The 57,671-nt window shown below is 58.1% G+C and carries 53 protein-coding genes (2 of these 53 running past the window's edge); 14 read left to right on the forward strand and 39 right to left on the reverse strand.

What is annotated here, in order from left to right; all coding sequences use genetic code 11:
- The 3 genes from ABTV29_RS15815 to ABTV29_RS15825 form a co-directional block, all read right to left on the reverse strand.
- Positions 1-221, reverse strand: the 5' end (the start) of a protein-coding gene (locus tag ABTV29_RS15815) for an FAD-binding oxidoreductase (RefSeq protein WP_433765285.1). Its footprint begins 1,204 nt before the window's first position; 221 of the gene's 1,425 nt are visible here — the first part of the coding sequence; the start codon lies at positions 219-221; its stop codon lies off the left edge, out of view.
- Positions 218-1,069 carry a transporter substrate-binding domain-containing protein gene (locus ABTV29_RS15820; protein WP_433765287.1) on the reverse strand — a complete coding sequence of 284 codons (852 nt, stop codon included), beginning with the start codon at positions 1,067-1,069 and terminating at the stop codon, positions 218-220. The genes ABTV29_RS15815 and ABTV29_RS15820 overlap by 4 nt, the downstream gene beginning before the upstream one ends.
- A gap of 65 nt (positions 1,070-1,134) precedes the next feature.
- Positions 1,135-1,977 (reverse strand): transporter substrate-binding domain-containing protein, encoded by an 843-nt coding sequence (locus ABTV29_RS15825; RefSeq protein ID WP_433765288.1) that lies wholly within the window; start codon positions 1,975-1,977, stop codon positions 1,135-1,137.
- Positions 1,978-2,232: 255 nt separating this feature from the next.
- Between ABTV29_RS15825 and ABTV29_RS15830 the strand changes: the two genes are divergently transcribed.
- Complete coding sequence (locus ABTV29_RS15830; RefSeq protein ID WP_433765289.1) at positions 2,233-3,093, forward strand: LysR substrate-binding domain-containing protein; 861 nt, start codon at positions 2,233-2,235, stop codon at positions 3,091-3,093.
- A 21-nt stretch (positions 3,094-3,114) separates the two neighbouring features.
- Here the strand turns inward: ABTV29_RS15830 and ABTV29_RS15835 are convergent, their stop codons facing one another.
- Genes ABTV29_RS15835 through ABTV29_RS15850 form a run of 4 tightly spaced genes read right to left on the reverse strand, consistent with a single transcriptional unit; the run spans position 3,115 to position 6,649 of the window.
- A complete protein-coding gene (locus ABTV29_RS15835) occupies positions 3,115-3,786 on the reverse strand; it encodes a methionine ABC transporter permease (RefSeq protein WP_433765291.1) in 672 nt (223 codons plus the stop codon).
- Positions 3,783-4,760 carry a methionine ABC transporter ATP-binding protein gene (locus tag ABTV29_RS15840; RefSeq protein WP_433765293.1) on the reverse strand — a complete coding sequence of 326 codons (978 nt, stop codon included), beginning with the start codon at positions 4,758-4,760 and terminating at the stop codon, positions 3,783-3,785. Before ABTV29_RS15840 ends, ABTV29_RS15835 begins: the two co-directional genes overlap by 4 nt.
- Complete coding sequence (locus ABTV29_RS15845) at positions 4,757-5,581, reverse strand: MetQ/NlpA family ABC transporter substrate-binding protein (RefSeq protein ID WP_433765295.1); 825 nt, start codon at positions 5,579-5,581, stop codon at positions 4,757-4,759. Before ABTV29_RS15845 ends, ABTV29_RS15840 begins: the two co-directional genes overlap by 4 nt.
- Positions 5,582-5,611: 30 nt before the next feature.
- Positions 5,612-6,649, reverse strand: a complete 1,038-nt coding sequence (locus ABTV29_RS15850) for an isopenicillin N synthase family dioxygenase (protein WP_433765297.1) — start codon at positions 6,647-6,649, stop codon at positions 5,612-5,614.
- A gap of 384 nt (positions 6,650-7,033) precedes the next feature.
- On the opposite strand from ABTV29_RS15850, the gene ABTV29_RS15855 reads away from it, so the two are divergent.
- The 3 genes from ABTV29_RS15855 (at position 7,034) to ABTV29_RS15865 (ending at position 9,658) form a co-directional block, all read left to right on the forward strand.
- Positions 7,034-7,768, forward strand: coding sequence for an SDR family NAD(P)-dependent oxidoreductase (locus ABTV29_RS15855; protein WP_433765299.1), 735 nt, complete (start codon positions 7,034-7,036; stop codon positions 7,766-7,768).
- A 28-nt stretch (positions 7,769-7,796) separates the two neighbouring features.
- Complete coding sequence (locus ABTV29_RS15860; RefSeq protein ID WP_433765301.1) at positions 7,797-8,633, forward strand: CmcJ/NvfI family oxidoreductase; 837 nt, start codon at positions 7,797-7,799, stop codon at positions 8,631-8,633.
- 158 nt (positions 8,634-8,791) lie between these two features.
- Positions 8,792-9,658, forward strand: a complete 867-nt coding sequence (locus tag ABTV29_RS15865; RefSeq protein WP_433765303.1) for a patatin-like phospholipase family protein — start codon at positions 8,792-8,794, stop codon at positions 9,656-9,658.
- A gap of 118 nt (positions 9,659-9,776) precedes the next feature.
- On the opposite strand, the gene ABTV29_RS15870 is transcribed toward ABTV29_RS15865, so the two are convergent.
- A complete protein-coding gene (locus ABTV29_RS15870; RefSeq protein WP_433765305.1) occupies positions 9,777-11,297 on the reverse strand; it encodes a hypothetical protein in 1,521 nt (506 codons plus the stop codon).
- A gap of 272 nt (positions 11,298-11,569) precedes the next feature.
- Between ABTV29_RS15870 and ABTV29_RS15875 the strand changes: the two genes are divergently transcribed.
- The 4 genes from ABTV29_RS15875 to gfa all read left to right on the forward strand — a co-directional run bounded on the left by ABTV29_RS15875 (position 11,570) and on the right by gfa (position 16,607).
- Positions 11,570-13,969, forward strand: coding sequence for an AAA family ATPase (locus ABTV29_RS15875; protein WP_433765307.1), 2,400 nt, complete (start codon positions 11,570-11,572; stop codon positions 13,967-13,969).
- Positions 13,932-14,864, forward strand: a complete 933-nt coding sequence (locus ABTV29_RS15880; protein ID WP_433765309.1) for an endonuclease — start codon at positions 13,932-13,934, stop codon at positions 14,862-14,864. Before ABTV29_RS15875 ends, ABTV29_RS15880 begins: the two co-directional genes overlap by 38 nt.
- Before the next feature lie 297 nt (positions 14,865-15,161).
- Positions 15,162-15,896 carry a histidine utilization repressor gene (hutC, locus tag ABTV29_RS15885; protein WP_433765311.1) on the forward strand — a complete coding sequence of 245 codons (735 nt, stop codon included), beginning with the start codon at positions 15,162-15,164 and terminating at the stop codon, positions 15,894-15,896.
- A gap of 117 nt (positions 15,897-16,013) precedes the next feature.
- Positions 16,014-16,607 (forward strand): S-(hydroxymethyl)glutathione synthase, encoded by a 594-nt coding sequence (gene gfa / locus ABTV29_RS15890; protein ID WP_433765312.1) that lies wholly within the window; start codon positions 16,014-16,016, stop codon positions 16,605-16,607.
- Positions 16,608-16,656: 49 nt separating this feature from the next.
- Here the strand turns inward: gfa and ABTV29_RS15895 are convergent, their stop codons facing one another.
- The 8 genes from ABTV29_RS15895 to ABTV29_RS15930 form a co-directional block, all read right to left on the reverse strand.
- Positions 16,657-18,060, reverse strand: coding sequence for an amino acid permease (locus tag ABTV29_RS15895; RefSeq protein ID WP_433765313.1), 1,404 nt, complete (start codon positions 18,058-18,060; stop codon positions 16,657-16,659).
- 111 nt (positions 18,061-18,171) lie between these two features.
- A complete protein-coding gene (gene hutH / locus ABTV29_RS15900) occupies positions 18,172-19,704 on the reverse strand; it encodes a histidine ammonia-lyase (protein WP_433765315.1) in 1,533 nt (510 codons plus the stop codon).
- Between the two features lie 133 nt (positions 19,705-19,837).
- Entirely contained in the window at positions 19,838-21,523 is a 1,686-nt protein-coding gene (gene hutU / locus ABTV29_RS15905) for a urocanate hydratase (protein ID WP_433771901.1), read from the reverse strand.
- Positions 21,524-21,816: 293 nt separating this feature from the next.
- Positions 21,817-22,581, reverse strand: a complete 765-nt coding sequence (locus ABTV29_RS15910; protein WP_433765317.1) for an ABC transporter ATP-binding protein — start codon at positions 22,579-22,581, stop codon at positions 21,817-21,819.
- A gap of 16 nt (positions 22,582-22,597) precedes the next feature.
- Positions 22,598-23,308, reverse strand: coding sequence for an ABC transporter permease (locus tag ABTV29_RS15915; protein ID WP_433765319.1), 711 nt, complete (start codon positions 23,306-23,308; stop codon positions 22,598-22,600).
- A complete protein-coding gene (locus tag ABTV29_RS15920) occupies positions 23,305-24,033 on the reverse strand; it encodes an ABC transporter permease (RefSeq protein ID WP_433765321.1) in 729 nt (242 codons plus the stop codon). Before ABTV29_RS15920 ends, ABTV29_RS15915 begins: the two co-directional genes overlap by 4 nt.
- Before the next feature lie 350 nt (positions 24,034-24,383).
- The gene (locus ABTV29_RS15925) at positions 24,384-25,157 is read right to left on the reverse strand and encodes an ABC transporter substrate-binding protein (RefSeq protein ID WP_433765323.1); all 774 of its coding nucleotides are present in this window, start codon (positions 25,155-25,157) and stop codon (positions 24,384-24,386) included.
- 117 nt (positions 25,158-25,274) lie between these two features.
- Positions 25,275-26,468 (reverse strand): M20 aminoacylase family protein, encoded by a 1,194-nt coding sequence (locus ABTV29_RS15930; RefSeq protein ID WP_433765324.1) that lies wholly within the window; start codon positions 26,466-26,468, stop codon positions 25,275-25,277.
- Between the two features lie 141 nt (positions 26,469-26,609).
- On the opposite strand from ABTV29_RS15930, the gene ABTV29_RS15935 reads away from it, so the two are divergent.
- Positions 26,610-27,503 carry a LysR family transcriptional regulator gene (locus ABTV29_RS15935; protein WP_433765325.1) on the forward strand — a complete coding sequence of 298 codons (894 nt, stop codon included), beginning with the start codon at positions 26,610-26,612 and terminating at the stop codon, positions 27,501-27,503.
- 29 nt (positions 27,504-27,532) lie between these two features.
- Here the strand turns inward: ABTV29_RS15935 and ABTV29_RS15940 are convergent, their stop codons facing one another.
- Together ABTV29_RS15940 and ABTV29_RS15945 are read right to left on the reverse strand one after the other, a co-directional pair.
- Entirely contained in the window at positions 27,533-28,765 is a 1,233-nt protein-coding gene (locus ABTV29_RS15940) for a T6SS phospholipase effector Tle1-like catalytic domain-containing protein (RefSeq protein WP_433765327.1), read from the reverse strand.
- Between the two features lie 143 nt (positions 28,766-28,908).
- Entirely contained in the window at positions 28,909-29,715 is an 807-nt protein-coding gene (locus ABTV29_RS15945; RefSeq protein ID WP_433765328.1) for a DMT family transporter, read from the reverse strand.
- Positions 29,716-29,923: 208 nt separating this feature from the next.
- On the opposite strand from ABTV29_RS15945, the gene ABTV29_RS15950 reads away from it, so the two are divergent.
- From ABTV29_RS15950 to ABTV29_RS15960, 3 genes are all read left to right on the forward strand, one after another.
- Positions 29,924-31,201: a flavohemoglobin expression-modulating QEGLA motif protein gene (locus ABTV29_RS15950; protein ID WP_433765329.1), complete on the forward strand. Its 1,278-nt coding sequence runs from the start codon at positions 29,924-29,926 to the stop codon at positions 31,199-31,201.
- A gap of 103 nt (positions 31,202-31,304) precedes the next feature.
- Positions 31,305-32,087 (forward strand): substrate-binding periplasmic protein, encoded by a 783-nt coding sequence (locus tag ABTV29_RS15955; protein ID WP_433765331.1) that lies wholly within the window; start codon positions 31,305-31,307, stop codon positions 32,085-32,087.
- 215 nt (positions 32,088-32,302) lie between these two features.
- Positions 32,303-33,337, forward strand: coding sequence for a sensor domain-containing diguanylate cyclase (locus tag ABTV29_RS15960; RefSeq protein WP_433765332.1), 1,035 nt, complete (start codon positions 32,303-32,305; stop codon positions 33,335-33,337).
- A 63-nt stretch (positions 33,338-33,400) separates the two neighbouring features.
- On the opposite strand, the gene ABTV29_RS15965 is transcribed toward ABTV29_RS15960, so the two are convergent.
- Positions 33,401-34,273 carry a DNA/RNA non-specific endonuclease gene (locus tag ABTV29_RS15965; RefSeq protein ID WP_433765333.1) on the reverse strand — a complete coding sequence of 291 codons (873 nt, stop codon included), beginning with the start codon at positions 34,271-34,273 and terminating at the stop codon, positions 33,401-33,403.
- Positions 34,274-34,366: 93 nt separating this feature from the next.
- Between ABTV29_RS15965 and ABTV29_RS15970 the strand changes: the two genes are divergently transcribed.
- Positions 34,367-34,753: a hypothetical protein gene (locus tag ABTV29_RS15970; protein WP_433765335.1), complete on the forward strand. Its 387-nt coding sequence runs from the start codon at positions 34,367-34,369 to the stop codon at positions 34,751-34,753.
- Positions 34,754-35,020: 267 nt separating this feature from the next.
- On the opposite strand, the gene ABTV29_RS15975 is transcribed toward ABTV29_RS15970, so the two are convergent.
- The 5 genes from ABTV29_RS15975 to gabP all read right to left on the reverse strand — a co-directional run bounded on the left by ABTV29_RS15975 (position 35,021) and on the right by gabP (position 40,593).
- A complete protein-coding gene (locus tag ABTV29_RS15975) occupies positions 35,021-35,947 on the reverse strand; it encodes a 2-hydroxyacid dehydrogenase (RefSeq protein WP_433765337.1) in 927 nt (308 codons plus the stop codon).
- Between the two features lie 25 nt (positions 35,948-35,972).
- Positions 35,973-36,776, reverse strand: a complete 804-nt coding sequence (locus ABTV29_RS15980; RefSeq protein WP_433765339.1) for a helix-turn-helix domain-containing protein — start codon at positions 36,774-36,776, stop codon at positions 35,973-35,975.
- Between the two features lie 139 nt (positions 36,777-36,915).
- Entirely contained in the window at positions 36,916-38,148 is a 1,233-nt protein-coding gene (gene eutH, locus ABTV29_RS15985) for an ethanolamine utilization protein EutH (RefSeq protein WP_433765340.1), read from the reverse strand.
- 82 nt (positions 38,149-38,230) lie between these two features.
- The gene (locus tag ABTV29_RS15990; protein WP_433765341.1) at positions 38,231-38,995 is read right to left on the reverse strand and encodes an SDR family NAD(P)-dependent oxidoreductase; all 765 of its coding nucleotides are present in this window, start codon (positions 38,993-38,995) and stop codon (positions 38,231-38,233) included.
- Between the two features lie 188 nt (positions 38,996-39,183).
- Positions 39,184-40,593: a GABA permease gene (gene gabP, locus ABTV29_RS15995; RefSeq protein WP_433765343.1), complete on the reverse strand. Its 1,410-nt coding sequence runs from the start codon at positions 40,591-40,593 to the stop codon at positions 39,184-39,186.
- Positions 40,594-40,995: 402 nt separating this feature from the next.
- On the opposite strand from gabP, the gene ABTV29_RS16000 reads away from it, so the two are divergent.
- Positions 40,996-41,604, forward strand: a complete 609-nt coding sequence (locus ABTV29_RS16000) for a trimeric intracellular cation channel family protein (protein ID WP_433765344.1) — start codon at positions 40,996-40,998, stop codon at positions 41,602-41,604.
- Positions 41,605-41,652: 48 nt separating this feature from the next.
- Here ABTV29_RS16000 and ABTV29_RS16005 read toward each other — a convergent pair whose 3' ends face one another.
- The 15 genes from ABTV29_RS16005 to ABTV29_RS16075 form a co-directional block, all read right to left on the reverse strand.
- Entirely contained in the window at positions 41,653-42,531 is an 879-nt protein-coding gene (locus tag ABTV29_RS16005) for a DMT family transporter (RefSeq protein ID WP_433765346.1), read from the reverse strand.
- Between the two features lie 340 nt (positions 42,532-42,871).
- Entirely contained in the window at positions 42,872-44,368 is a 1,497-nt protein-coding gene (locus ABTV29_RS16010; RefSeq protein WP_433765347.1) for an aldehyde dehydrogenase, read from the reverse strand.
- Entirely contained in the window at positions 44,365-45,270 is a 906-nt protein-coding gene (locus ABTV29_RS16015; RefSeq protein WP_433765349.1) for a dihydrodipicolinate synthase family protein, read from the reverse strand. Before ABTV29_RS16015 ends, ABTV29_RS16010 begins: the two co-directional genes overlap by 4 nt.
- Positions 45,271-45,353: 83 nt before the next feature.
- The gene (locus tag ABTV29_RS16020) at positions 45,354-46,685 is read right to left on the reverse strand and encodes an MFS transporter (protein ID WP_433765351.1); all 1,332 of its coding nucleotides are present in this window, start codon (positions 46,683-46,685) and stop codon (positions 45,354-45,356) included.
- Between the two features lie 173 nt (positions 46,686-46,858).
- The gene (locus ABTV29_RS16025; protein ID WP_433765353.1) at positions 46,859-48,178 is read right to left on the reverse strand and encodes an NAD(P)/FAD-dependent oxidoreductase; all 1,320 of its coding nucleotides are present in this window, start codon (positions 48,176-48,178) and stop codon (positions 46,859-46,861) included.
- A 100-nt stretch (positions 48,179-48,278) separates the two neighbouring features.
- Entirely contained in the window at positions 48,279-49,001 is a 723-nt protein-coding gene (locus tag ABTV29_RS16030; RefSeq protein ID WP_433765355.1) for a GntR family transcriptional regulator, read from the reverse strand.
- A 206-nt stretch (positions 49,002-49,207) separates the two neighbouring features.
- A complete protein-coding gene (locus ABTV29_RS16035) occupies positions 49,208-50,191 on the reverse strand; it encodes a GlxA family transcriptional regulator (protein ID WP_433771902.1) in 984 nt (327 codons plus the stop codon).
- 57 nt (positions 50,192-50,248) lie between these two features.
- Positions 50,249-51,247 (reverse strand): 4-hydroxyproline epimerase, encoded by a 999-nt coding sequence (locus ABTV29_RS16040; protein WP_433765356.1) that lies wholly within the window; start codon positions 51,245-51,247, stop codon positions 50,249-50,251.
- A 12-nt stretch (positions 51,248-51,259) separates the two neighbouring features.
- Positions 51,260-52,108 carry an ABC transporter permease gene (locus tag ABTV29_RS16045; RefSeq protein WP_433765357.1) on the reverse strand — a complete coding sequence of 283 codons (849 nt, stop codon included), beginning with the start codon at positions 52,106-52,108 and terminating at the stop codon, positions 51,260-51,262.
- Complete coding sequence (locus ABTV29_RS16050; protein WP_433765359.1) at positions 52,105-52,953, reverse strand: ABC transporter permease; 849 nt, start codon at positions 52,951-52,953, stop codon at positions 52,105-52,107. The genes ABTV29_RS16045 and ABTV29_RS16050 overlap by 4 nt, the downstream gene beginning before the upstream one ends.
- The gene (locus ABTV29_RS16055; RefSeq protein WP_433765361.1) at positions 52,950-54,068 is read right to left on the reverse strand and encodes a quaternary amine ABC transporter ATP-binding protein; all 1,119 of its coding nucleotides are present in this window, start codon (positions 54,066-54,068) and stop codon (positions 52,950-52,952) included. The genes ABTV29_RS16050 and ABTV29_RS16055 overlap by 4 nt, the downstream gene beginning before the upstream one ends.
- Before the next feature lie 78 nt (positions 54,069-54,146).
- Entirely contained in the window at positions 54,147-54,995 is an 849-nt protein-coding gene (locus ABTV29_RS16060) for a glycine betaine ABC transporter substrate-binding protein (protein ID WP_433765363.1), read from the reverse strand.
- Between the two features lie 185 nt (positions 54,996-55,180).
- Positions 55,181-55,867, reverse strand: coding sequence for a GntR family transcriptional regulator (locus tag ABTV29_RS16065; RefSeq protein WP_433765364.1), 687 nt, complete (start codon positions 55,865-55,867; stop codon positions 55,181-55,183).
- A 328-nt stretch (positions 55,868-56,195) separates the two neighbouring features.
- A complete protein-coding gene (locus tag ABTV29_RS16070; RefSeq protein WP_433765365.1) occupies positions 56,196-56,807 on the reverse strand; it encodes an eCIS core domain-containing protein in 612 nt (203 codons plus the stop codon).
- Positions 56,807-57,671 carry the 3' portion of an AraC family transcriptional regulator ligand-binding domain-containing protein gene (locus ABTV29_RS16075; RefSeq protein WP_433765367.1) on the reverse strand. 128 nt of this gene lie beyond the right edge of the window, so the window shows 865 of its 993 coding nt (coding positions 129-993); its start codon lies beyond the right edge, outside the window; its stop codon occupies positions 56,807-56,809. The genes ABTV29_RS16070 and ABTV29_RS16075 overlap by 1 nt, the downstream gene beginning before the upstream one ends.

Genomic DNA, 57,671 nt, shown 5'->3' on the forward strand with positions numbered 1-57,671 from the left:
AATCCGGTATTGCCGCCCTGCACCACCACGGGCGTATCCGTGGCCACGCAGGCGCGGACCACGGCGGCGACTTCCTCGGTATTGGCCGGGTGCACCGCGGCAACGACGTGACCGAAGTAACGCCCCTGTTTATCGGTGAGGTATGGCGCGGCCTGTTCGCTGCTCTGCACATGGTTGGCGCCGAGCAGTTGCTGCAGGTCCGCGAACAACGTCTGAGTCATTGACGCACCGCCAGTGGCGCGGCGTTACGATATTGCTCGTGCAAGTCACGCAGGGCCTGAGACGGTGCCATGCCCGTGCGTTCACCAAGCTCAATCAGCCAGCCGCTGCGGTGCCAGTCGCGCACGATGGCATCCAGTTTCGCCTGGGTATCGTGCTCGCCCTTGCGCACCCAGATCACCGAGTTCGAGGGAATCAAATCTCCCGGCAGCGGGATTTCATACTCGGCCCACTCTGGATCGCTCAACAAGGTATGCATGGTCGGGCTGACATGCACCGCCGCTACGCAACCATTACCGCGCAGGGACAGCAGCGATTCGGACTGGCTGCGGAACGCCTTGATCTGTGCTCCGTAGGTTTCCTGCAATGGTTTGATGAAGTTGCTGCCCTGGGACACGCACACCGGTTTGTCCTTGAGGTCGGCCCACTGGGTAATGCCCGCACCTTTGCGAATCAATGCGGCACCGCCGACCTCTTCATAGGGCGTGGGCACGTAATCGAGAATATCGGCACGCTCTTCGGTGAACTGCATGTTGGCGATCAGGATGTCGACCTTGCCCTGCTGCAGGAACTGAACGCGGTTCGGCGCCAATACCGAAACGGTGTTGACCTCGACACCCAGTGCCTTGGCCACGCCCTTGGCCAACTCGACGTTGTAGCCCTGGTGTTCGCCGGTCTTGGGATCGATGGTCCCGAACGGCGGGCCGCTGAGAATCACTCCGACACTGATGACGTGGCGTTGCTCGATCTTGTCCAGCGTAGCGTCGGCTTGGGCGAGGCCTGCGCTGAGCGCGGAGCCCCCGGCCAGGCACAATGCGGCCAGGTTTCTGGCGGAAAAATATCGTTTCATGCAGCACTTCCTTGAACGACCGTCGAGTCCGTCGACGGTCAATTGAAAACGATGGGGAGAACTGCTCAGGCGCCGTTGGCCTGGAACTGTTTCTGCAATTCCACCAAGGCCGGTGACGCGGGGGTGATGTGGTTGCGGGTCTGGGCTTCAATCAGCCAGCCATTGCGGTGCAGCTCTTTAACGATGGGGTCCAGCCGGGCCTGAGTATCGCGTTCGCCTGGCCGGGTCCAGATCACCGAAGGGGCAGGGTTGAGTTCCGGACTGAGCGCACGATAGCCCTTCCATTCGGCGTTGTCGGCAATCAGCGGGTTGATCAGCGTCGCATCATGCACCGCCGCAACGCAGTTGTTACCGCGCAGCGCGAGCAAGGATTCGGACGAACTCTTGAAGGCCTTGATCTCAACGCCCAACTCTGTGAGCGGCTTGATGTAGCTGCTGCCCTGGGAGGTGCACACAGGCTGGTTTTTCAGGTCTTCCCAGCGGGTGATCTTGCTGTCCTTCAACACCGCTGCGGTCCCTCCTACACGGTAGAACGGTGTAGGCACAAACCCGAGGATCTCGCCGCGTTCGGCAGTCCATTCCATATTGGCGATCAACAAATCCACTTTGCCCTGCTGCAAAAACTGCACACGGTTGGCGGGCAATACCGGTACTAGCTGAACCTCTGCGCCCAATTGCCGGCCCAACTCCCGCGCGAGGTCGACGTTCAGGCCGCGCGGTTGTTGTGTGGTGGGATCAATCCCGCCAAAGGGACCGCCGGACAGCAAGACACCGACTGCCAGTGCATGGCGTTGCTCGATTTTGTCCAGAGTGGCATCGGCGTGAGCACCGGTGCTTGCCGCCAAGGAGGCCAAGGCGCCCAACATCACGGGCAACAATCGTTTAACGGTTGAGCGTTCAAGTAACATGGATTTCCCCCCCAATGAATGATCGGCGTTCCCCCGATCTACTGTGTGGGCATCCTAGGTAGTGTCCTGAGGTAACGGAAATTCAAATATCTAATATCGTTATAACTCGTCGTCACGCTCTTACACGTAGCCGTCTACAACCCCCGTAAATACGGGATTTATTGACAGTGAAATCCGAATCTCGACAAAAACACATAAACAAATGTAATGTTTATGTTTGCCGTATTGATATAAAAACAGCAACCAGGAACGGCCATGTCGACCTCACCTACCCTAGACCTCGAATTGCTGCGTACCTTTATTGCCGTGGTGGATCACCACAGCTTCGCCGAAGCTGGCGCGCAACTGGACCGCACGCAATCGTCGGTAACCCAGCACATGCAACGTCTGGAGCAACTTGTCGGCGTGAATCTGTTCGAGAAACGCGGACGGCAAAAGCAGCTCACCGAGGCGGGCCTGCAGCTTCTGCGTCATGCGCGGCAAATGCTCTCGCTCAACGACGACGCACTCAACTCCCTGCGTGAAAGCAGCCTGAGTGGTGTGCTGCGCATCGGGTCACCCCATGACATTGCCGACACCATCCTGCCCCCGATGCTGAGCCACATCGCCCGCTCGGCCCCGCGCTTGCGACTGGAGATCGATGTCGGCCGCAGTCCGTTCCTGATGGATGATCTGCACCGTGGCAAAGTCGACATGGTGATTTCCACACGCGCCGACCCAACACTTGAAGGTTTTGCCTTGCGCACCTCCCCGGTGTGGTGGATTTGCTCGGCCCAATACATCCACACCCCGGGCGAGCCGCTGCCACTGATTCTCGTGGATGAACCCAGCATCTATCGCCGCTATGCGCTGGAGGCACTTGAACGCGCCAACATCGCCTGGCGCCAGGCGTACCTGGCCTCGAACCTGATCGGCATCAAGGCCGCTACGCGGGCAGGTTTGGGCGTCACTCCCCGAAGCATGGAAATGCTCGGCCCGGACATGCGCGTGCTCGGCGAAAACGACGGCCTGCCACGACTGCCGGATGTGACCTATTACTTGTGGATTCGGCCCAACACCGTGAACCCGCTTGTACGCCGGGCCTATGAGTTGATCAGAAGCAGTCAGGGCTTGTGACTGTACTGCTGCCGGTGCCCATCAACGACGGTGAGCAAGAGAGCGTACCAACCGATCGCCGAGGCTTTGCACGCTTTGCACCAGAATCACCAGCACCACCACCGTGGCAACCATCACCTGGTTGTTGAAACGCTGATAGCCGTAGCGAATCGCCAGATCCCCCAGCCCGCCACCACCAATGACCCCGGCCATGGATGAGAATCCGATCAGCATCACCAAGGTCAACGTGATGCCTGCCAGCAACGCGGGGAGCGCTTCAGGCAGCAGCACTTTGAAAATCACGTGCCAGATATCACCCCCCATGGCGAGGATCGCTTCGATCCGGCCCTTGTCGACTTCGTCCAGGGCGTTTTCGACTATTCGGGCAAAGAACGGAAAGGCACCAATAGTGATGGGTACTACGGCAGCGGTGCTGCCCAGCGTTGTGCCTACTACCAGCCGTGTCAGCGGGATAAGGGCAATCAGCATCACCACAAATGGCAGTGAGCGACCAAGATTGACCAGCCCTCCCAATACTTTGTTGAGTCGCGACATCGGATACAGGCCGCCACTACGACTGATGAACAGCAATACGCCCAGGGGCAAGCCGATCAGCAAGGTAAAGAACCCCGCCAGCGCGACCATGTAAAGGGTTTCTCCAGTGGCATTGAGTACCAGTTGAAAGATCTCGCTCCAGTCGATAATCCGGTTCATGAGCGCTCCACCCTGACGCCATGCTGTTTGAGAAAAGCCACGACCTGCGCCAATTTCGGTTCATCTTGGGTATGACGAAATGCCACGCGCAGACGCCCTACCTTCTGCCCGCCGATGGACTCGATACCACTGGCCAGCAAGTTCAACTCCACGCCCTGCTGCGCCAGTTCCTTGAACACCGGAGTAGCCCGCTGATTGTCGAAAAAACTCAGTTCCAATGCCCGGTCATCGTGTCCCAAGGGCTTGCTGTACCCCGGCAGCAGTGAACGGCCCAAGTTCGAATCCGGGTCTGCCAGCAACCGGGTAATCGGCCCGGCTTCGACCAGCCGGCCATGGGCCAGCGAAGCTGCGTGATCACAAATGGACTTGACCACGTCCAGCTCGTGGGTAATCAACACGATCGTCAGCCCCAACTGACGATTGATATCGCGCAGTAATTCAAGTGTGGACGCGGTGGTCTCCGGGTCGAGGGCGCTGGTGGCTTCATCCGACAGAAGATAAGCCGGCCGCGCTGCCAGGGCTCGGGCAATGCCCACCCGTTGTTTCTGCCCACCGGACAATTGAGAGGGAAACGCCCGCGCCTTATCGCTCAAGCCCACCAGATCCAGAAGCTCCCTCACTCGTGAATGACGCTGCTCTTTACCGATGCGAGCGATTTCCAGCGGCACGGCGACGTTGTCGAAAACATTTCGCGAATGCAGCAGGTTGAACCCTTGAAAGATCATGCCGATGCGCTGGCGTTGTCGGCGCAGATCGAGGTCGGACAGCGCCGTCAGGTCCTCACCGTCCAGCAAAATGCGCCCGGCACTGGGCCGTTCGAGCAGATTGAGACAACGCAGCAGCGTCGACTTACCTGCACCGCTGCGCCCCAGAATTCCATAAATCGCGCCGTCGGGAATGCTCAGGGAGATTTGATCCAGCGCCGGCGACTGCGCCGACGCGTAGGTTTTGCTCAACCGCTCGATAACGATCATGGCTTGCTGGCTGCCACAGTTACCGGGACGACCGGGATGACCGAACCCGAGAAATTATCGTTGATGAACTTGGCGACTTCGGGCGACGTCAGGTCCTTGGCCAGCTGCTTGATCCGTGGATCACCCTGCAACTTCGGCGTGGTCACCAGGATATTGGCATACGGGTTGTGCTCGGCCTTTTCCAGCCCCAGTGCATCCTTGGCGGGCACCAGACCGGCTTCCAGCGCGTAGTTGCCGTTGATCACCGCAAGGTCTACGTCATCCAGCGCGCGGGGAATCTGCGGTGATTCGATTTCCAGGATCTTCAGTTGCTTCGGGTTTTCGGCGATGTCCTTGGGTGTTGCCTGGTCCTTGGCCGGGTCATTGAAACCGGCCTTGAGTTTGATCAGGCCGTTGTCCTGCAACAGATACAGCGCGCGACTCAGGTTGGTGACGTTGTTGGGGACCGCTACCGTGCCTTTTTCCGGCACCTGAGCGAAATTCTTGTGACGATGGGAATAAATGCCCAGCGGTTCGATGTGTACGGTGGCCGCCACCGCAAGTTTTTCGCCGAGCGCCTGCTCCTGAGATTTCAGGTACGGCAAGTGCTGGAAGTAGTTGGCATCGACGTCACCATGTACCAGCAGTTCATTGGAGTTCACGCCGCTGGTGATCTCGATGACCTTGAGATTCAATTGCGGGTCGATTTTCTGGATGTACGCCAGAATCTGTGCGTGGGGCACAGGGTCCGCCGCTACTCGCAGTGGCTCCAGGGCCAGCGCACTGAAAGACGTTACCAGAGAGCCCAGCACGGCCAGGGTCAATCCTGTTTTCTTGAACATGTTCGTAATCCTTGATCGAGAGTGATGGGGTCAGGCGCTGAGTGCCCGGGGTATCAATGCGTTGGCGTAGTAACGCTGTGCGACGTCGGGATGGGAGCGCAGCCGGCCCTTGAGGTAGTTCCATCCCACGTCACGGAATAACGGATTGTCCGGGTCACTGGCTGGTCCCCGCGCCTCGCGCAGTAATGCCGCGGGCAGCGGGTACAGTGGCACCGTCGTGTCCAGTTGGGCGCCGAGGAAAAAAGCAATCGACAAGCGCTCGCCGCCTTCGGGCGGCGACACCACCCGATGCACCGTGGCGCGTAGATAACCATTGGTAGCCAGTTCCAGCAGTTCGCCGATGTTCACCACAAGCGTGTTGTCCCGAGGCAACGCATCAATCCAGCGCCCCTCCTCGATTTCGACCTGCAGTCCGGCATGCTGGTCTTGCAACAGAAAACTGAGGAAGCCTGAATCCTTGTGTGCCCCGACTCCTTGTTGGCTTGCGTCTGGCGCCTGCCCCGGATAGCGCATCAACTTGATGTGTTCATTGGGCTTGTCGCCGTACAACTGATCGAAAGCCTCCTGCGGCAGAGACAGCGCCTCAGCGAAGGCGCGCAACAAGCGCAGGGACATGCGGGTCATGGCCTGCTGCCAATCCAGCAGCAATGGCTTGAGCGCCGGCAACGCAGCGGGCCACTGATTGGGACCTTGCAGCCGTGCCCAGTGCGGGCTGTGCTGATCCTGTGGCAAAACGTCCCGCTCTGCTCCCAGGTCGAACTGCTCGCGCAAGTCCGGTTTGCCACGTGTGATCTCTGAAGCGGCACGGTTGTAACCGCGAAAATGCGGCGAGTTGATCATCCCGACCGCTGCTTTCTCACTATCGGGCAATGCAAAGAATTGGCGGGCGCTGGCCTGAACCTGCTTCAACACGTCAGCGTCGATACCATGCCCGGTCAGGTAGAAAAAACCCACATCCCGGGCGGCATGACGCAACTCGTCAAGGAACCCTTGGCGTTGTGCCGGCGTTGCGTCAAGCAATGACAGATCCAGGGTCGGTAAGGTGGTGATGTCCTGTGTGTACGGCATGGTTCACTCCATGAAACTTGACGGAAACTGGTAACGCCTGCTTGAAGCTAAACGATCTTAAAAATTAATAGTAAATACCTTTTTGTCATTAGCTTAGGTTCGCCTTAAAGGAACTCATTTCCTTTAAGGCTGCTGTTTTTCGCTTTTTCGGCAGCCCATGAACAACCAACTAACCCGCAGATTTTTAGTTGTTTTCGGGTGCAACTTGAAAACTCCCCTCTGGCCCCACTAAAAAGTGAAATCTGTCAGGAGCACAGGAGGCAGAGCCTTTGCGGCCGTCACCGCAATAACTGATACGTTCTATCGTTAGTGTTCAAAATTCTAATCCTCAACGAATAGACAAAGTTAGAGTAAGTGCCCTTTCTGTCTTTCAAGGATTGCGTCATGTCATTAGCCTCGGAAGTTGTCTGGGTAAACGGAGTCGGTGCTGTCGAAGGATTGGGGGCGGCGCTGGCACGACGATTCGCCAAAGGTGGTTACAAGGTCGCGGTCAGCGGTCGCAGCCTCGACAAACTCGAGGCGGTTGTTGAAAGCATTCGGGCACAGGACGGCGATGCGGTAGCGTTGCCAGCAGACGCAGGCAAGGAAGCCGAGATCCTTGCGGCGATCAAGGCTGTCAGGGAACTTGGTCAGTTGCGCGTGGCGATCTTCAATGTCGGTAATTCGGTTGCCGCCCCAAGCCTTGAGCTCAGCGCCGAGCTGTTCGAGCAAACCTGGCGGGCATCGACCCTGGGCGGTTTTTTATTCGCCAGGGAATCCACCCGCGCCCTGCTTGAAAACGGCGGTGGCACGCTGCTGTTCACGGGCGCCACAGCCTCTTTGCGGGGCAAGCCGCCCTTCACGGCATTTGCCGCAGCCAAGGCCGGGTTGCGCTCGTTGAGTCAGTCCTTCGCTCGCGAGTTCGGCCCGCAAAATGTTCATGTCGCGCACGTAGTGATAGACGGCAGCATCAACGGCGAACGCGTACGCACCCACGCTCCACAACGTCTTGAGCAATTGGGTGCAGAGGGTTCATTGCAGCTCGAGGACATTGCCGAAGCTTATTGGTATCTGCATTCACAGCCGCGTAGCGCATGGACTCAGGAACTGGATTTGCGGCCATTCAAGGAAGCATTTTGAAGCGTTCATATCGACGCGAGGAATGTGTATGGGAACCCATCAGCAAAACATCGCACCTGCATCGGTGATCGGCGAACTCAATTACCTGCTGGACAACGGCATACGTCCAATCAACTATGCCTACCCCCAGCCTGAAGGCCAGCCACAGCGCACCGGCATCCTGCAACCGACCCGAGTCGATATTCACAACGCACGTTTGCTTGTCACGCCCGCCAGCCTCGATGTGCAAGGTTTTCAGCGGGTCGAGCAACCCAGCGCAGTACCGGATCTTGAAGACGAAGAGCAGGTTCGCCAGTTTTACTATGCCGAGGCCGACGTACTGATTCGCGAGCAAACGGGCGCCATCAAGACCGTTATCTTCGATCACACCATTCGTGTTGATCAGCCAGGCAGAGAGGCCACCGGACTGCGCGAGCCGGTGCGCTATGTCCATAACGACCAGACCGAGCGTTCTGCCATACGCCGTGTGCGCGATCACTTGCCTGCTGAAGAAGCCGAGCAGCGGTTGCTCAAACGTTTCGCGATCATCAATCTGTGGCGCCCCATCTCTGGGCCGGTCTTCACAACACCGCTGGCCTTGTGCGATGCCAGCACCATCGATCCTGCGGACTTTCTGCCCAGCGATCTGGTTTATCGCGACAAGGTCGGGGAAACCTTCTCGGTGCGCGCCAACCCGAATCATCGCTGGTATTACTACCCTCAACTGCGACCTGAAGAGGTGTTACTGCTCAAGATCTACGATTCGCGCACCGACGGTGTGGCGAGGGCCGGCGCACACACGGCTTTCGATGACCCTTCTACACCGCCAGGCGCCCCGTCACGGCGCAGTATCGAATTGCGCGCGTTGGTGTTCTTCGCGGATTAACGAATTCTGATCCCGGGGAGGGACATTTCGCATCGGTCTGGAGGCCGCCTGCCCGTTTTGGGCTGAAGGTACAACGCGCGCCGGGACCTGGCCCCGGCTTGTCCAGTTCCTCCCTCAACTACACTGATTCGAAGCAACGCCGCCCAGGGACTTCAAGCATGACAACCAAAACCGCAATCGTATTCGCTGGCGGTGGCAGCCTGGGTGCTGTCCAGGTGGGTATGTTGAAGGCTTTGGTCGAGGCCGGTGTCCGGTTCGACATGGTGGTGGGCGCCTCGGTGGGCGCCATCAACGGTGCTTACTTTGCCGCCAGACCCGATGCCGAGGGTGTCGAGGCGCTTGCCGGTTTCTGGCGCGGCTTGCGTAAAACGGACATTTTTCCCCTGTCCTGGCTCGATACCTGTAGAGGGCTGATCAAGCAGCGTGGCTTTCTGTTTCAGCCGGTAGCCTTGAACCGGCTGCTGGATCAGGCACTGCCCATTCGCCGCATTGAGGATGCGGTGTTGCCCCTGCACATCGTCACAACCGACTTGCTCAGCGGTGCCGAGACGGTTCTTTCCAGTGGTGAACTCGGCAAGGCGCTGCTGGCCAGCGCTGCGATTCCGCTGGTGTTCCCCAGTGTGAAAATTGCCGATCAGTTCCTGATTGACGGTGGTGTGGCCAGCAATACACCGATCTCGACGGCCGTGGCCCTGGGCGCCACTAATGTCGTGGTGGTTCCCACCGGAATGAGTTGCGCCCTGCCACAGCCGCCCCGAGGCTTGATCGCCCTGGCACTGCATACCGTCAACCTGATGAGCATGCGCCAGTTGGTGAGCGACATTGAACACTTCCGCAACCTCACCAGCCTGCACATCGTCCCGCCCTTGTGTCCCGTGGATGTATCGGTGTTCAACTTTGCCCAGACCGAGTCGTTGCTGCAGCGTGCCTACGAGCAGACCCTGCGCTGGCTGGCACGTGGCGGGCTCGAACGCACCAAGGTGCCGGGTGCCCTGACGATCCACTCCCATGCCCATGAGCATTAAGTGCCTCCTGGCCAAGGTGCTCAAACGTATTCGCAACGCCCTCCTTTCCTCATTGGTTTACTGAAGGTGAAGCAAGGGACCCGCCATCGCTCGCTCTAATACTGAACAACCATTGCATCTAGAGAGCATTCGGCAGGTTTACTGCCTCACGGAAAGCCTGGATGCGTTTAGGCGAACATCCGGCGTTCCAATAGAGCGTATGCGTAAATCGTGTTGAACGACCATCGAACGAAGACAGATCGATATCCTTGACCCCGAGACCGAAAACCGGCGCATGTTGACCACCGATGAGGTCGCCTTGATAGACCCGACTCGATGGGTCGTAAACGTTGGTCCAGCGCACCACGGAAAAAGGAGCGCCGTGATTGATGATCCAGCGTTCGGGATCGTCCTTGCTTGGATACGACATGAGTTTTGGCAGTACGACGCCATTGTCGTCCGTCATGCCGCTGGAGGCTGCGATATTTTTTGTTCTTGCCTCAAGAGGCTCACGAACAGGAGGTGATATCGGCATCTCGCGGGCATCAAAACGTGCCTTTAAATCTGCCTTTCCCGAAGCAAGCAACACTTCTGCATGCGCCAGCGGACTGCCAAACGTCACAAAATCACTGATCAGCCATCTATCTTCAGCCGGTGAACGACCACTTTGCGGATCGAGGGTCGCAAGACAGTTCCATAGTTGCGCCTGTGCCTCCCTGTACTTCAATTGAGCCCTGTTCAGTTCACTCACATTCGCCGTGCCCCTGGCTGCGAACGCATCCAGATCCAAGGCAGCCAGCTCAACTTCTCGAAGCGCCTTGAAGGCCGTAGTTCCTTGTAAAATGGAGATGGAGTTGGTTTTTTCCGCCCAAAAATAAGTGAGTAGATCGTAAGCAAGAATTGACCCCAAGCTATGGGCAACCAATATGACTCGATCATATTCATCCCCTTCATGGAGCGCTCTCAATAGATTCAAGCCCCTCGTACGGACCGCTGCTCGCGCCGCAATATTGTCCGGATCGGCCCGGGTATAACGGACCACCCGCCCGAATGTCTGAGCGACAAGTTTGTGCAGCAACGCCGTCAAAGCTGCGACGATGGCCAGGAATAACGCGCGGGGCAACCACTCGGGGGCATGACTTGACCAGATGTTATCGGGCACTAGCCCTAGTATCCCCATTGAAATGACAAACAAGGTGGCAACCCATAGCGCATACCAGGCTTGCCGAAGGGCTGGGGGTACCTTGTCCAGGGGGCGGATCAGCAGATATCGAACCCAGCCAACGAACTGGTCCCACGTCGAGCCCGCTGTAAGGTCAGCCCAATACAGTTCGAAAAAATCTGACCGTACTCCTTGCTGAAAATGACTGGACGGTTCGCTTTTACGGGTGGTGATACGCCGCAACTCCAACGAGCAGGTGCGGGTATCGGGTTTACTCCAGATTTCGTTCACCGAGCCAGGGGTGTTCTGCCAGAGCGTGCTGACGAAGCCTTTGACGGTGTCCATCGGGATTTGCTCACCCATGCCATGAACCAGGATGACCGCCTGGCGAGCCGTCCCCGTACTGGTCTTTCTTTTCTTTTTTGCGCTCCCAGGCGTGTCCGAAACAGCGCCCTCCCCCTGTGGATTAACGGAATCACTGACGCGGGTTGAGGCCATGATGTTTACCTCGGGCGGTGGAGTATCCGCTCGCAAATAGAACGGTTAAGGATGCCAGCGTTAAACAACTGTAAAATATTTAAGAAAAGTGTTTCGGTGCATTAACAAAGTATCAAAACCCTCCTCTATTTCCATCTAATCAGCATAGACAACTCTGTTTATTTAGTTATTTTTTCTCAGGATTACCGTCTAGCAACTACACTTCTGCAGGTCTCCTCCCGAACTTTGTCTAAAAACTGTTTGGCAGCTCAATGCTTAAAAGGAAAAGAAAAATGCTGACGTTCGATAGAAGCCGGGTGCCCCCACCGAGCCTATTCACCAGCCGCGAAGCGGGTCAGTATCGGCGTCAGCTCAGGGAATATTTCAGTAAGTCATCAGAGCAGATATCGCAAACCAGTGTATCGAGAAAATTACTGCCCCTTGACGAACCGGGGACACACCGCGCACTGAACCAATTGTTCCACGGCAAGTGTGCGTTTTGTGAAGCATCCACGAAGGTCCAACCTTTTCGATTTCGTCCAGCGGCGGAGGCAAACCCACCGGCATCGGGCGCAAATCCGCACCTCTATTACACATGGCTCGCCGATGCCTGGGACAACATTTACCCCATTTGCGCGAGCTGTATGCCAGAGGCACCTTTATTTTTTCCAGTCAAGGGTAAACGGGCCAGAATTCCAACTGAGCAAGAGATTGACCAATTCGTGAAACAGGGCAATGGTCTTTGGCCAAAGTTTCCACTGAGCGAAAAACCGCTGTTACTCGATCCCTGCGAACAGAAAGACTTTGCCCTGCAACTTCATGTTTGCGTGGATGGACGAATGATCGGCATAACAGACCGCGGCGGCACTACCATCGACCACTTCAACCTCAATGCCGAGGCGCGCATCAAACAACGAGGAAAAACCTTTGAAAATCGTTTTAATGAGTTGACGCTTTACTGGGAAACAGATGAAAAGACAGCCAAAACATGGAAGCAGGTGGTTCCTCTGTTTGATTTTGAGCACTTGGAGTTTGGAGGCACCTGGTATTTATTATTGCGACGACTTGCACGGGAAATAGGCTCTTCCAGTGGGGCCTATCTTGTCTTGTCCAAGGCACGTATACAGCGTTTCTATCACCGTTTTTGGGAAACTGAAGGTGCCGCAGGGAGGCTTAAGAAGGCAAGAGACGCGCTTGTACGAGATGATAAGCAGGGGCTGGCAGTCGAAATTATCACGCCCAAACCCAAGCAAGGTCGAGCGCGTCTGATCAAAGTGGATATTAAAAATTTCAAGGCACTTGAAGATCTCAGTTTTGATTTGCCAGTAGCCAATCAAACGCCCTCGTCCGTAGATAGCCCTTCGCAAATGTTCACCCCCTCTTTGTTGATACTGGGTGAAAATGCAGCAGGCAAAAGTTCAATTCTTGAAGCCATTGCGCTCGCCATGTCAGACGAGACAGCGCGAGATGAATTAGCGCTGGCCGCTGACAGCTTTATCTTGAAGCCCGATTTCATGGGCGGTAGCGACCAGGATAGGCGTGAGTCCGCGTCCGTATCCCTGACATTCGACGACGGCAGTTCCCATGTCCTGAGTATTGGCAGCGAAGGCTTTGTCGATAGTAAACACTCCAGTGCATTCGAAATGCCGGGTGTTTTTGCCTACGGCGCTTTCAGGCAATACCTGAGAAAACAGCGAAGTTATAGCCCGGCGAAGTATGTTAAAAATCTGTTGCGTTCCGATGTCCTGCTTTCCAACCCGGAAAAATGGCTGCTTGGTCTCAGTGACCCGACCTTTGCAATGGTCGTTCGGGCTCTGAGAGGGGTTTTGAGTATTGAAGGCGAATTCGATGTGATCTGGCGAAATCCCGAAAGAACCAGATGCCATATCGTGACCTCAATCGCCAGTAATTCAAATCAGGACAAGTGGGGGAAAACCCCTTTGGATATTGCGTCGTCAGGTTTCAGAACTGTATTGGCGACTGTTTGTGACATCTTCCAGGGCTTGATGGACCCTAGAGTGAACAAGGGTTTCGAAAACTTGAGCACTGTGCGGGCCGTGGTATTGATCGATGAAGTTGAGGCGCATCTGCATCCACGCTGGAAAATGAGCATTATGCGAGGTCTCAGGAACGCGCTGCCGAATGTTACGTTCATTGCAACAACCCATGACCCCCTTTGTCTGCGTTCCATGGCCGATGACGAGGTGTTGGTATTGCAACGCGTAGCATCAGAACAACCTCCCCCATCTAAAAGAAAATCAAAAAAACATCCCCCTCTGCCCATGAAAGTAGAGCGACTGACGCATCTTCCCTCTACCGCCAACCTCACGATCGAGCAGTTGCTGACGTCCGATTTTTTCCAGCTTTTTTCAGCGGACGCGCCGGAAATCGATCGAAAGTTCGCCGGTATCGCTGATCTTCTGGCGGCTCAACGCCTGGAGCCGAGCACCGATCCGCAAGACATCAAATTGCTGCGCACCCTTGAGAGTGACATTGCATCGGTGTTGCCAATTGGAACATCGGAAGGACAACGCCTGGTACAAGAAGTAGTGGCTGATTTCCTGAAAGAGCGCAGGTCCGCTTCTGCCGAGTCACTTCAACGGATGAGACAGGAATCGAAGGACAAAATCATGAACTTATTGCGAGGTATCAATCATGCGCAAAGTCGACCGGTCGACCGTGATACCCCCTGACATTCTTGAATCACTGACAGGTGGAAAAAAAGAGCTCGATGAAGTTCGTGCTCATTGGACCCAACAAAAACCGGGCAGCTTTGAATTTAAGCTATATAAACACGATGAAGTGAAACAGAGACTGCACCAACTGTTCCATGGCAAGTGCGCCTACTGCGAGACCTTTTACTCTGCCAGCGGTCCCGTAGATGTCGAGCACTTTCGCCCCAAGGGCGCGATTGCCGAAGCTCCCGATCATCCGGGCTACTGGTGGCTTGCCATGAAATGGGAGAACTTGTTACCGAGTTGCATCGATTGCAATCGCAAACGCCGGCAGAAACTGGTGGGCGGTCAAACTACCCTTGAGCAATTGTGGGACACCAGTTTCAGCGAAGCATTGCACGGAGTGGGGGCAGGTAAAAAAGACAGTTTCCCTGTGTCTGGCACCTATGTTGTTTCGGAAAACGGTGACTATACCGCGGAGCAACCCCTACTTCTAAACCCGTGCAATGACGAGCCTTCGCAATTTCTCAAGTTCAATGTCGAGTATCCTTCGCTCCCGGCACTCGTGGTACCGAACGACCTTCCGGGCGAACCGGCCCGAGGCGCGCATTCGATTAAAATCTATGGGCTCAACCGCTTGGGTCTTGTGCAAGACAGAACCCGGGTCCTGCGGCAGCTGGAGTTCATGGCGGCCACGATCATTGAATTGACTGTCATGGCTGACGATCTCGATGATCTGCTGAATTCGGCAGATTCCAATTGGCCCGACCGGTTGAAAGTGCTGCCATCAAGACTTTGCGATCTGAGGAACCGGACTGTCGATGAAATCGCAGTGATGGCGGAGCCAAGCGCGCCCTATTCCGCAATGGTGGGAGAGTGGTTGCGTGCCTTTGAAAAGCAGCTATCGGGTTAAGTTTGTTCTCGCTGCTTCAAGAACTTGCGGCGCAAACTACGCCTCGATTGGCACTATCAGGCCGGCCGCCTGCCCAACGTTGCCTCAAAACTCATTTCGGGAACCGAGCGCCTGACCTCAGTCAACAAGAGATGGCCAGGGCATAGGCGAGCGGCGCGATGAGTTGATAATCACCCCCCGACGCGAACTTGGATATCCTCGGCACTTGCAGGTATCCACCCTAAGCTGTGAGGATATCGACTTTTTTCTCCAGGCCTTGGCAAGTGCGCTTGCCGCACAGGAAATACGGATCGACTGATGATTAAAAATGCACCGCAAGCGCTCTATCGACGCGCGAAGGATTTCGTGCAAGACCAGCTTCGCGCGGGCGTTTGGAAACCCGGAGACCTGATCCCTTCAGAGCACCGGTTGGTCGAGGAACTGGGCATGTCGCGCATGACGATCAACCGTGCCTTGCGCGAACTGACCGAAGAAGGCCATCTGGTGCGAATCTCGGGCGTCGGTACCTTCGTGGCCGAAAGCAAGCCACAGTCAAACCTGCTGCGCATCACCAACATCGCCGACGAAATAGTCGCTCGGGGCCACACTTACACGTGCAAGGTCCTGCACCTGGGACGCGAAGTCGCGTCGATGCCGGTGGCTGCGGCGTTGTCGCTGCCGACCGGTGCTTCAGTTTTTCATGTGATCTGCGTGCACAGCGAAGAAGGCATTCCGGTGCAGCTTGAGGATCGCTACGTCAATCCCGAGATGATTCCCGATTTTCTCCAGCAGGAGTTTGGCGAGAACCTGCAACCGGCCATGTATCTGTTGCAAGTGCTGCGACCCGATGAAATGGAACATATCGTCGAGGCCAGCCACCCCAGCAGCGACGAAAGCAAATACCTGCAAATCGATATCAACGAACCTTGCCTGGTGCTCATGCGTCGCACCTGGAACCAGAGCAAGATCGTGACCTATGTACGCTTGATCCACCCCTCCTCCCGCTATCGCCTGGGCAGCCGCCTGCCGGTCGGCGCCCACAGGGACAACTAGTTTCACCAGGACTCACCGATGCTCGGGCGGTGGCAGGCAACAAGCGGATCCTATACTGATTGAACCCGCCCTGCCCTCAGACACCGTTGTCTGACAGCCCGAAAAGGAGACGCCAACGTGAGCACCGTGAAGCTGCACCCTGTGCTGGACAATGCTGGACCGGACAAAGGCTTCGAACCCGTCGCCGCGGACTTCAAGGGCGGCACCCTGCAATGCCTGTGTGCGAACGACAAGGTCGAGGTCAGGATCGACGCGCAAACCCTGCATAACCACGCGTGCGGTTGCAGCAAATGCTGGAAGCCGGAAAACGCGATATTCGCCGTGATTGCCGTGGTACCCCGGGATAAGGTCTCTGTCACCGCCCATGGCGAAAAACTGGAAATCGTCGACGCAAGCGCGACCATCCAGCGGCATGCCTGCAAGCAATGCCACGCCCACCTGTTCGGGCGGATCGAGAACAAGGACCATGCGTTTTACGGCCTGGACTTCGTTCACACCGAGCTTTCTCCCCAGCGTGGATGGGCTGCGCCAGGTTTCGCGGCGTTCGTGTCCTCGATTATCGAAACCGGCACGCCACCGGCGCAAATGAAGGCCATCCGTGAGCGCCTGCGTTCAATCGGCCTGGAGCCCTATGACTGCCTGTCCCCGGATTTGATGGACGCGCTGGCGACTCATGTCGCCAGGCAGAGAGGGTTGTTACCAAGCTCGTGAACAGTTGTGGCGAGGGGATAAATCCCCTCGCCACAGGTATCTGTCTGGCTTAGCTGACAGTAGTCTCGCCCATCACCCGCGCTGCCTGCCCTGCCGCCGGCTTGACCCACAGCAGGTAAGCGAGCACCAGCAAGGCAATCCACACCACCCCGACGATCAAGGCCGCCTGGGTATCCGGGAAGTAACCCAGTACACCGAAGATAAAGGCCATGAAGGCAATCGCGGCCATGGGCGCATAAGGCCAGAACGGCACCGGAAACTTCAGCTGGGCGACTTGCTCGGCATTCATGGAACGCCGCATGGCCACCTGGGTCAGCAGGATCATCAGCCACACCCAGACAGTGGCGAAGGTCGCAATCGAAGCGATCAGGACGAACACGTTTTCCGGGATCAGGTAGTTCAGCAGCACGCCACCGAGCAAGGCGGCGCTCATGACCACCACGGTCATCCATGGCACGCCATGGCGCGACAGCTGACCGAAGGCCTTCGGCGCTTGACCTTGCTGGGACAGGCCGAACAGCATGCGCCCGGCACCGAAGATGTCGCTATTGATCGCCGAGATCGCCGAGGAAATCACCACGATATTAAGGATGGTCGCCGCCGAGCTGATACCCAGGTTGTCGAAGATCTGCACGAACGGGCTGCCGTTGCTGCCGATTTGCTGCCACGGGAAGATCGCCATCAACACAAACAGGGTCAGCACGTAGAACAGCAGAATCCGCAGGGGAACGGCATTGATCGCCTTGGGCAAGACATGCTGCGGGTCCTTCGCTTCGCCGGCAGTCACGCCGATGATCTCGATGCCGCCGAAGGCAAACATCACCACCGCGAACGAGGCGATCAGGCCACCCACACCGTTGGGCATGAAGCCGCCTTGGGTCCATAGGTTGCTGATCCCCGTCACATGCTCGGTTGTGGAACTGCCGATACCGAACGCCATGATGCCGAACCCGCCGAGGATCATCGCGATAATCGCGCCGACCTTGAGCAGCGACATCCAGAACTCCATTTCACCGAAGACTTTCACGGTGCACAGGTTCAGGCCGCCGATCACGAAGACGATGCCGAGCACCCAGATCCAGCGCGCCACTTCCGGAAACCAGAAGCCCATGTAGATGCCGAAGGCCGTCACATCGGCAAGGCCGACGATCACCATCTCGAACGCATAGGTCCAACCGAGGATGAAGCCGGCCATCGGCCCCAGGTAGGTGCTGGCGTACTGACCGAAGGAGCCTGCGACCGGGTTGTGCACGGCCATCTCGCCGAGTGCACGCATGACCATGTAAACCGCCGCACCACCGATCAGATAGGCCAGCAGCACCGCCGGCCCGGCCATCTGGATGGCCGAGGCCGAACCGTAGAACAACCCGGTGCCGATCGCCGACCCCAGTGCCATGAAGCGAATATGTCGGGCCGATAGCCCGCGTTTCAAACCTGTTGTTTGCGGTTGCATTTCGCTTTCCTGATTATTTTTGTCGGGCGAAAAGCCACGCACAGCCTGCTGGACAGGCCGTGCACGGAAATGGGAGATGCCGGGAGCCAGTCTCCCGGCCAAGGCGCCTGCTTAGAGGCTTGGCAGCAACCGCGCCGGTACCAGCTCGTTGAGGCAGCGGGAGGCCAGCAATTCGCTCGCGGCGTTGATGTCCGGGGCGAAGAAACGGTCTTTCTCATAGTGCGCGACTTTGTTGCGCAGGGTGTTGCGCGCCAGTTCCAGCTTGGCCGAAGTCTTCAGACCTTCGCGCAGATCCAGGCCCTGGCAGGCCGCGAGCCATTCCACCGCGAGAATGCCACGGGTGTTTTCAGCCATTTCCCACAGGCGCTTGCCCGCCGCCGGGGCCATGGACACGTGGTCTTCCTGGTTGGCGGAAGTCGGCAGGCTGTCCACCGAATGCGGATGGGACAGGGCCTTGTTCTCGCTGGCCAGTGCCGCGGCGGTCACCTGGGCGATCATGAAGCCGGAGTTCACGCCACCGTTGGCCACCAGGAACGGCGGCAGTTGCGACATGTGCTTGTCCATCATCAGCGAGATGCGACGCTCGCTCAGGGAACCGATTTCCGCGATGGCCAGCGCCATGTTGTCGGCGGCCATGGCCACCGGCTCGGCGTGGAAGTTACCGCCGGAAATCACATCGCCTTCGGCGGCGAACACCAGTGGGTTATCCGATACGGCGTTGGCTTCGATCACCAGCACTTCAGCGGCGTTGCGGAACTGGGTCAGGCAAGCGCCCATGACTTGCGGCTGGCAACGCAGGGAGTACGGATCCTGGACCTTCTCGCAGTTCTGGTGGGAATCGGAGACTTCACTGCGCTCGTCCAGCAAATGACGATAAGCGGCAGCGGTGTCGATCTGGCCTTTCTGGCCACGGGCGGCGTGGATGCGTGCGTCGAACGGCGAACGCGAACCCAGTACCGCTTCAACGGTCAGGCCACCTACGGTCAGGGCGCCGGCAAACAGATCTTCGCCTTCGAACAGGCCGCGCAGGGCGAATGCGGTGGACACCTGGGTGCCGTTAAGCAGCGCCAGACCTTCCTTGGCCGCCAGGGTCAATGGCTCCAGGCCGGCCACGGCCAGGGCTTCGGTAGCCGGCAGCCATTGGCCCTTGTAACGCGCCTTGCCTTCGCCCAGCAGTACCAGCGACATGTGCGCCAGTGGAGCCAGGTCGCCGGAAGCGCCCACCGAACCTTTCAGCGGGATGTGCGGGTAAACCTCGGCGTTGATCAGGGCGATCAGCGCATCGATGACTTTGCGGCGGATGCCGGAGAAACCACGGCTCAGGCTGTTGACCTTGAGCACCATGATCAGGCGGCACAGCGCGTCACTGATTGGCTCGCCGACGCCAGCGGCGTGGGACAGTACCAGCGAACGCTGCAGGTTTTCCAGGTCGGCGCTGGCGATGCGGGTCGAGGCCAGCAGACCGAAACCAGTGTTGATGCCGTAGGCGGTGCGGTTTTCGGCGAGGATCTGTTCCACGCAGGCGACACTGGCTTCGATCTGGGCCGAGGCGCTGTTGTCGAGGGTCAGTTTCACTGGCTGCTGGTAGATAGCGCGCAGTTGGGCAAGGCTCAGCTGGCCTGGGATAAGGTTCAATGCAGTCATGTTCAAGCTCCTTAAGCCTGGGTAGTCTTTTTATCCGTGTAGGAGCTGTCGAGTGAAACGAGGCTGCGATCTTTTAAGGATCAAGATCAAAAGATCGCAGCCTGCGGCAGCTCGTACAGGTTTTTGCGTTGGGTTATTGGCCGGTGATCATCGGCAGGTTCAGCCCTTGTTCCTTGGCGCAGTCGATCGCGATCTGATAACCCGCATCGGCATGGCGCATAACCCCGGTCGCCGGGTCGTTGTGCAGCACGCGTGCGATGCGCTCGGCCGCTTCGTCAGTACCGTCGCAGACAATCACCATGCCCGAGTGCTGGGAGAAGCCCATGCCGACGCCGCCGCCGTGGTGCAGGGAGACCCAGGTCGCGCCACTTGCGGTGTTGAGCAGGGCGTTGAGCAGTGGCCAGTCGGACACGGCGTCGGAACCGTCCTGCATCGATTCGGTTTCGCGGTTCGGGCTGGAGACCGAGCCGGAATCCAGGTGGTCGCGGCCGATCACGATCGGTGCCGACAGCTCGCCGCTACGCACCATTTCGTTGAACGCCAGGCCCAGCTTGGCGCGCAGGCCCAGGCCAACCCAGCAGATACGCGCCGGCAGGCCCTGGAAGCTGATGCGCTCGCGCGCCATGTCCAGCCAGTTGTGCAGGTGGGCGTCGTCCGGGATCAGTTCTTTTACTTTGGCGTCGGTCTTGTAGATGTCTTCAGCGTTGCCCGACAGCGCCGCCCAGCGGAACGGGCCGATGCCACGGCAGAACAGTGGACGGATGTAGGCCGGTACGAAGCCCGGGAAGTCGAAAGCGTTTTCCACGCCTTCTTCCTGCGCCATCTGACGGATGTTGTTGCCGTAGTCGAAGGTCGGCACGCCCATTTTCTGGAAGTCCAGCATGGCCTTGACGTGCACGGCCATCGATTGCTTGGCGGCTTTCACCACGGCAGCCGGCTCGGTCTTGGCGCGAGCGCGGTATTCGTCCCAGGTCCAGCCGGCCGGCAGGTAGCCGTTCAGTGGGTCGTGGGCGCTGGTCTGGTCGGTGACCATGTCGGGACGCACGCCGCGACGCACCAGTTCCGGGAGGATTTCGGCGGCGTTACCGCACAGGGCGATGGAGATCGCCTTGCCTTCGGCGGTGTACTTGGCGATGCGGGCCAGGGCGTCGTCGAGGTCTTTGGCCTGCTCGTCGACGTAACGGGTTTTCAGGCGGAAATCGATGCTGATCTGCTGGCATTCAATGTTCAGCGAGCAAGCGCCGGCCAATGTAGCAGCCAGAGGCTGGGCGCCACCCATGCCACCCAGGCCGGCGGTCAGGACCCACTTGCCGGTCAGGTTATCGTTGTAGTGCTGGCGGCCGGCTTCGACGAAGGTTTCGTAGGTGCCTTGGACGATGCCCTGGCTGCCGATGTAGATCCAGCTGCCGGCGGTCATCTGGCCGTACATGGCCAGGCCCTTGGCATCCAGTTCGTTGAAGTGTTCCCAGGTGGCCCAGTGTGGCACCAGGTTGGAGTTGGCGATCAGTACGCGCGGGGCGTTGCTGTGGGTCTTGAACACGCCGACCGGCTTACCGGATTGCACCAGCAGGGTCTCGTCGTCGTTCAGGTTGGTCAGGCTTTCGACGATCTTGTCGTAGCACTCCCAGTTACGCGCGGCACGACCGATACCACCGTAAACCACCAGCTCTTTTGGATTCTCGGCAACTTCCGGATCGAGGTTGTTCATCAGCATGCGCAGCGGCGCTTCGGTCAGCCAGCTCTTGGCGGTCAGCTTGTTGCCGCGCGCGGCACGGATTTCAACATCACGGTGTTTTGTTACAGGGGCAGTGGTAGGGATTGGCTTGCTCACCGGGAATCCTCTTGTTATGGCTTGTTGCATGGGTTTGTTGATACAGGGCATGTATAAATACAATCATGTATATACAAGCTTAATCAAGTGAAATTTTCTCTGCGCATCGTTTGTTGCTGCTCGGGTGATTTGAGTGAATTGGCGCGAGGATCAGACAGGGATTGCGATTGGCGCAGGAAAACCCGAGGCGAGCAGCACTGCCGGGCGGTAACCCGGTGTGCTGCTCGCCCCGAATGTGTGCGTTCTTGAGCGGCCGACCAGCCGCCTGAAGGCTGCGGACCTTACTTCAGGTTACCGCTGAGGAACTGCTGCAAACGCTCGCTCTTCGGGTTGCCCAAGACATCCTCGGGCGCGCCCTGCTCTTCCACGCGGCCCTGGTGAAGGAACAGCACCTGGTTCGACACTTTGCGCGCGAAGCTCATTTCGTGGGTGACCATGATCATGGTGCGCCCCTCTTCAGCCAAGCCCTGTATGACCTTGAGCACCTCGCCCACCAGTTCCGGATCGAGCGCCGAGGTCGGTTCATCGAACAGCATGATCTCCGGTTCCATGCTCAGCGCCCGGGCGATGGCGACGCGCTGTTGCTGGCCGCCGGAAAGAAACGCCGGGTATTGATCGGCGACCCGCGCCGGCAGACCGACCTTGTCCAGATAGCGCCGGGCGCGTTCCTCGGCGTCCTTTTTGCTGACCCCCAGCACCCGGCGCGGGGCCATGGTGATGTTCTCCAGCACGGTCATGTGGCTCCACAGGTTGAAGTGCTGGAACACCATAGCCAGGCGGGTGCGCAGGCGTTGCAGCTCATCCGCGTCGGCCACCCGCATGCCGTGGCGGTCATGGACCATGCGGATCGCCTGGTTGTCCAGGCTCATGGCGCCGTCGTTGGGCGTTTCCAAGAAGTTGATGCAGCGCAGAAAGGTGCTTTTGCCCGAACCACTGGCGCCGATCAGGCTGATCACATCGCCGGTCTTGGCCTTCAGCGAAACGCCCTTGAGGACTTCATGGCTGCCGTAGCTTTTGTGCAGGTTTTCAACGGTCAGTTTGTACATGTGCAAGCCTCCTGAATTAATGGGCCGGGCCAAGGAAAGACAACCAGCGACGTTCAGCCAGGCGGAACAGGCTGACCAGAGAGAAAGTGACTGCCAGGTAGATGGCGGCAGCGATACCGAAGGACTGGAAGGTCAGGAAGGTCGCCGAGTTGGCATCCCTGGCGACCTTGAGAATGTCCGGCACGGTGGCGGTGAAGGCCACGGTGGTCGAGTGCAGCATCAGGATCACTTCGTTGCTGTAGTACGGCAACGAACGGCGCAGCGCCGACGGCATGATCACGTAGGCATACAGCTTCCAGCCCCGCAGGCCGTAGGCCTTGGCGGCCTCGACTTCACCATGGTTCATGCTGCGGATCGCTCCGGCGAAAATCTCCGTGGTGTAGGCGCAGGTGTTCAGGGCGAAGGCCAGGATGGTGCAGTTCATGGCGTCGCGAAAGAACGCGTCGAGCATGGGCTGGGCACGTACCGCGGCGATGCTGTAGATCCCGGTGTAGCAGATCAGAAGCTGTATATACAGCGGTGTACCGCGAAACAGGTAGGTGTAGAACTGCACCGGCCAGCGCACCCAGACAATGCGTGAAACCCGGGCAATCGACAACGGTACCGACATCAGGAAGCCGATGAAGATCGAGGCGCTGAGCAACCAGAGGGTCATGGCCAGGCCGGTGATGTTCTGGCCGTCGTTAAAAAGGAAGGGTTTCCAGTATTCCTGCAGGAGCTCGATCATCGTACGGCCTCGCGGGTGCCTGCGGCGTAGTAGGTTTCCAGCCGACGCAGGACGTAGTTCGAAACGGTGGTGACCACCAGATAGATCAGGGCCGCCAGCATCAGGAAGAAGAACAGTTGATAGGAACTCTTGCCGGCGTCCTGGGCCACCTTGACCAGATCGGCCAGGCCGATGATCGACACCAGCGCGGTGGCCTTGAGGATGACCATCCAGTTATTGCCGATGCCCGGCAACGCGAAGCGCATCATTTGCGGGAACACCACCAGGCGAAAGCGCTGGGCACGGGTCAGGCCGTAAGCCGTGGCCGCTTCCATCTGCCCTCGTGGCACCGCGAGGATCGCGCCACGGAAGGTTTCGGTGAAATACGCCCCGTAGATAAAGCCCAGGGTGATCACCCCGGCGCTGAACGGGTCGATTTCGATGTAATCCCACTCCATGGCTTCAGTCAGGTTGGTCAGCCAGGTTTGCAGGCTGTAGAAGATCAACAGCATCAGCACCAGGTCCGGCACCCCGCGGATCAGCGTGGTGTAGGCCTGCGCGGGCATGCGCAACAGCGCCGAACGGGACAGCTTGGCGCTGGCGCCGATCAGCCCCAGGCCGACACTGACCAGCAAGCACATGAAGGATAATTTGACCGTCATCCACGAGCCTTGCAGCAGCAACGGGCCAAAGCCCTTCAGGCTGAAACCCGACAGCCCGAGAATCTGCAAAAGGTTATCCAACATGGAACACCTCCAGCACAGGCACGCATGGAGCCGTTGCAGACAGGGTCGATGCACAAAGGGTCAGAAAGGTTTTTTTCATTGTTGTTTTCCTGAAGACCAACATGAGCGCTTGTGGCGCACGGGTATCGTTCGTGGAGCCGATCAACATGCACACACCCCGAACGAAGTCGCGGACAGACCCGCGAGTCGAGGTGTGCGGCCGACTCTAATGCACCTATATCTACTTGTACAGACAGGCTTAAGCATTTGGTCGGCTAGCTGTATTAACGGTCGTTTTTTGACGCTCCTTTCCACAAGAATGGGTGGGACGATCCATCCCCCTCCCCTCACAGCACCCATGCGCCAATCGGCTACCCGTTGTTGATATCGAAGTCGAAGTACTTGGCCTGGATCTTTTCGTAGGTGCCGTTACGGTGAATCTCAGCCAGTGCCTCGTTGATGGCCTGTTTCAATTCGGTATCTTCCTTGCGCAGGCCGATGGACGCACCGACCCCCAGGGTTTGGGTGTCGTGCACGGCCTCGCCGGCGAACGCGAAGTCCCGGCCTTGCTCGGTTTTCAAAAAGCCCATATCCGCTTGCACCGTATCCTGCAGCGCGGCATCCAGGCGCCCGGACAGCAGGTCTTGATAGACCAGGTCCTGATTTTGGTACGACAGCACGGCGACACCGTTGGGCGCCCAGTGGGTCTTGGCAAAGGCTTCCTGGGTCGAGCCCATCTCCACGCCGATGCGCCGGCCCTTGAGCGACTCGATCTCAGGCTTTATGTCCATGCCCTTCTTGGCCACCAGACTGGACGGGGTGTGGTAGATCTTGTCGGAGAAGTCGATTTGCCGAAGACGCTTTTCGGTCACGCTCATCGACGAAAGAATGCCGTCGAACTTCTTCGCTTTCAGCCCCGGGATGACACTGTCCCAGGGGCTTTCCACCCATACGCATTGGGCCTTGAGCTGGGCACAGATGGCGTTGCCGATATCGATGTCGAAGCCCACCAGCGAACCGTCGGCCGCCTTCGACTCGAACGGCGCATAGCTGGGGTCGACGCCGAAGCGGATGACGGTCCAATCCTTGGCCTGGACGGCGCTGGCAGCCAAAAGCAGGGCGAGCGAAATGACGAGTTTGTTCATTTGAAACTCCGGAGACAGGTTCATTCAAGGGCGCCAACCGTGCAGTTGTTTTCTTTGTGAGCGGCTGGCAGAGAGGCACATCGAAAGCTCGATGGGGTTTGTGCAACGGCTACGCGACTACGGCTGAGCCAGGTAACGCTCCACCAGGCGTGCCCAATAGGCGGCGCCGATCGGCAGGTTGCTGTCGTTGAAGTCATAGCCCGGGTTATGCACCATGCAGCCGTCTTCACCGTCGCCATTGCCAAGGCGCAGGAAGCAGCCCGGGCGCGCCTGCAGCATGTAGGCGAAGTCTTCGCTGCCCATCAGCAGGTCGGTATGTGGCACCACCTTGTCGGCGCCGATCAGCTCTTGTGCCACCGCAATCGCAAATTCGGTTTCGCGATCGCTGTTGATCACCACCGGGTAGCCCATGAGGTAGTCGATTTCGACCTCGGCGCCGTAGCTGGCGGCCTGTTGCCGTACCAGATCGGTGATCCGCGACTTGAGCAAGGCTCGCACCCGGTCACTGAACGACCGCACGCTCAATTCAAGCCTGGCGCTGCCCGGAATGACGTTGTTGGCGGTTCCGGCCTGCAGGACGCCGACCGTCACCACCGCTGGCTCCGTGGGGTCGATATTGCGCGCGACGATGGTTTGCAACGCCATCACGATGCTTGACGCGACCACCACGGGATCCACCGTCAGGTGTGGCCGCGCCGCATGGCCACCGTTGCCCTTGATGGTGATGTAGACGTTATCGCCCGCCGCCTGCAGCGGTCCGCGGCGAAACAGCATGGTGCCGGCCGGTGCGCCCGGATGATTGTGCAGCCCGAACACCGCGTCACAGGGGAAGCGCTCGAACAGGCCATCCTTGATCATGCTCAGCGCACCGCTCTTGATCCCGTGCTCTTCCGCCGGCTGAAAGTAAAGGTGCACGGTGCCGGAGAAATTGCGGGTCTGCGCCAGATGACGGGCGGCGCCCAGCAGCATGGTGGTGTGACCGTCATGGCCGCACGCATGCATCTTGCCGGGATGCCGGCTGGCGTAGGGCAAGCCGGTTTGTTCCAGAATCGGCAAGGCATCCATGTCGGCGCGGATCCCGATGCTGCGCCGGCCATCACCGACGGTCAGCGAGCCCACCACCCCGGTTTGCCCGACAGCGGTGGTCACCGTGTAACCCCACTCCTCCAGTTTCCCTGCCACCAGCCCGGCGGTTTCCCGTTCTTCATAAGCCAGTTCGGGATGCTGATGCAGGTGGTGGCGTATCGCGCGCAGATCTTCGGTCGATTCAGCGAGGTCCGCGACCTCGCAGTAACGTCGGGTAGTGTCCATATCGCTTGGCTTCTCTTTGTTGGTGCTCTTTGTTGTAAGCCGCCGCCGGGCGGGGTGTGAAGCCACAGTAGAGATTGCCGGGTGCTCTGAAAAGATGTAATTTTTTTGAGAGTGATCACTATTTTTTATCATCAGGCAGCCATGAAAATAAACCAGTTGCAGGTGTTCGTTACCGTCGCCGAAGAAAAGAGCCTGCGTGCCGCCGCCCGCTGCCTGAACCTGACACAGCCCGCCGTTACACGCAGCGTTCAGGAGCTGGAGAGCGATCTGGGCGTTGTCCTGATGACCCGCAACGTGCAGGGCATCGAACTGACCGAATACGGCATAGCCCTGCAAACCCGCGCCCAGCAGATACTCGAAGATCTGCGCCGCGCACGGGAAGAACTCGATCAGATAAAAAACAACCTGCGCGGCAAAGTCAGGGTCAGCGCCACGTCGACCATTGCCTTGAGCCTGCTGCCGAAGGCGCTGGAGCAATTCCAGAAGACCGCCCCGGATGCCGAACTGACCTTCATGGAGGTCAAGTTCCCCCTCGCGGTGCAACATCTGCGCGATGGCTCGCTGGATTTTGTCGTCTCCCACGTATTGCCTGACATGCTGGGGGACGACCTGACCAGCATGCCGTTGTTCTCCACGGACTTTGTCGTGATGGCCCGGGCAGGACATCCGCTGGCCCAGGCTCGCCACCTCGCCGAACTGGCCGATGCGCAATGGTTGAGTACCGTGCCTTCAGGTGGTTTCCAGCACAGCGTGATGGAGGCGATGTTCGAGCACGCCGGGCTGGCGCTGCCACGGCGGATCATCCATTGCTCGTCTTTCGCCATCGCCCTTGGCCTGGTGACCGGCACCGATTCCCTGGTGCTGTTCACACGCTTGCTGGCCCAGAGCATTGCCGGCCTCGGCTTGCAGCAGATCCCGCTGGAACAGGCACAACCTGCCCTTGAGATGAGCATCATCATGCGCAAGGGCACGCTGCTCACGCCGGTTGCCCAGCGGTTTGTGGAGTGTTTGCAGGCAGCCGTCAAACGAGATTGACGGCGTGCAGCGCAAGATCCGTGGCCAATTTACAACCCGTGTCGAGCAAGCTCCGCAGAGTCGAAAACCTGGCCAATCCAATCCGGGTCAAGATTTTCAGGTTCGTATTTGAGCTCGTTCCCCCACGGCTGGCCGCTGGTCAATACCCCATTTAATCGAACCACCACGGACTCATGCACCCAGACTTTCTGCCCCAATCCTGGAGCAGGGATTTCCCTCGCCTTGGGTTTTCCCAACGGTGGCATCGACCCGAACTTGAGGACTCGGGTGTGCGTTTTGGGGTCCCACCGCAAACGCGGTACCCATTCGGCGATCATCCACCACCGGGACATCGATTGGTGGGCTTGCGCCAGCGGATCCGGCACTGGACAGGACTGTGTATAAATCTCGGCACGACATGCTGCGTCGTCGATATCCAACTGTGCCTCCAGACTCTCCCCGATCATCCAGCGCAGGGCAATCAGGGCAAGTTGCGACTCCCGCGGCGGGTAGCCCCCACCGACATCGCAATGGACGCCGGCGAACCACACCTGTTTCAGGTCGTCAGCCTTGGCGGCATTCCACAGGTTCTGGCGAAAAAAACAGCGACGTTCATCAATGGACACTGCATGGCGGATGGTGCGGACGCTGGGGTTGTTCGCGGTGTAGGGTACGGACAACGGGTCATACACCCAGCCCACTGAACTCACGGTGTCGAATAACCCCAGAAAGTGAACCTTGACATCCTGGGAGAAGGTTTTCTTGAACTGCTCCATCAAGGAGAAGTTCGGCCTCTTGCGCGCACTCAGCCGCCACCAGAGATAGCTCAAAGCCTTGCGGGAAGGCATGGGTGCATCTTCTTCCGGGCATGTCCGGGTGGTCAGCAAGGACCAGGCGAAATCAAGTTGTTGGACCTGGCGAGGGGGAAGCAGGCCGAGGGTATGAATCATGGCGGCAAGGACTCGGGCAGCATAGGAACCCCGAGAAAAGCCATAGATGAAGATCTGATCGTCTTTCTGATAGTTCTCCATCAGAAAACGGTAGGCATTGAGCACATTTCGCTTGATACCCCAGCCGAACGCCAGGCCTGCGATTCGCGAAGGTACTTTCTCCCATTCGAACAGGGTTTCACTCAACCCGAACGTACCCACGCCCTGATCGTAGTACGTCAGCACCGTATCGCTGTTTTTAGGCAATGATCGAAACACCCGAAGGACATTGGTGGGTTCGTCACTGAAGCGGTTGTTTGTTCCATCGATACATAGAATGAGTTGGCGCGCCATGGTCCGTGTGCTCTCAGCAAAGTAGTTGCCCGAACATCAGTTGAGTAAGGCTAACCGCGCTTCAGATCGGCCAATTGAGGATAGGTACTCCCCCAAGTCCGTGATGGCGCTGTCGTGGTAAAGCGTAGAAGATCGGTGCGCACTTAACGCTTGAACGCATAAATCCCGCCCAGCACCACCAGCAGCGCCCCCACCACCAGCGACGTCTGCAACGTTTCGCCGAACAGGGTCACGCCGAATATCGAGGCAAACAACAACAGCGAGTAGTTGAACGGTTGCAGGGTCACCGCCGCCGCGTACTTCAACGCCTGCAGCAGCAAGAGCTGGGCGATCACCCCGCTGACCGACAGCACCAGCAGCAGCGCCACTTCCACCGGCGACGGCGTCACCCATTGCGTCACGCCGAACAGGGTCGAGGCCAGCGCGCCCCAGAAGGCCATGTAGAGCATGTTGGTGCCGAAGCTGTCGACGGTGCTGATCTTGCGGGTGAGCACGCTGAAGAACGCAAACATCACCGCGCCCGCCAGGGGGATCAGCGATGTCAGGCTGAAGACGCCCATGCCCGGCTTGAGAATGATCAGTGTGCCGGCAAAGCCGATCACGCCGGCCACGCATTGTCGTGAACTGACCGACTCGCGCAGCATGAGGGCGGCCAGCCCCATGGTCAGCAACGGAAAGATGGCGTAGATCGCATGGGTCTCGGCCAGCCCGAGAAAGCGCAGCGCGAGGCCGAAGACCATGATGTCGAACACGGCGATCAGCGACCGGCTCATCTGCAACCAGGGATGGGCGGTTTTCAGGGCATTGCCCAACCCGCCCTTCACGTGCACGAAACACAGGGCGAACAACAGGAAGAACCAGTAGCGCACCATGATCAGTTGCACCACCGGAAGGTCCTTGACCAGGATCTTGGTGATGCCGTCCTGGGCGGCGAACACGAACATTGACATCAGGCACAGCCCAATCCCGATACGCGTGTTCCTGGACCGCGCTGCTTCACTCATCGGCGCTTCATTCACTGGCTGTAACGCTGTGCTCATGATGGATCGCTTCCCTTCTTTAAATGATCGCGCACGACGCCACGCAGTATTGCGCCAGCAACTACGCTATTGCGATGAATCCCTGTTTCTACCGCAAACGCTTCTTCGGGACATGCCCATGAGCGCCGTTTCGATGTCAGAACTCGATGCCGCCCTGCCCCTTCTGGTGCGCAAAATCCGTGTGCTGGAAGCTTTGGCCTGGCCGGATGGCATTGAGGAGACCTTCCTGGACCATTGGCGTCGCGGGCAGACGCGACTGCCCGACATCCAGCTGCAGCCACGAGAGCACAGTGCCGAGATCGCCGCCCTGGAGTCCTTCATTGGCCGTTGCGACAAGGGGCACCCTGCCGGGAAATTCCTCGCCGTGACCGCGCAGAGTTATGCCACGGCCGCTCGCATGCTCGGTGCCATCGGCACACCCGCCTTCACCCAATATTCATCGGCACTCTATCGGCGTCCGGACTTCCCCTACCCACGCCTGAAAGTGAACATGCTCGACGCGGCCCGTTTCTTCCTCAAGACCACCGATGCGCTACTGGGTGGAGCGCGGATTCCGCCAAGCCTTGCCGAGATCCCAGCCGAAGAATTCGCCGCCTGGATGCGCCCGGAACTGGACCGGTTTTTCGGTCCCGGGCAAATTTCGGTGGTGCTTGATCCATCCCTGGCGGCCAAGGCGATTGCCGGGTCGAGCCGCATCCGTTTGCGTTCCAGCGCACTGTTCTCGGAGCTGGACAAGCAGCAACTGCTGCAACACGAGGCCTTCGTGCATGTGGCCACCGCCCAGAACGGCGCGCTGCAACCCAATCTGAAAAGCCTTGCCCTGGGGGCGCCCCGCACCACCCAGACGCAGGAAGGGATCGCCACCCTGGCCGAACTGTTCACCGGCAGCATGGACATCAACCGCTTGCGTCGCCTGGCCCTGCGCGTGCTCGCGGTCCAGCAGGCGCTGGACGGTGCCGATTTCATACAGGTATTCGAAGGATTCCTCGATGCCGGACAGTCAGAAGAGGAGTCCTTCCGTTCAACCCAGCGGATTTTCCGCGGCGCCGACCTGCGTGGCGGTTCGGCGTTTACCAAGGATGCCGCTTACCTGACCGGCCTGCTCGGCGTGCATACCCTGTTGCGTCTCGCGATCCGCGACAACCGGCCGGAATTGGTTGGCCGTCTGTTTGCCGGGCGCCTGCACCTGGGGGATACGGTCCGTCTGGATTCGCTGTTCGAGTCCGGCTGGCTCAGGGGGCCGGTTCATGTGCCTGACTGGGCGAGGGATTTGCGTCGCCTCGCCGCCAACCTGGCGTTCTCGGCCTTCATCACCCAGATCGATCTGCAGGTGCTCGATCTGGAGGCTTTCATGGTTTTCGCAGACAAACATGAAGACGATGCCAGCGCGCCGTAATGGAAGTTTTCCCGTACCGGGCTTTACAACCGATCTCAAGCATTCAGAATGTGCCGAAAGTATCTATCCAGTTAAGGTCGAGTCGACGGTCAATGAAGCCCGCATGTTAAAGAAGACTCACCTGAAAACCTGGCTTACGTCAGCCCTTGTGGCGTGCACACTCCAGCTGCTGGCAGCGAGCGCCAGCGTCGCACAGGAGACGCTGACGATCATGGTGGAAGATGCCGCAGCCCCCTGGTCTAAAAGCGATGGCACCGGTTACGCCAACGACGTGGTCGTCGCCGCCTTCAAGGAGATGGGGGTGCAGGTGCATCTCAGAGTCGTCCCCTATTCCCGCTGCAAGTACATGGTGCTCAACGGCCAGGTCGTCGCCTGCTTCAACATGAGCTGGCAACCGGGGTTCGAGGGCAAGATCCAACTGGCAGCGCGGCCGATCTTCAACGTCAGCAATGATGTCTTCGAACCGGTCAACGCCCCCTTGCCAAAACCTGCGGACGGCAAATGTGCGTTGCCTGCCGGCACCGTCGTGGGCATTACCCGGGATTACGAATACTCGGACCAGGTCATGGCCCTGAAGAATTCAGGGGTGGTCTTCGAGAATTCCCTTTCGGATTCGACAGGCCTGCAAAAACTCGCGGCCCGGCGTTTTCAGGCGGCACTGGTCATGAGCAATGACATCGAGGCCAGGAACCAGAAGGCCAGGCAATCGGGCACGGAAAATACCGTGCGCTTCGCCTTCAATTGCGGCGTGGTGAACTCGACGATAGGTTTCAGCGTCATACACCCGGATGGCCTGCGGGCGCTCAAGCTGTATGACGAAGGCTATCGACGCATCGAGGCTGACGGCGTGCTCAAGGGCATCTATCAGCGCTGGTTCCCCCTGTAATCGTTGACGAACTTCGCGTGGACATCGACCTGCGCTGGATCCCTTGTAGGAGCGAGCCTGCTCGCGATGGACACCAAGACACCGCGGGGTGTCAGGCTGCCAGCGTTATCGTTGACCTCCATCGCGAGCATGCTCGCTCCTACAGGGGGGTGTGGGCTATAAAGTAATACTCCAGCAAGTCGATAATCGATAAATCCCCCAGCTACTGGCGCGCCATGGATCAGATACTTTCCCTTCTCTCCGAGACCATCCCCAAGGCTCAATCCCTTGAGCAACTGACCCGCCCGTTGTTGACGCTGCTCAGCCAGGTCACCGGCATGGAGTCGACCTACCTGACGACCATCGATACCGACGAGGGCGTCCAGCGTGTCGAGTTCGCTCGCAACGTGGGTGACATGGTCATTCCGGAAGGACTGGTGGTGCCTTGGGCCGATACCTTGTGCAAGCGGGCGCTGGACGAGAACCGCATGTATTCGGACAACGTGTCCGAATGCTGGAGCGACTCAGAGGCTGCCGCCGCGCTGGGCATCAAGACCTACGTGAGTGCGCCCATCAAGTCCCAGGCCGGGGAAGTGCTGGGTACGGTCTGTGCGGCCAGCTCCGATCAGGTGCCCCGCTCTTCTCAAGTGGAGCCCCTGTTGAACCTGCTGTCAGGGCTGCTGGGATATTCCCTTGAACGTGAGCGGCTGGTAGAAAAACTCCAGGTCGTCAACGCCGAGCTGACCAGGCTGGCCCTGTCAGATCCCCTCACCGGCCTGTCCAACCGCCGCGCCATTCTCAACGACGCCACACGCCTGTTCGCCCTCGCCCAGCGGGAGAACAAGTTCGTGCTGATCGGCGTCATCGACCTGGATGGCTTCAAGCTCATCAACGATTCCCATGGCCACCTTGCCGGCGACCAGTTCCTCTGCGGCGTCGCCGTCCAGTTGCAGGGTGCCCTCAGGACCAGCGATGTCATCGGGCGTACCGGAGGCGACGAATTCATCGTGATCGCCCTGGGCACGCCATCCGGGCCGGATGACCTGGCAAGAGATATGTCCCATGCCGCCGAGCTGCTGCAGGAGCGCCTGAGCAGCGCGACGATCGGGCGATATGAACTGGGCCATGGCCTGCACGATATCGACTATGCCGGCGCGAGCGTGGGTGTCGTGGCGGTGATGCCTGGCAGCGTGAGCGTGGATGAAGCCACGAAATTGGCGGATCGCGAGATGTACCGGGTGAAACAGCAGCGCAAGGCACAAAGGTCGTAGGAAGATTTTGTAGACGCACCCCAAGCACTGCGTACAGCTTTTGGGGTGCGATTGGTCAAGCCATCAAGTACGCCCTGCGGAACCCGTCACCGGCAGGTTCCCCAGCAGATTCAGCCCTGTCGTCTTCACGAACGTCTCGTAATCCATCGGCTTTTCTATACGGGTTTCCGCGTTGGGAAGCACATAGGCCCACGCACGCTTGGACGATGCGTCGTACACCAGTTTGTACAGGCGAGTCGGCACCCAGACCTTGTTGTCGCCGACCGTGCCGTGGCCCGAGTCGAACAGCGGACCGGTGAACACGTAGACATTGCCCCCGGCGCGCTGGGCAAATTTCCTCACGTCGGATTCGACCTTGCTCCAGATCTTGCGGTTGTTGGTGGGGTCTTGCGGGACCATGTTCGACAGCGCGAAAGACTGAGCCATCGCATTGGGATTCGGCGCATCCGCCGCCGGCGATTGATGGCCACGGTCCACGGCCGGTTTCTGGCTACGGTAGTCGCTCAACTCGGCCCGCCCGCTCTTGGGAATGCGTGGGTCCGGGTAGAACTGGTTGGTGCGCTCCTCTCCCTTGGCATCACGCAACTGGGCGGCATTGAGACGCTCGACCACCACCAGCGGCGTCTTGCTGGTTTGCGAGTACAGCACCGCAAAGTTGTCGGAGCACAGGGCCAGGGGCTTCATGGTCGCCGGCACAGTGGCCATGTTCAGCGGCTTCGACGAAGGGAACAGCTCGGCGCAGCCATCGAACGAGGCCTGTTTCTGCTGGTTGGAATACAGGTCCAGCGCCGCGCTTTGGCTGATCGAGCCCGAGCGCGAGCCTTGTTCCTGGTGCTGGGCGGGTGGCTTGATGAAATCCAGCAGACTGCGGGCTTGCGCCCCGGATGAGAGCAAAACAAGGGCCGACAGCCCAACTGCAATTTTGCGTAGGTGCATGTTTTTTTCTTCGATTTGGATGTGGGGTAAAGGTACGGCGGGGGCCGATTCACAGGGCTGGTGGAAGCGGTCGATGATTACATGGCGGCGGGCATGCCTTTACTGTCCTTGATCAAGATTCCGATTCGGGGCCTGGCGGCTCCGGGCAGCACGACCGCCAGGGGCCATGCGCAATTCATTGACCATCACGAATTGCATAAGTGCTGGATAGTACTGATTTTTTTGTGGATTTTTTGCAGGAGGGAGCTTGCTCACGACGTACCAAGGAAGCCTGTGGATTTTCAGGCAACTTCCGCGCCTTTTTTTGAGCAAAAAAAAGGCCCACTTGCGGGTGGGCCAGAAAATCTTACGCCAAAGGACGCGGGAGCAATGAATGAGTCTGATGGGCAACCAGAACATCAGTATCCGCGTGGGATGCACTTTAACAGCTGTGGAAATTTACAAAAATCATGGTCAGTAATACTGACTATTGAGGAATAAGATGTGCGGACACTCAGCTGGCTATTTCGGAGTCTATTTGGATGTGATACGGGGCTTACTTCCCTTTCTCGCTGATATTGCTGGATTTTTTCACACTCAGTATTTTCTTTTTTTGCCATTACTTCCTGTAAGGGATCACGTTCTCAAGCGCAAAATATAAATAGCCATAGTCCTTTAGTCTGGTCCTGTCGGATAGTGATCGGGATGATTCCCCATGGCGTTTCAACTGAACAGATCAATCTGAAATTACTCGCGAACACCCGGGGACTAATAGCCTTTCGACCGATCAACCACATTCAACAACGGCCTGCCCTCCTTCTCTCTTCGCAGGTTCTCGACGATCACCTCCACCGCCCCTTCAATCTGCACGTCGCTGGCAATATGCGGCGTGATCAGCACCCGAGGATGTGTCCACAAAGGGCTTTGCCTGGAGGGTGGTTCCTGTACCAGCACATCCAGAACCGCAGCGCCCACCTGCCCCTGGTCCAGCGCGGCAAGTAAATCCTCCTCCACCACGTGCGCACCGCGCCCCACATTGACGAGCCCGGCGCCGCGCGGGAGGCAGGCGAGCCTTGTCGCATTGAGGATTCCTGTGGTCTCGGGCGTCAACGGCAGCATGTTGACCAGGATGTCGCATTGCCCAATGAACACTTCGAGTTGCTCAATACCGACGTAACAACGCCCGCCGGGAACCGCCTTCAACGAACGATTCCAGGCGCTGAGTTGAAACCCCAACGGTTGAAGACGATCAAGCGCAGCCCGGCCGAGATTGCCAACGCCCATGACGCCCACCCGCCGCTGTGAAGCGCGCAGGATCGGCCGGGGTTGCCAGCGGCCGGCGCGCTGATCCTGCCGGTACGCGAGAAGATCCCGATGCAAGGCCAGGACAGCCAGCAGCACATACTCGGCCATGATGTCCGCCATCGAACTGTCCACCAGGCGAACCACTGACAGCTGATCCGGCAGCTGGCTTAAATCGAATTGATCGACACCGGCACCAGCCGCGTAAAGGATTCGCAGATTGGGAAACTGCCCGGCAAGGTCGGCCGGTGACTCCCATGCCAGCAGGTACTGCACCTGCGCAGGGTTGCCAACATCCGGCCACAGGCGAAACTCCAGTTCAGGCGCGAGCGAAGACAGACAGTCGCGCCACGCCTGTGCATCGGCCGGGTCTGCCATGTAGAGCATGCACATTGAAAACTCCTCATCCCCGGCCCTGTCAAAGCGGCCCTGTCAGATAGCTGATGAACCGGCGGAACAGCTCGGCATTGGTGGAAATATCGAGCCGCTGGTAGATGTTGTGCTTGTGGACCTTCACCGTCCCTTCCGAGATGTTCAGCACCGCGGCGATCGAGGTATTGCTATGGCCCTGCAAGATCAGTTTCGCGATGTAGCGCTGTGTCTCCGTCAGTTGCCCCTGGAGGATGTGCACGAACGCATCCTCGGATCTCGCGTCGGTGCATTCGGCGTCTTTATAGAATTCGCTGTGTTTCAGCCGGCAATGCAGCTCCAGCAAAGAACCGATCACCGGAGCCAGGGTTTCCAGCGCCTTCATTTCACTCGCCAGAAAAGCACCGTTCTTCAGGTTCCTCATCAGCGAGAAAACGATGGCAATGCGCGGCCGTACCGGAATGATGAAACCGATCTCCTCTACCTGCGCGCCGTGCTCGGAAGACACGCAGGGATGCAGATCCCGTGAAAGGGCAAACCCCGAAGAAAAGAAGCTGTCCGGCGCCAGATCGCTCATCCGCCAGACGCCGGCGGGATGATTATTGATGCAGGCGACGTAGAACGGGTCGAGCAGATAGCCGCCGCGGATATAGGCATTCAGGGTCTTTTCCGGCACCGACTTGTTGTAGCCGTTGTGAATCAGAATCGGGGCGTGGTTGAAGCGGAACAGATATCCGCAGCTCATATCGAACCCCGACAGGCCTCTCAGCGCCGAATCCATGGCCGCGCCAAGTTGATCCGTCCCCACGGCATTGATCAGGGTTGCCAGCATTTTCGCGTCACAGGCTTTCATATCGCACGCTTCTTAAAAGTGGAGCACTACAAAATGCGCCGTGGACCTGTAGGAGCTGCCGCAGGCTGCGATCTTTTGATCTTGAAAATCAAAAGATCGCAGCCTCGTTGCACTCGACAGCTCCTACAAAGACCGTGTTTCAGGTCAATTCAGGGGCGGCGTCAGTTTCGCAGACTGCCGTTTCCTTCTCGCCCAGTTCAAGCGCCTTGGGCACCGCAAGCCAATACGCCAGCATCATGCCGATCAGGCCGCCACTCAGTTTTCCGATGATCAGCGGAAGAATCAGCGAAGGCTGGAAGTTGGCGGAGTACGCAAGGTGGTCGCCGAAGGTGAACGCGGCACAGACGGAAAAGGCAATCACCAGCACCTTGTCCTTGGGCGGCATGTCGGCAACCAGTCGGAACATCGCCAGGATGTTTGCCGAAGCCGCGAGCAGGCCCGCCGCCCCTTCAGGAGAAAGCCCCACCACGGCGGCGACTTTCTCTATCGGTCGGGACAGGAAGCGCTTGATCAGATAGACCATTGGGAAGGCACCGCAGAGCATGATGCCGACATAACCTGCGATTTCCAGCGCGCGGAATTGATCCTCCTTGTCGGCAATGATCGGCGCGAATCCCCAGGTGCCGAACACCGAGCTGAAAAACGACGTGAAGTACTCGACGATCGAGGCCACCATGACCAGCGTCACGAGGCCGTAGACCACCTGCCCCAGGCGCAGAAACAGGCGCACCATCAGGTTGGGGAAGTAGCGCAACGCCGCTGCCAGCGCACCACAGAACAGAATCAACGGCATCAGGTTGCGAATCAGCATCCCGAGGTCGAAGTGCAGCGCCTGGGTCGCGGCACCTGCGGTGGCGATGTCCGGCCTTACACCCAATCCAAGAAACTGCATGCCCATCGCGATCAGGATGATGCTGACCGGAATGCTCAACAGGCCCGCCATGATGCCCAGCGCCATGTACTTGTGATCGGCCTTGCTGAGCATGGCCAGGCCCACGGGGATGACGAAAATCACAGTGGAGCCGGACTGGAAACCGGTAATCAGCCCCAGAATCCAGCCCTCGGGGCTTTGCGACAACGCATGCGCCAATTGATAGCCGCCCAGATCCGAAGCGATGAAGATCGGTCCGGCAATCCCGGCGTCAGAGCCCATGGCGAGAAACATCGGCGCCAGCACCTGACTGATGAAACTGGAAATGAAGGGGATGGCGGCCATGATCCCGGCCACGGGCAGGAAGATCGGGCCAATGCTGTGAATGCCGGCGTTGAACTCCCTGGCGAGTTCGGATTCGGCGTTGACTATCGAGGCGATACCGCCGATGACGGCGCACACCATGATGATGTAAATGACATAAGTACCTATATGTTCCATCGCTGCCTCTGCTATTTAAGAGTTTTTTGTTTGGCAGAATTCAATTGCAGACAGGGTTGTGACTGGCGCTTGGCGCTCGAAATTAGAGTGCGGTGTATCCGTTATCGACAAACAGATGGGTGCCGTTGACGAAGCTCGATTCATCGCTGGCCAGGAACAGGGCGGCCGATGCCACTTCTGCCGGCTCACACAGCCGACCCTGCATCGCACCGATGGCTTCTTCGGAAGCGTCCACGCCAAACCGGCGAAGCAGATCCAGCTCGCGCTGGCCGTGGGCCGTACTGATGAAGCCGGGGCAGATTGCATTGCTGCGAATGTTGCGATCGCGGTACTCGACCGAAATGGCCCGCGAAAACATGTGACAAGCGCCCTTGGTGGTGCAGTACAAGACTTCCATCGGGGTGCCGACCACACCGGAAATGGAAGAGGTGCAAATGATGCTGCCGCCACCCGCTTCGATCATTCCCGGCAGGACAGCCTTGGTGACCAGGAACATGCTCTTGACGTTGATGCTCATCAGGCGGTCCCAGTCCGCTTCCTCGGTTTCCAGGAAAGGCCCGGCGGCAATCGTCCCGGCGTGGTTCATCAGCACGGTAATCGCACCGAAACGCTCTTCGGCGTGGCGCACGGCGCGATTGACCTGATCGGCCACCGACACATCGGCCGGCAGGAAACAGGCAACGCCCCCGGACGCGTTGATCTGCGCAGCGACTGCTTCGCCCTGGCTGGTTGGAAGATCCAGAATCGCGACCTTTGCGCCCTCCTTGGCAAACAACTGCGACACGGCCAGGCCACAGCCACCTGCGCCACCACTGATCAACGCCACTTTGCCTTCCAGTCGACCCATTTTTATTGTCCTCAAGTGATATCCCGGATGCGGGTTTGCGATTTCAAGCTAAGGGCCGGTCAATGGGGTGTCCATATACCAAGCGATATATGCGCATCCATCTCTTTGTTTTTATTGATAAAAGACATCGAGCGGCGACGACTTTCCAGCCGTCGCCGCCCGATCGGGCAGGCGCTATCGCCAGTGAATCAAGGCTTTACCGAAGCAGATGCATAAGTTGTTTTGCGGGCGTGGCGACGGGTATTCATCAACCCCAGTGCCACGATCACGATGGTCAAGGCACCGGTAGACAGCACCTCGCTTCGGTGTGCGGGCATCGCGACCATCACGCCCAATGCAAAGACGATAAAAGCGATGACCAGCCAGGTCAGCCATGGGAACAGCCACATCTTGAATTCGATTCTGGCGTGAGTCCGGTCCAGCTGCGCGCGCATACGCAATTGCGAGAACGCGATGACCAGATACACCAGCAAGGCAATGGCGCCGGAGCTGGCCAGCAGGAACGCGAACACTTGCGACGGCGCGAAAAAATTCAGTGCTGTAGTGCCAATACCGATCACCGTACTGGCAATCACCGCACCGCGAGGAACGCCGGCTGCGGAGGTGCGTTGCAGAAAGCCAGGGGCTTCACCGCGTTTGCTCAGCGAGTAAACCATGCGTGAAGAAATGTAGATGGCGGAGTTCAGGCAGCTCGCCACCGCGAACAGCACGACGATATCGACGATGGTTTTCGCATAGGGCACGTGCATGATTTCCAACGCGCGCTGATACGAGCCCTGCACCGGCAGCAACGGGTCATTCCACGCCACCACGGAGATGATCACGAAGATCGAGAGCAGGTAGAAAATGCAGATCCGCCAGATCACCGACTTGGTCGCCCTGGCGATGTTTTTCGCCGGATCCTTCGATTCTGCCGCTGCAATGGTCACCGCTTCCGTGCCGACGAAACTGAACATGGTGGTCAGCAACGCGCCGATGATGGCTTCCCAGCCATTGGGCATGAAGCCGCCGAACTCGGTCACAAGACGGCTGACGCCGCTGACCTCCCGACCGGGTAGAAGCCCGGCGATCGCACAGGCGCCGAGGGCGATGAAGGAGACGATCGCCACCACCTTGACCATGGCGAACCAGAACTCGAATTCGCCGTATTTGGCCACGCTGAACAGGTTGGTAGCGGTCAGCAAAGCCGTGATGCCGACGGCGAACATCCATGTTTCGACCTGCGGCACCCAGCTGTTGAGCACGACGCCGGCGGCAATGGCCTCCAGCGGGATCACCAGCACCCAGAACCACCAGTACAACCAGCCAATGGTGAAGCCGGCCCAGGGCCCGATTGCGCGGTCGGCGTAGGTGGAAAACGACCCGGTGTCGGGACTGGCAACGGCCATCTCACCGAGCATGCGCATGACCAGTACCACCAACAAACCGGCCAGGGCGTAGGCGACAATCGCGGACGGCCCGGCGGCGGCGATGGCGTGACCTGAACCAATGAAAAGCCCGGCGCCGATAATGCCGGCGATGGACAGCATGGTGACGTGCCGCTGTTTGAATCCGGCCGCCAGATTATCTTCAGTCGACAATGTTCTGTTGTTTGACATTAGTGAGCCCTTGTTATTTTTTTGAAGGCGAGCTGCCACAATTCAGCGCTCCGCAAGTTTCTGTGCAGAGTCAACCTGAAGTTAAGAACAGCGAATTTCTAATGCAGTGGAGCGTCAGGAACAGATGGGGAAGACGGAGATTGAGGGACGTGCGGGTTTATAGTCATGCATAACTCACCTCTTGTGTTTTTTTAGAATTATCACTGTGCAAATCCTTATGACGGCCACGATGCTACGGTTTGCCTTACGGTGCCGAGACGACCCTGTGCGACCTCGACTTAGCTGTTTGCGACACCGTGGCGCGCCCGCTTATTTATTAAAAAGATCTATATTCAATGGTTGATTTAATAAAGACGTTTCGCGAAAGTTAAGCAGTCAAGTCACCTGAAAAAGGAATAAGAGATGCTTTACTTTCAGGAAATGTTGGGCATAGCGGTATTTTCCATTACAGGTGTGTTGGCTATTAAAAAAGCCGATGTTGATTTATTTGGTGCCGTGGTGCTCGGAATCATCACCGCCATCGGCGGCGGCACGTTAAGAGATCTGTTGCTGGATCTGCCGATGTTCTGGATTGCCGACTTCAACTACATCTGGGTGGCCCTGTTCGCGGCTCTGTTGGCATTCTTTCTGACCCAGCGGTTGCAGCAACGTTACCGCCTGCTGCTCTATCTTGATGGTTTGGCCGCCGCTTTGTTCGGATTGGCGGCTACCGAGAAAGTGCTGACGCTACACCAGTCAGCGCCACTGGCAGTCATGATGGGTGTGTTGACCAGCATTGGCGGCGGGATAGCACGTGATGTCCTGGCGGGAAGGGTTTCACTGCTGATGTCGCGGGAGATATACGCAACGCCCATATTGCTGGGCTGTACCCTTTATGTACTGTTGCGCGATCTGTTGCCATCGATATGGCTCGCCGGCTGTGTTGGCCTGGTGTTCACCTTTGGACTCAGGTTTCTTGCCATTTACAGGCACCTTCAGATGCCGGCGATCTTCTCTACCAAACAAGGCTGAGGGCGGCCTCTAGAGGAAGAGCCTCTCCCTTGGAGAGGCTCCCTGGATTTACTCCGCGACAGCCTTGCCCGGTCCCGAGTGTCCCTGGGGAGAAAACACAATTGCCAGGACAATAATGCTTGCACCCGCCAGCATCCGATAAGACGGCGCTTCGTTGAACAGCCACCACGCACAGGCAATCGCATAGATAGGTTCCAGCGAAATGATCATGCCTGCGCTTCGAGCATTCATCCCCTCAAGGCTTTTGACGAACAGATACTGGGAAAGGCCCGTGCAGAAGATGCCCAGCAGCGCCAGATTGAGCCAGTCAACGGCAGCAAGTTCGACCAGGCTGAAGGCGGAGAATGGAATCATCACCACGGCGACCGTGGTGTTTTGCCAGAACGCAATTTGCACTGCATCCACACCTTGCGCGGCCCTGCGGTTGGCGATGGCCAGCAAGGCGAAGGAAAGACCGGATCCCAATCCCCAAAGAAGCCCCAGCGTGCCATGGTTTCCGAGTCCGAATGAAGGCGTCACCAGGACCAGGCCCGCTGTCACCAGGATCAATAGAACCGACTCTGAAAAGCGCATGCGATCACGGAAGATTGCGACGTCCAACAAGGCAATGAATGCCGGGAAGCTGGCAAACCCCAGGGTTGCTACGGCGACCCCGCCAACTTTTATCGCAATGAAGAAAGTGATCCAGTGAGAGGTCAGCAACAGTCCGGAAATCAGGAAGAATCCAATTCTGGATCTGTTCAACTCTCGAAATATCGGTCGACGTTGAACGAGCGCAAAGATAAACAGTGCAACCATTGCAAATGCAGCTCTTCCGAAGGTAATCACACTGGCATTTGCGTGGATCAATGCACCGAAAATCCCGGTAAGTCCGAACAGTATTGCGGTGATATGGGCAGAGGTTAAGGCAGTACGATGTGTCGTCATTGATTGAAGTTCGAGAATATAGTGTTAATCCGCAGCTATTCTCATGGTTGGGAGTTTCTTGTTATTCAGCCTTGTTTCATCGCGCTGTTATCTCCTCTAGCCATCAGGGACTAGCCGTATGTTCAGGCGCGTGAAAACGCACTGTGTACGGAGCAATAGCATCTACCTGATCCCGTCGAGCTTTTATATTTATGATTGCAAAAGACAGAGCTGGTTTATTGTTTTTGCCATTTTCATGCAACTTGCATAACGCTGATTCATCACTTGCAGATGCGGCACTCATCCCGGCATTCGTGGTATCCGGGATGAGTGCGCAAACGGCTTTCAAGCGCTCAGCGGATTACCGCTCGGAGACGTCGATCCAGATCGTCTTGATTTCGGTGTACTGATCGTGAGCCCAGATCGACTTGTCGCGCCCGCCGAAACCGGACTCCTTGTATCCACCAAACGGCGTGGACGCATCACCTTCGCCGAAGCAGTTCACCGTCACGATACCTGCGCGAATTTCGCGCGAGAGCTTGATGGCGTGACGCAGATTGTCGGTGTAGACCGATGCTGCCAGGCCATACACCGAGTCATTGGCCAACGCGATGGCCTCGTCGATGGTGGTGAAGGTCGTCACCGCAAGCACCGGACCGAAAATCTCTTCCTGGAACAGTCGGCTATTGGCCCCTGCTCCATCGACAACGGTTGGCTCGACGAAGATATCGCTCTCGGTGTTGCCACCATAAACAACGTCCAGTTTCTCGACCGCGGCCAACTCCAGGTAAGAGCGAACTTTCTCGAAGTGCGCCTTGCTGACCATGGCACCAAGGCGATTGTCCGGATCCAGCGGATTGCCCATTTTCCATTCGCGCATTTGAACCCCGATGCGCTTGAGCAACTCGTCCTTGATGTCGGCATGTACGATCAGGCGCGAGGAGGCCGAGCAGTTCTCGCCCATGTTCCAGAACGCGCCATTGACGATGTGGCCGGCGACCAGATCCAGGTCCTCCACGTCCTTCATCACCACGGCCGGGTTCTTGCCGCCACACTCCAGCACAATGCGCTTGAGGTTCGAATCCGCAGCGTAATTGAGGAACTTGCGCCCGGTGGCGGTGGAGCCGGTAAAGCTGACCATGGACACGTCCATGTGCCGGCCAAGCGGCTCCCCTACTTCACCGCCGCCGCCAGACAGCACGTTGAAGACACCAGCCGGCACGCCGGCTTCATGGGCCAGTTCGGCGACGCGCAGCGCCGTCAGGGTGGTTTCCTTGGCCGGCTTGACGATGATCGAGCAACCGGCTGCCAGGGACGGGCCGATTTTCCACGCCAGCATCAGCAGCGGGAAGTTCCAGGGCAGGACCAGCCCCACCACCCCGATCGCTTCGCGCACCACCAGCGACAATGCGCCGGAACCGACAGGTGCGGTGTTGTCGTAGATTTTGTCGATCAGTTCGGCATGCCAACGGATCATGTGAATGGTTTCCGGAACGTCTGTGAGCTGGCACTCGCGCACGGGTTTTCCGCTATCCAGGCTTTCCAGGACCGAAAGCTCGTGGGAGTTCTGCTCCAGCAGATCGGCAAAGCGCAACAACACCTTCTTGCGCTCGCCCGGGCTCAGCTTGTGCCAGCGACCATCTTCGAAGGCCTCCTTGGCCTTGGCTACCGCATAGTCGACGTCCTTGGCGTTGCAGGCGGTAATCTCGGCCAGCACCTCGTTGGTTGCCGGATTCGTCGTGGTAAAGGTTTTGCCCGATACCGAGGTGTAGGCCTCACCGTTGACGAACGACTGAGTCGGGAACTTCAGCTCCCGGGCAATTGCGCTATATTGCGCCGCGCTGAGAAGGCCAGTCATTTTGCGCTCCCGGTCACCTGGGCGACCTCACGTTTCAGAGTGGTGATGATTTCCGCCAAGGCCTGTTTTTCATGCTCGTACATCGGTTGCAGCGGCGCACGCACACCACCGGTGCGCAGGCCACTGAGCTCGCAACCAACCTTGATCGACTGGACGAATTTCCCGCTTTCCAGGAAGTCCATCAGCGGCATGAAGGCGCTCATGATCTTGCGGCCCTTGTCGAAGTCTCTTTCCACGACGCAAGCCTCGTACAGCGCAACGTGCTCGCGTGGAATGAAGTTGGAGCCGGCGCAAACCCAGCTGCGCGCACCCCAGGCGAAGAATTCCAGCGCCTGGTCATCCCAGCCGCAGGACAGGCTGATGTTCGGGTATTCCCGCGCCAGTCGATGGACCTGCGCCATGTCGCCCGAGCTTTCCTTGATGGCCACGATGTTCTTGCACTCGGAAACGGCCGCGAAATACTCCGGCCCCATGCTGACGCCCATGCGCGCCGGGTAGTTGTAGAGCATGATCGGCAGGCCGGCGGCGCGATCAACCGTCAGCGCGTGCAGGGCGTTTTCCTTTTCGGTCGGCAGTGCGTATGGCGGGGAGCCCACCAGGATCGCATCAGCCTTGATCTCGCGGGCAGCCTTGGCGAATTCGACGGAATCTTCAGTGCGGATTGCACCGGTGCCGATCACCAGTGGCAGGCGTGCGCCAATCACATCCTTGGCCTGGGTGGCGAGTTCGATGCGCTCTTGAGAGGTATGGGCGTAGTACTCGCCAGTCGAACCGCCAATGATGATGCCGTGCACTTTCGACTCGATCAGGTGCTCCAGCACTTCGGAGAAAGCTGCCTTGTCGATTTCACCGCTGGCCGTCAGAGGAGTGATTGCCGGGGTATAGATGCCTTCGAATTTCATGATTGTCTTTCTCCATTACCAAGGGATGTTTTTTCAATCTGGCGTCTTGCGCCATTTATCAGGGACAACTTTTCGAGTACGGCTCAACTGCTCAGCGCCGCAGCATCGCGCAAGCTCAAGGAACGTGTTTCAGGTGCCATGGCCAAGGCCGCCATCAGGCCAATCAACGTGACCACTGCGGCCACGTACATGGTGTTGGCGATACCCAGTGTCTGCAGGGAAACGGGTACCAGATAGGTGCCGACAGCCGCCCCCACACGGGAAAGCGAAGTACCGATGCCCACGGCAAATGCGCGAATTTCCGTAGGGAACAACTCGTTCGGATAAACCAGCTGCAGCACTTGCGCACCACCGATGAAGACCGCGTAGGCACCGAACAGGACGAGCACAAGCACTTCATTGCTGTGGGAAAACGCCGCCAGTCCCAATAGCGCCAGGCCAGACCACAGGAAGCTGTGGATCAGCATGCTGCGCCGGCCGATCGTATTGATCAGCCTTGTGGCGAGCACACAGCCGACAACAAACAGCAAGGTGATGATCATGGAGCCGTATGAAGCCCACTCACCTTTCAGATTCAGCGCCAGCAGCACTTTGGGAGCGAACGCATAAACCGCGAAGACAGGAATGATCGAGCATGACCAAAAGATCGAAACGAAGAACAGGCGCTTGCCATATCCGGAGTGCAGCAAGTCCCGGAATGACATTTTCTTCTCGTCCGGCTCTTCCGGCAGGTCACGCAGCGAATAGTGTTGGCCGTATACACGCTTGATCACCCCTTCCGCATCAGCCACGCGGCCTTTGCTCAGGAGCCAGCGAGCGGATTCAGGCGTGCCGATTCGCAGCAGGAACAGCACCAGGCCGATGACGGCGGCGCTCGCCAGTGCATAACGCCAGGCGTCATCACCGCCCACATTCATGATCGAGGTGCCGACGATATAGGCGAATGCCGCTCCGGCGAACCACAGGATGGTCAGCGCCGCCAGCCTTGGGCCGCGTTGTTTTTTTGGCAGGAACTCGACCAGCAATGAAGTGGCCACGGGGTATTCGATACCCACCGCCAGGCCGATGATGAACCTGAGAACGAACAGTGCTGGCGCCGACTCGACCCAGAACTGCCCCAGCGAACACAGGATGAACAGCGTAGGCCCGACGAAATAGACCTTTTTGCGACCCAGCCTGTCAGTCAACCAGCCACCGATGAAACCACCAAAGAACACGCCCATCAGTGCCGAGGCGGCGATCATCCCTTGCCAGAACTCCGACAAGTTCAAAGCAGAAGTAATTTGCATCATCGCGATACCGATAATGCTCAATACATAACCGTCGACAAATGATCCGCCCGCAGAACGGACCGTCAGCATACGGTGAAAGTTATTCAGCGGAACATCTTCAATACAGGTGTTAGGACTTGTCATTATTGTCTCCTGTTTCTTCGCTTCGGCAATTCAAGGGTGCAAGTGCAAACCCAAAATCCGGGCGAGCTAAAGCGGTCTCGATAACAAACAATCTGCCTTGATTAACTAACCAGGAATCAGAAGTTTGAAGTCGATGAATCAGCGTTTAACTGGCTTGTTAGAGTGATGCGTAATTAACTTTCTTTACCTGCGCGGCACTGGCCCCACATCAAATTCATGTTCACGCCTGCCGAAAGCAGAGGCTCTGGCGGGTTTCTGCTGGGCCCTGGGCAAGACAACAGAAAATCGATCAGCGGGTCTTTCTTGCCGGCCAGCCAGTCCGCCAGCAAGGTGCCGGTCACCGTACCTCGGGTGACACCCAGGCCGTTGCAGCACAGTGCACCGTAGACGTTGTCGGCCAGTTGCCCGAAGTGCGCCATGTGGTTGCGCGACAAGGCCAGCGATCCGCCCCAGGTGTATTCGAAATTGACATCGGGGAGCATCGGGAACCGGCGTTTGAAGGAATCCTTGTGCCGCTCGATAAACCGGTCCAGATACTTTTGATGGCTGCGGCCATCGGCATTGAAACTGAAGCTGTTACGCACCAGCAGACGGTTGTCCACGGTTCGACGCAAGGTCGTACCGAAAGGATCGGCAGGAATGACGCCCCAGTAAGGCCGGCCACCCAGGCGTGCCTGCTCTTCTTCGGTCAGCGGGCGGGTCAGGCTGCCGTAGGTGAAGATCGGAAGCATGCGCCCTTTCAAAAAGCCGAAGTGCATGGCGAAGGCGTTATTGGTCAGCAGCAACTTGTCCGCGACAATTCGGCCATTTTTATGGCTGAGAATGGTTTTCTCGCCGTACTCGACTTCTGTGATGGGGGTGTTTTCATAAAGGGTCACGTTAGCCGGAAGACTGTCCGCCAGACCTTTGACCAGGGCAGCGGGCTGGACCAGCGCCGTACCTGGCGTAAACAGCGCCTTGCGATAGAAATGCGTGCCGATATGGTCCGGCAAGTCTTTCTCTTCGATCATTTCGTAGTCTTGGCCGAGCTTGTCCAGGCCGCGGCGATAAGCATCCAGGACGGAGATGCCGCGGTCCTCGATGGCGGCCTGGTACTTGCCGCACGCACGGAACTGGCAATCAATCCGGTGTTTTTCCACGAGATTCTTCAGGATGCGTTGCCCGGTCAGGTTCAACTCCATGCTGATTTTTGCGGTCTTGATATCGCCGATGTAGTCATCTGCGCCGATATCGTGCGGCAGGTCGATGGCAAAGCCCGCATTTCGGCCGGAGGCCCCGTAACCGACCTCCTGCGCTTCAATCAGGACGATCTCGTCATCCGGGAAGTTCAACGCCAGCTGGCGAGCTGCCGCAAGCCCGGTAAACCCCGCGCCCAACACAACCCAGCGTGCCGAACGGATGCCGGAATGGGCCGGACGAGCAACCCGGGGCTGGCTCAGGTGGAACCAGCCACAAGTGGAGTCATCTGCAGGTGTGTATCTGATTTTTGCCATTTTTCGCGACCTGGGCTCTTTTATATTTGTAAGTTGCTAAAAGCTTCCCTTCCGCACGATCTCGTCACTGGGTAAATGCAAGTGGCATCGGTACTGCTTTTTAGTAGGTAAGTGCTACATCCAACCCTTCCGGCGCGGTGTATTCGGACATCCGGCGGCGCGACAATTCCAGATGCGCGCGCACGATATCCCCGGCCAGAACCTGATCATGGTTTTCAATGGCACTGATCATTTCGTCATGTTGTTGCGCTGCCAATTCCAGATCTTCCTGCATGTCCACGGTCGTGGGATGGCGATAGAAAATCTTCCCCAGCCGCGCATGGTCAATCAGCAAGCGTTGCAGGCTTGGCATCAAATAAGCGTTATGCGCCATCCGCCCGATTTGCAGATGGAACTCATCGTTATAGAGAACGCGCTTCTCTACATCCTTGTCTTCGATGGCTGTACGGAACAGCGCCTGGATGCGCTTGAGCTCGGCAATCTCCGAAGGCGTTGCATGCACGGCCGCCAATTGGGTGGTGGCGATGTAGATCAGCGGTGCGGCCAGGAAAAAGCTTCGCAGCGACTGGTAATTCATTGAAGAGACGCGGGCTGCACGGTTGGCTTCAAGGTCGATGTAGCCCTCCGCTGCCATCTGGCGCATCAACTCGCGCACAGGTGGACGGGAAAGGTTGAACTCGTCGCACAACGCCAGTTCGTCGACGACTGCGCCCGGCGCCAGCTCCATGCTCAGAATCCGGCGTCGCAACGCCTCTCCCAGCACTGCCTTGCGGTCAACGGGCTGATCCGTGGAAGCCTGCGGATCGAGTTCTTTGGTAGCCATCATTAGAAACCTTTGTACGGGTGAGTGAACGCTGTCTACTACCTGTATTCGAACTATAAAACAACATTATTCTTTGTGTCTACAATTAAAATACACATTCAAATCAGCTCTTGAGCCATGGCGACCAGCGGCTGTCCGGGCGTGGGTTTTCCATCGTTGCAGGGTGAGCGCTATTGGCTGAAGGCAGACGGTTGTTGCAGGTTTCCCTACCTGACCAGCCTGATTTCCTTCGACGGTCGATAGCCAAAGTAGGAGCTGTAGCACTTGCTGAAATGGCTCGGCGAAACAAAGCCACAGGCAACCAGGACATCAACCTGCGACAGCTCCGTGTGCTGCAAAAGCCGGCGCGCTTCGGTAATGCGCAACTCCAGGTAATAACGCTGTGGCGTTGTCCCGAGCTGGTCCCTGAACAGGCGTTCGAGCTGCCGGCGTGAACGGCCGGCATAAGCAGCCAGTCGCTCCATCTCCAGGGGTTCCTCGAGGTTGGCGTCCATTAACTTGACCACCTCGCGCAGCGGCGCACTCAAGCAGATATTTTCGGTCGGCTTAATGCGTCGGTAGCGGGACTCTTCAAAGGCAAGAATGTCCTCGATGCCCTCGACCAGTGCCTTGTCGTGCAGCCCCTTGATCCAGTCCAGCGCCATATGGAAGGCCCCGGAAGGACTCGAGGCCGTGAGCCTGTCGCGATCAATCACATAGGGTTCACTGCTGACCTGGGTCGCCTTGCAGAACTCCGCGAGAGCCGGGCGATGCTCGGGGTGAATGGCGCAACGGTAGCGGTCGAGCAAACCTGCGCGCCCCAGGAACCAGGCGCCATTCCACAGTCCGGCAAGTGTGATCCCCAGGTCTGCAGCGGTCCTGAGCACATGGATCAGCTCATCCGCCGCCCGCAGCTCCGTCCTGTAGCCGCCACAAACCACCAGCAGGTCCAGGCTTTGCAGCGCCGGACAATGGATTCGCGCGTCCGGGCGAATAACCAGGCCAAGATCACTGGTGACCTCGCCTTCATTCACCCCGAACGTCTGGGTGGTAAACAGCCCCGGACGCAGCAGATTCGCAGTGACGATCGTGTCCAGCACCTGGGTAAACGCGGGTAGCGAGAAATGTTCGAGCAGCAGGAATCCCGCCCGAACGGTTGGCCGGGGCTGGTTGGGGTCGTTATTGACATAGCGGAGGTTTTTACCCTGCATGCCTCCGCTGAATTGGCGTCGTTCAATCACTCTTCGATCAACTCATTCAGGTTCGAGTCATGCGAGCTGAAAGCCATGACGCAGAGGGTCCCTGTCATCGACGAAAATGGTGTTATGCCCGGTAATTTGCGCCCAGCCGCCGATGCTCGGCCTGATCCCGTCAAACGCACCCACTTTCACGGATGCTTCGACCTTGCCTTCGAAAATCGTGCCGATCAGGCTTTCATTGCGGTAGGTATCTCCGACCTTCAATCGGCCTTTGCCAAACAGTTGGGCCATTCGCGCCGAAGTCCCGGTGCCGCCCGGAGAGCGATCAATCGCCTTGTCACCGTAAAACACCGCACCGCGACCATTGGCGGCAGTGCTGTGTTCTTCGTCGCACCAGATGACATGGTGGACGCCGCTGATTCTGCTGTTCTCCGGATGCACCGGATCACAGATCGGCGCCAGGGCGTCGCGCAGTTTCTGACTCAGGCCGACAATCTCTGCCGTGGTCAAACCGTTCAAGCCAGGCCAGTTTTTCTGGGGCTCGACCACCGCGTAGAAATTCCCGCCGTAGGCGATGTCCACGACAAGCTCGCCAACGCCGGGCACCTCCACCACCAGATCGGCGCTGTGCAGGTAGCTGGCAACGTTGAACAGCCGGATGGAGTCAACGTATTCACCGTTCATGGAGTAGTCGACATCCACCCGCCCCGCAGGCGTCTCGATAGCCAGCCGGCCAGGTTCGCGGGGTGTGACCAGGCCTTCTTCGATGACCACGGTGGACAGCCCGATGGTGCCGGCCCCACACATGGGCAGGCAGCCGCTGACTTCGATGAACAAGGCACCAAAGTCGCAATCATCACGCACAGACGGATAGATGATCACGCCCGACATGATGTCGTGGCCGCGCGGTTCGAACATCAATGCCGTGCGTACCCAGTCATGCTCGCGAACGAAAATCTCCCGCCGTTCCGCCATCGACACGGAGGGCAATAACGGCCCTCCTCCCGTCACGACCCGAACCGGGTTGCCGCACGCATGGGAATCCACACAAAAAAAGCTACGTCTCATTCAGGGAAACCCTTAAACCAGTTTGCGTGGGGAGTGACGCTGCAACGCGCCACGGGACAGGCGATCGAGAAGCAGTGCGACCGCGACAATCGCCAGGCCGGCACGCAGGCCCAGCCCCATCTCCATCCTTGTCAGGCCTCGGGTGACTTCGGCACCCAGCCCGCCAGCACCCACCAGCCCTGCCAACACCACCATGGCCAGCGACAGGAGGATGCATTGATTGAGCCCCACCAACAGGGTCGGAGCGGCGGTGGGCAATTCGATCTTGAACAGGATTGACCTCGGGGAAGCGCCGATGGCCTGACCCAGTTCGAGGAACTCCTTGGGCAACTGCTTGAACGCAAGGGTCGTCAATCTGAGCATCGGTGGAATGCCGTAGACGATGGTCGCGATGATTGCGGGCACGCGCCCCAGGCTGAACAGCATCACCGCAGGAATCAGGTAAACCCATGGCGGAACCGTCTGCATGATGTTGAGGATCGGCAAGAACGCCTCATCGACCCGCTTCACACGTGCCGCCAGCACACCCAATGGAAAGGCAATGGAAACCGAGATCAGGACCGCCACCGAGACCAGGGCGATGGTCTGCATGGACGCGACCCACAGCCCGGAGAACAGACAGAAGGCGAGCATCAGGGCGGCAAACAGTGCCACTCGTTTGTTGGCAAGAAAGAATGCCAACACCACTACACCGGCGATCAGGGCATAGGGATGCGGCGCAAGCAGCGCAGCTTCAACACCGCCCAATACCGTTTCGATCACCCGGCTGATGACTTTGAACAGCCCGTGCAGATTGGCGTTGAGCCAATCGACGGCGGGCGCCAGGAACGCGCCTGGCGAGAAATGGATTTCTGCACTCATTTCGATTCTCCCATCCGAGAACGCGCCGCGCTCTGGGCCAGTCGATCCAGAATCATGGTCAGGATCACAATGGCGATGGCCGCATTGATCGATTTGGCGATATCCAGGGTGCGAACCGCACCGTAGATCGATTCACCCAAACCGCCGGAGCCGACGATACCGGCGATGACCACCATGCCGAAGGCCATCATCAGGCTCTGGTTGACCCCGGCCATGATGCTGGGCATGGCAAACGGCAGGCGGATCTTGAAAAACATCTGCCATCCGGTGACGCCGCTGGCTTCCCCCAGCTCGATGAATTCCTTGGGCGTCATGCGGATGCCCAGGGAGGTCAGGCGCATGGCCGGTGGAAGAGCGACGATGAAGGTCGCCAGCAACGCCGTTGCGGTGCCGTAGCCCAGCAGCGCAATGGCCGGCAGCAGATAGATGTAGGGCGGCATGGTCTGGATAAGATCCAGAAAAGGGTCCACGACGCGATCGAACGAAGGCGCGAGGCCCGCAAGTACGCCCAACGGGATTGCTACAACCAGGGCAAGTACCGTGGCGGTCAGAACCAGGGCGAGCGTACTCACGGTCTCTGGCCAGAGGCCAATCACATCGCAAAACAGCAGCGCCAGGCCAGTCAGTATCGCGAAACGCAGCCCGACCGCCCGCCAGCCGATCAAGGCAATGACAATCGCAATCACGTAATACGGTGGGTAGGCGATGCACCACTGCACCCCTTCGTAAACGCCTTTCAAAAACGCGTTGGTCGTATCGAACAGCGACTCTCCGTTGTCCATCAGCCATTCAAGGCTGGAGTCGACGACCGAATCGAACTGGTTGGAAAAGTCTGGCGTGCTCATGTTGACGCCTCCAGTGCTACGGCCGCCGGGGCTGCCGCGAACTCATTGGGAACACCCTGCACGCCACGCAGCAAATCACGGGGCGTGATGATCCCGACCACCACACCGTTATCCACCACGGCGAGGGCATCACGATCGGAATTGACGGTGAGCCCGATCAGCTCGTTGATATCTGCCTCGACTGAGGTCTTGCTGAGTTTGCTGATGTCGCAGCCCGGGTTTGCGACCTTGAACGCCTCCACGGGCGTCATCACCGAATGGGCCCGCACTAGGTGCAGCCTGGAAATACCCGCCACAAACTCTGCGACGTAATCGTCGGCCGGGTTGAGCACGATCTCTTCGGCAGTCCCCACCTGAATAATCGCCCCGTCCTTCATGATCGCGATCCGGTCGCCGATGCGAATCGCTTCATCCAGATCGTGGGTGATGAACACGGCGGATTTGCCCAGCTCCTTGGTCAGCTGGCGAAACTCGTCCTGCAATTGCCGACGGATCAAGGGGTCAAGCGCACTGAAAGGCTCGTCCATCAGGATCACTTCCGGGTCTGCGGTGATTGCCCGCGCCAACCCGACCCGTTGCTGCATGCCGCCGGACAGTTCGCTGGGATAGCGCGACATCCAGTCGCTCAATCCGACTTTCTTCAAAGCCTGCTCGGCTACCTTGTAGCGCTCTGCCTTGCCTACGCCCTGGACTTCCAGGCCAAAGGCGGTGTTTTCCAGAACAGTACGGTTAGGCAGCAAGGCCACGCTCTGGAAAACCATGCCGATATGACGCGCCCTCACCTCTCGAAGCTGTGCGGCATTCAAGGACGAAAGTTCTTTGCCCTTGACGACGATCTTGCCGGCGCTGGGTGTGATGAGTTTGTTCAAAAGCCTGATCAGGGTAGATTTGCCACTGCCTGACAATCCCATGATGCAGAAGATCTCTCCACGTCGAACCTGGAGGCTGACGTTCGAGACTCCAACCACGCAACCGTAGTTTTGCAGGATCTGGGTCTTGGTGAGTCCCTGCTGAACGACAGCATTCATCGCAGCAGGTGCGGCCTTCCCGAAGATCTTCCAGACTGACTGGCAATCTATCAGTACTTCGTTGGTATCTATTTTGGGCGTTGTCATTTTTCGTACCCGTCGAACCAGTTATTCTGGTTTTTCTGATGAATCAAAGGGCGGCAGTGGCGTTTAAAGAACAGCTCGTTATTTTTTTACGTTTTCCCAGCGTTTCAGAAGATCGGTGTGACCCTCTGTCCAGCCCTGAATGGCCTGCTCCATAGTCTTGCCGTCTTTCACTTCACCGTTAATTGCAGTGATATCTGCGATCGGCACATAAACGCTGGCCATGACCTCACGTGCACGCGGATATTCCTTGGAGAAATCCTTGTGACCAATCCAGTAGTAGCCTTGTGGCGGAGGGAATACACCTTTTGGATCCTTGAGGAACTTCAGGTCAAACTTCTGCGCCATCCATGAGGGTTCCCACACGGTGACTGCAACCCACTCTTTACGGTCGACCGCCGATTTCAGTGCCGCCGTCATGGCAGCGGTACTGCCTTCGAGCAAGTTCAACTTGATGCCGTATTCGGTGACGGCCTTGGCCGCGTCGTTCATCAGGCCTGAACCGGGCTCGATGCCGATGATCTTGCCGCCGAACTTTTCGGAGTTGGCATTGAGCTGTTCAATAGAGTCGATATCGACGTATTTAGGAACCGCAATGGCCTGGTACAAGCCATAGGAAACCGGGGACAGTTTTTCCAGGCGGTTTTTGTTTTTATTCCAGTAGTCGTTTGCCGCGTAGTCAGTTTGAGAAGCAAGAACCTGGATATCACCCTTGGTCAAAGCGGCGTATGCAATACCCCACTCGGAGAACTCGATGACTTTTACGCTATAACCGGAATCTTCAAGCACCTTTTTGGTAATACCGGTAATAGGTGTCAAGTCTTCCCATGTCAGCGTTCCCATGGTGATTGTTTTTTCTTCCGCATGAACAGGCAGCATTACCATGCCCATCATTGCGACTGCGCAGACTGCCTTCCAGATTCTTTTCATGGCGTTCCTCGATCTACGTTCAAATTATTATCAGTCTCTAAGCAATAGAGATCCGTGGTGCACAGCAGCAAGCTCACCCTTATTTCAGTTGTTGCCTATCAACGCATTGCGGAGTTGATATTCAATGCCGGTTTGTCTGGCATTAACTTGTATTGACCTTCACGCCAGACGGGTGAAGGTCGATATCATTTAATTGAAAGCGGCAGGTCTGCCTTGATCCCTTGAGGCGCAATAAACATTTCCATGTTTTCGCGAGAAAGTTCCCAATGTTCGAATACCAGATCGACTACAGCGTTCTCGTCACGATGCTCGATGGCTTCAATAAACGAGTCGTGGTGTTCTGCCGAAAGCTGCAGGCGTTTCTCGGTGTCCTGATCCGTGGGACGGAAAAACGTATGGCCGATTCGCGCATGGTCAATCAGTAGTCTTTCCAGGCTGGGCTCAAGGTATTGATTGCCCGACATCTCACCCATGATTGCGTGGAAGCGATTGTTTTCCACGACCATCATCAGCGCATCGCGCGAAACCGTCGCCGCCCGGAACCGCAGCTGCGTTTCCTTCAGGTCAAGCAACTGATGGGGTTTGAAGTTTTGCACCGCAAGGCGGCCGATGGCGGCGTAGACCATGGGCGCTACCAGGAAGAAGTTGCGCAGTGTGGAGTGATTCATCGGGATCACCCGGGCGCCGCGGTTTTCCCTGATATCGATGTAACCCTCGCCCGCAAGGCGCCGGAATACTTCTCGCACCGGTGTTCTGGAAAGACCGTACCGCTCGCTGATGGCCACCTCATCCAGCACTTCGTCCGGATCGAGCTCCATCGTGAGAATCTGACGCTTGAGATCGTCGTAAAGAGTGCTCTTGCCGTTTTTCACAATGACCTCCCGAGGCAGTCAAATCAGCGGTTACGGCTTGTTGTTGAATTCAGATTCGCACGGGTTTCGGGGGGCGTCAATGATTTGTATTTTATCTGTATACACAGAAAATACTGTAGAAATTCACATGGAATAATGAATTATTCCTTTTGAATCATCGGGTTATGTTTTTGTGATGAAATTTAGATGGTCGTTAATAGAAATGTCATCTGTCGCAAATTGAACGGCTTTTCGCTTCAAGTTCTGGTAGTTGCCAGAACCGGATGTCCGCAGGCGTCATTTCCCGCGCCGTAAACGACATGCTGCCCAATTGCAAAATGGACAGCTTTCAGCGATGCCCACTCTCTTCGGCACTGCCCTGGCGCAATGCCCGCCCGACCTCAAGCTGAATGTCATACGCCGGCGCCTCGACCGCGTTGAAATCCTGGGTATAGCGCTGGGCAAACCCTTCAACGCCCCATTCCTGGTACTGCTGCACGTGCTTGAGCTCGTGGGCCCAGAGCGCGATGTTCTGCTCTGCGTCCTTGACGTCGCGGAAGATGATGATGTCGATCAGCGTTACCGCGCCGATATCGGGGTTTTGCAGCATGGCCGTGGCGGCGCTGAACTGGCCGTTGTCACTGACTTTGTAGAGGGCTGCGTCGAGGATGCTGGGCGCGTACCAGCGCAGCAGTTGTTCGCGGATCGGTTCCGGGATCGGTTGAGTGCCGGCGATGGCGGCTTCGGCACGGGACTGGCTCAGCCACAGCGCCAGGGCGGGCGCCGCCATTTGATAGATGCCGTCAGGCAAGCCGGTGATCTGGCCCAGGTCCGGCAGGCAGATGCAGTCGTCCAGGCAAATCCGTTTCTGGCCTGATGGGCAGGTGGTGGCCTGAGCCGATGCATCAAGGCTCAGGCAAAGGGCCAACAACGCCAGCAGGCGCGCGGTAAGGGGGCGCATCACGGCTCCACGGATGGTAACTGATCGAAAGTTGCGTCTGTGCGCCAGCGTTTGCGGGCATGGACATAGGCCGCCAGATCGCTGTAACCCAGTTGCGTGGCGATCTGCGCGCGGCTGTTGCCTTGCAGTTCCAAGTACTGTTCCAGCTCGGCGCGCACCCGATCGAGCAGATAGCGGAAAGTCATGCCTTGCTCTTCCAGGCGGCGTCGCAAGGTGCGGGCGCTCTGATGCAGTTCCTGCGCCTGGGTCTCGATATTCGGGACCTGCCCCGCGATGAGGCTTTGACGAATCCCCTGCGCCACCCTGCCCGCCCAGCCGCTGAGTTGATGTTGCTGTGACAGGCGGCGATCCAGTTCCTGGCGCAGCACTTCCACCATTCCGGCATGGTGCGTCTGCAGCGGAACCTGAAGGCTGGATTTAGTGAAATACAGGCGGTTGTGCTCACAGTCGAACTGCACGTTTTTGCCAAACCATTGGGTGTATTGCCCGTGATAAGCCGGGCGCGGATGGGCAAAACAGGCGCGCTGCGGCACCAGATGGATGTTCGCACCGATGCGCAATACGCTGAGCGACATCACGCTGTAGTGCTCGACGACATAGCGCACCAGGCTGGCCGGGGCGTCGATGCGCAGCTCCACACCCAGGCAATCGCCGTCCTCGACCAGCACGACGGTATCCATGTCCGAGGCCAGCGTCGCGTAACGCGCCCAGAAGCGGATCGCCTCCTCGAGGTCGACGCTATACAGGCAGGCATGGGCCAGAACATGCCAATCCTGGCGGCTGAAACTCGAGAACAGATTCAGGCCGATGGCCGGATCGTGGGCAGCCGCCCGGGCCCAGAGTTGCTCAAGGGCGACCATGCTG

Source organism: Pseudomonas putida (genome assembly GCF_050989985.1).
GTDB classification, from domain to species: Bacteria; Pseudomonadota; Gammaproteobacteria; order Pseudomonadales; family Pseudomonadaceae; genus Aquipseudomonas; species Aquipseudomonas putida_AI.

Coding starts and splice junctions, on each gene's coding strand:
- ABTV29_RS15940 (WP_433765327.1), bottom strand. CDS start 28,765: ATGGCGCGCCAACTCATTCTATGTATCGATGGAACAAACAACCGCTTC.
- ABTV29_RS15960 (WP_433765332.1), top strand. CDS start 32,303: ATGGATCAGATACTTTCCCTTCTCTCCGAGACCATCCCCAAGGCTCAA.
- ABTV29_RS15840 (WP_433765293.1), bottom strand. CDS start 4,760: ATGATCGTTATCGAGCGGTTGAGCAAAACCTACGCGTCGGCGCAGTCG.
- ABTV29_RS16050 (WP_433765359.1), bottom strand. CDS start 52,953: ATGAGCACGCCAGACTTTTCCAACCAGTTCGATTCGGTCGTCGACTCC.
- hutH (WP_433765315.1), bottom strand. CDS start 19,704: ATGACTGCATTGAACCTTATCCCAGGCCAGCTGAGCCTTGCCCAACTG.
- ABTV29_RS15895 (WP_433765313.1), bottom strand. CDS start 18,060: ATGCAACCGCAAACAACAGGTTTGAAACGCGGGCTATCGGCCCGACAT.
- ABTV29_RS16020 (WP_433765351.1), bottom strand. CDS start 46,685: ATGACAAGTCCTAACACCTGTATTGAAGATGTTCCGCTGAATAACTTT.
- ABTV29_RS16010 (WP_433765347.1), bottom strand. CDS start 44,368: ATGACTGGCCTTCTCAGCGCGGCGCAATATAGCGCAATTGCCCGGGAG.
- ABTV29_RS15860 (WP_433765301.1), top strand. CDS start 7,797: ATGGGAACCCATCAGCAAAACATCGCACCTGCATCGGTGATCGGCGAA.
- ABTV29_RS15935 (WP_433765325.1), top strand. CDS start 26,610: ATGAAAATAAACCAGTTGCAGGTGTTCGTTACCGTCGCCGAAGAAAAG.
- ABTV29_RS15945 (WP_433765328.1), bottom strand. CDS start 29,715: ATGTCAATGTTCGTGTTCGCCGCCCAGGACGGCATCACCAAGATCCTG.
- ABTV29_RS15980 (WP_433765339.1), bottom strand. CDS start 36,776: ATGAAAGCCTGTGACGCGAAAATGCTGGCAACCCTGATCAATGCCGTG.
- ABTV29_RS16040 (WP_433765356.1), bottom strand. CDS start 51,247: ATGAGACGTAGCTTTTTTTGTGTGGATTCCCATGCGTGCGGCAACCCG.
- ABTV29_RS15990 (WP_433765341.1), bottom strand. CDS start 38,995: ATGGGTCGACTGGAAGGCAAAGTGGCGTTGATCAGTGGTGGCGCAGGT.
- ABTV29_RS15870 (WP_433765305.1), bottom strand. CDS start 11,297: ATGGCCTCAACCCGCGTCAGTGATTCCGTTAATCCACAGGGGGAGGGC.
- ABTV29_RS16030 (WP_433765355.1), bottom strand. CDS start 49,001: ATGGCTACCAAAGAACTCGATCCGCAGGCTTCCACGGATCAGCCCGTT.
- ABTV29_RS15825 (WP_433765288.1), bottom strand. CDS start 1,977: ATGTTACTTGAACGCTCAACCGTTAAACGATTGTTGCCCGTGATGTTG.
- ABTV29_RS15850 (WP_433765297.1), bottom strand. CDS start 6,649: ATGCCGTACACACAGGACATCACCACCTTACCGACCCTGGATCTGTCA.
- ABTV29_RS15925 (WP_433765323.1), bottom strand. CDS start 25,157: ATGAACAAACTCGTCATTTCGCTCGCCCTGCTTTTGGCTGCCAGCGCC.
- ABTV29_RS15975 (WP_433765337.1), bottom strand. CDS start 35,947: ATGTGCATGCTCTACATGGCAGACCCGGCCGATGCACAGGCGTGGCGC.
- ABTV29_RS16070 (WP_433765365.1), bottom strand. CDS start 56,807: ATGCGCCCCCTTACCGCGCGCCTGCTGGCGTTGTTGGCCCTTTGCCTG.
- ABTV29_RS16015 (WP_433765349.1), bottom strand. CDS start 45,270: ATGAAATTCGAAGGCATCTATACCCCGGCAATCACTCCTCTGACGGCC.
- ABTV29_RS15865 (WP_433765303.1), top strand. CDS start 8,792: ATGACAACCAAAACCGCAATCGTATTCGCTGGCGGTGGCAGCCTGGGT.
- ABTV29_RS15830 (WP_433765289.1), top strand. CDS start 2,233: ATGTCGACCTCACCTACCCTAGACCTCGAATTGCTGCGTACCTTTATT.
- ABTV29_RS15950 (WP_433765329.1), top strand. CDS start 29,924: ATGAGCGCCGTTTCGATGTCAGAACTCGATGCCGCCCTGCCCCTTCTG.
- ABTV29_RS15965 (WP_433765333.1), bottom strand. CDS start 34,273: ATGCACCTACGCAAAATTGCAGTTGGGCTGTCGGCCCTTGTTTTGCTC.
- ABTV29_RS15955 (WP_433765331.1), top strand. CDS start 31,305: ATGTTAAAGAAGACTCACCTGAAAACCTGGCTTACGTCAGCCCTTGTG.
- ABTV29_RS16060 (WP_433765363.1), bottom strand. CDS start 54,995: ATGAAAAGAATCTGGAAGGCAGTCTGCGCAGTCGCAATGATGGGCATG.
- ABTV29_RS15875 (WP_433765307.1), top strand. CDS start 11,570: ATGCTGACGTTCGATAGAAGCCGGGTGCCCCCACCGAGCCTATTCACC.
- ABTV29_RS15820 (WP_433765287.1), bottom strand. CDS start 1,069: ATGAAACGATATTTTTCCGCCAGAAACCTGGCCGCATTGTGCCTGGCC.
- ABTV29_RS15970 (WP_433765335.1), top strand. CDS start 34,367: ATGCCTTTACTGTCCTTGATCAAGATTCCGATTCGGGGCCTGGCGGCT.
- ABTV29_RS15920 (WP_433765321.1), bottom strand. CDS start 24,033: ATGTTGGATAACCTTTTGCAGATTCTCGGGCTGTCGGGTTTCAGCCTG.
- ABTV29_RS16035 (WP_433771902.1), bottom strand. CDS start 50,191: ATGCAGGGTAAAAACCTCCGCTATGTCAATAACGACCCCAACCAGCCC.
- ABTV29_RS15855 (WP_433765299.1), top strand. CDS start 7,034: ATGTCATTAGCCTCGGAAGTTGTCTGGGTAAACGGAGTCGGTGCTGTC.
- ABTV29_RS16000 (WP_433765344.1), top strand. CDS start 40,996: ATGCTTTACTTTCAGGAAATGTTGGGCATAGCGGTATTTTCCATTACA.
- ABTV29_RS15835 (WP_433765291.1), bottom strand. CDS start 3,786: ATGAACCGGATTATCGACTGGAGCGAGATCTTTCAACTGGTACTCAAT.
- ABTV29_RS16005 (WP_433765346.1), bottom strand. CDS start 42,531: ATGACGACACATCGTACTGCCTTAACCTCTGCCCATATCACCGCAATA.
- ABTV29_RS15880 (WP_433765309.1), top strand. CDS start 13,932: ATGCGCAAAGTCGACCGGTCGACCGTGATACCCCCTGACATTCTTGAA.
- hutC (WP_433765311.1), top strand. CDS start 15,162: ATGATTAAAAATGCACCGCAAGCGCTCTATCGACGCGCGAAGGATTTC.
- eutH (WP_433765340.1), bottom strand. CDS start 38,148: ATGGAACATATAGGTACTTATGTCATTTACATCATCATGGTGTGCGCC.
- ABTV29_RS15930 (WP_433765324.1), bottom strand. CDS start 26,468: ATGGACACTACCCGACGTTACTGCGAGGTCGCGGACCTCGCTGAATCG.
- gabP (WP_433765343.1), bottom strand. CDS start 40,593: ATGTCAAACAACAGAACATTGTCGACTGAAGATAATCTGGCGGCCGGA.
- ABTV29_RS16025 (WP_433765353.1), bottom strand. CDS start 48,178: ATGGCAAAAATCAGATACACACCTGCAGATGACTCCACTTGTGGCTGG.
- ABTV29_RS15915 (WP_433765319.1), bottom strand. CDS start 23,308: ATGATCGAGCTCCTGCAGGAATACTGGAAACCCTTCCTTTTTAACGAC.
- ABTV29_RS16055 (WP_433765361.1), bottom strand. CDS start 54,068: ATGACAACGCCCAAAATAGATACCAACGAAGTACTGATAGATTGCCAG.
- ABTV29_RS16045 (WP_433765357.1), bottom strand. CDS start 52,108: ATGAGTGCAGAAATCCATTTCTCGCCAGGCGCGTTCCTGGCGCCCGCC.
- ABTV29_RS15910 (WP_433765317.1), bottom strand. CDS start 22,581: ATGTACAAACTGACCGTTGAAAACCTGCACAAAAGCTACGGCAGCCAT.
- ABTV29_RS15845 (WP_433765295.1), bottom strand. CDS start 5,581: ATGTTCAAGAAAACAGGATTGACCCTGGCCGTGCTGGGCTCTCTGGTA.